This window comes from Pseudomonas sp. H1_F01 (assembly GCF_054681425.1).
Genome location: NZ_CP162823.1, coordinates 2,924,081 through 2,980,953, shown reverse-complemented (window position 1 = coordinate 2,980,953; position 56,873 = coordinate 2,924,081). Strand labels below are relative to the sequence as shown.

Here is a 56,873-nt window from a genome sequence, read left to right as displayed (position 1 = left end):
TGGTGTCGGTCCTTAATCGGCAAAGGAGTCAATTTATCAGCGTCAAATTTAAACACATGGCCAAGTGATATTACAGTGGCATTTCTCCAGAAACGGCGAAGCCTGCGATCTTTTCTCTTGCACCTGAGGGTCGGTGAAGATGAAAAGATCGCAGGCTTCGGTCGTTGCGCGATATTTCAGTGTTGGGTTTTGTGGTCCAACGCCGCATAGAAGTTAGCGCTTTGCTGCAGGTATTTCTCGGTGTAGCTCTGGGTGCGATTTTTCTTGTCGCTGATTTCGACGCTGGCACTGGCGGGCAGCGCCACGGTGGCAGAGATGGCGGAAGCGGCGATCACGGAGAAGAGATTCAGATTCATGGCGGTAGACCTCGGATTCAGTTGGCTGACTTGCCCGGTTGGGCCGTGAAGCAAACTTACGCGCCGAGGCGTCCTGCGTTGAAATGCTTTACATCACTTGCGAATATCAGTCTCGTTGATACAACGGCGCAGGCCCCGAAAAACGGGGCCTACGCCCTATTGACGGACGATGAACTTCAAATCGCTGGGCGCATCCATCGGCATTTTCTGCACGGTTTTACCCAGCAGGCCGGTCTTCGGATCGCGCTCGATCACCACGATCTGGTTGCTCTTCTGGTTGGCAATCAGCAGGAATTTCCCGCTCGGGTCGAGGCTGAACTCCCGTGGATGATCGCCTTCGACCGAGCGTCGCTGCAGCTCTTTGAGCGTGCCGGCGGCCGGGTCGATGGCGAACACCAGCACTTCGTTGGTGGTGCCACGGTTGCTGACGTAGAGGAACTTGCCATCCGCGGAAGCATGCAGCGCAGCCGCCGCCCTGCCCGGCTGCGGCTTGCCAGCCGCCAGGTCGACCAGTTGACGCTGGGTCAAGCGGCCATCCTGATAATCGAACACCGCCACTTGTGCGCTCATTTCCATGGTCAGCCAGGCGTGCTTGCCATCAGCACTGAACAACAGGTGACGCGGGCCGCTGCCGGGTGGCAACTGCACGAAGGCTGGATCGGCGGCGGCCAATGGCAGCTCTGGATTGGCCTTGGGGTCGTAGCGGTAGATGAACACCTTGTCCGCCCCCAGGTCGTTGGCGAACACGTACTTGCCATCGGGCGAGGACACTGCGGCGTGCACATGGGCCGACATCTGCCGCTCAGGGTTGACCTTGCTCGGCTGATGACTGCTCAACTGCACCACCGAAGCCAGCTTGCCATCGGCGCCTACCGGCAATACCGCCAGGGTGCCGCCCGGGTCTTCCACCACCGAGTAGTTACTGACCAGCAGATGACGGCCATCACCGCTGAGGCTGGAATGGGTCGGCTCGTTGCCCAGGGACTGCACCTGGTTGATCAGGCTCAGTGCATGGGTCTTCGGGTCAATGGCGTAGCTGCTGACCTTGCCCACCGGGTCTTTCTGGCCCGGCCCGTTTTCGTTGACCACGAACAGCCGGGTCATGTCCTTGGAAAGGGTCAGCCACGAAGGGTTTTCGGTCTTGATCACTTGCAACGGGTTGGCATCGAGCTGGCCGGTGCGGCTGTCGAATTGCATCCGGTAGATGCCCTGGCTCTGGCCGGCGGTGTAGGAGCCCACCAGCAGTTGATGGCGTTCATCGGTACCTGCCTGGACACCCATGGCGCCCATGCTACCGGCCATCAACAGCGGCCAGAGACTACGCATTTTCATCTTCTTCGTCCTCATCGTCGTGGCCGCTGGTGGCTTCCACGCACTCCAAGTGGTGGTCGCCCGAATCGCTGGTGATGATCCAGTGGTTCGTGGCTTTATCGAAGGTCGCCGCCTGCATCTGCGCTGGCGTGAAGCGCCAGTACTCGAGGGTGCGACCGTTCATGCACTCGACGTGCAATTGGTCCTGCTCGTCGAGGTAAAAATCGAATGCATGCAGCCCGTCTATGATCAGCATGTCGCATTTGTGAAGGGCATTGAGCAGGGTGTCAGTTACGGCAGTCATGGTGATCAGTCGGTCATTGGGAAAGTAGTCATGATAACCCAATGTGGGCTTGGGCCTTGGGCCATAAGGTTCGAAAACGGTGTCACCTGCAAAACCGCCATCGCGAGCAAGCTCGCTCCCACAGTTGGATTTTCAGCGAACACAAACTCTGTACTCACCAAAGCCCCCCTGTGGGAGCGAGCTTGCTCGCGATGAGGCCGGCACATTCAACTTGAATGTAACGGCCTCACCGCAACCGTCAGAGCGCCTCGCGCCCCGGCACGCCATCCACCAACCGCAGGATCCCCAGCGGGTTGGCGTTCTTCAGCGGCTCGGGCAACAGGCTGTCAGGATAGTTCTGGAAGCACACCGGACGCAGGAAACGATCGATCGCAAGGGTGCCCACCGACGTACCACGGGCATCGGACGTCGCCGGGTAAGGCCCGCCGTGCACCATCGAATCACACACCTCCACCCCGGTCGGATAACCGTTGAGCAGGATGCGGCCAACCTTCTGCTCCAGCAACGGAGTCAGTTCGCTGAACCGTTCGAAGTCCGCTGGCTCGCCGATCATCGTTGCCGTCAGTTGCCCGTGCAGGCCGTGCAGCGCGGCGCTCAGTTGCGCCTGGTCCGCGACTTCGACAAACACCGTGGTCGGGCCGAACACTTCTTCCTGCAGCGCTTCGTCACCGTTGATCAGCAGGCTGGCGTCAGCCTTGAACAACTGCGGCTGGGCCTGGTTGCCCTGCTGCTCGCGCCCGGCCAAATGCTCGATGCCCGGGTGAGCCAGCAACTTCTGCAGGCCCTTGCCGTAGCTTTGCAGCGTGCCGGCGTTGAGCATGGTCTGGGGCGCCTGGTCGCCGATCAACGCCGCCACTTGCTGGGTGAAGGCGGTGAACTGCGGCGAACGAATACCGATCACCAGGCCAGGGTTGGTGCAGAACTGACCGCAGCCCTGCACCACCGAGGCGGTCAGGTCGCGGGCGACGCTCTCGGCACGGGTTTCCAGCGCTTGTGGCAACACGATCACCGGGTTGATGCTCGACATTTCGGCAAACACCGGGATCGGCTGCGGCCGTGCGGCCGCCATGTCGCACAGGGCACGCCCGCCCTTGAGGGAACCGGTGAAACCCACGGCCTGGATCGCCGGATGCTTGACCAGCCATTCGCCAACGCCACCGCCGTAGATCATGTTGAACACACCCGCCGGCATCGCGGTCTTTTCAGCCGCGCGGATGATCGCATCGGCCACGTGCTCGGCGGTCGCCATGTGGCCACTGTGGGCCTTGAACACCACCGGGCAACCAGCCGCCAGGGCTGACGCCGTGTCGCCACCGGCGGTGGAGAATGCCAAGGGGAAGTTACTGGCGCCGAACACCGCCACTGGCCCGAGACCAATGCGATACTGGCGCAGGTCCGGACGGGGCAACGGCGTGCGCTCAGGCAACGCCCGGTCGATGCGTGCACCGTAGAAATCGCCACGACGCAGGACCTTGGCGAACAGACGCATCTGGCCGCTGGTACGACCGCGCTCGCCCTGGATCCGTGCCGCCGGCAGCGCGGTTTCACGGCAGACCACGGCCACGAACGCATCGCCCAAGGCGTCCAGCTCATCGGCAATGGCCTCGAGGAACTCGGCCCGGCGCACCGCACTCAGGCTGCGGTAGGCTGGATAAGCCGCCGCCGCGGCCTTGGCGGCGGCGTCGACTTCTTCTGCCGTGGCCTGGACGAAGTCATGGGGCAAGGCCTCGCCGGTGCTGGCGTCGACGCTCTGCAGGCGAGTCTGGCCGGCTGCGCTGCGCGCCCCGCCGATGTAGTTGTGGCCAAGGATCTGGTTCATCGCAAGTCTCCTTTAAAGTGTGCCGATAGTACCCGGGTTGAACACCGCGTCCACCGGGGCAATGCCGTTGACCAGCGGCGCGCCGAATTCAGCCTGGCTGATTTCGAACACATCCCCCGGCTGCGTGCGGATGCCATCGGCGAACGACAGGGTCGCGGTGCCGAAGAAGTGAACGTGGACATCCCCCGGTCGCAGGAACTGACTGTACTTGAAATGGTGGAATTCCAGGTTTTCGAGGCTGTGGCACATGTTCGCCTCGCCGCTGAGGAATTCGTTCTGCCACAGCACTTCGCCGTTGCGCAGGATACGACTGGTCCCGGACAGATGTTGAGGCAGTTCACCCACGCGAAGTTCCGGGCCAAAACTGCAACTGCGCAATTTCGAATGGGCCAGGTACAGGTAATTCTTGCGCTCCATCACGTGGTCGGAAAACTCGTTGCCCACGGCAAAGCCCAGGCGATAGGGCTTGCCGTCGTGGCCGATGACATACAGGCCGCTGATTTCCGGCTCCTCGCCAGCGTCTTCGGCAAAGGGCGGCAACGGGAACGGATGACCCGGACGGACAACGATGCTGCCGTCGCCCTTGTAGAACCATTCCGGCTGCACGCCAGCCTGCCCGGCCTGGGGCTTGCCGCCCTCCACGCCCCACTTGAAGATGCGCATGGTGTCGGTCATGGCCGCTTCGTCGCCAGCCTGCTGGTGCATCTTGTCCCGGGCCGAGGCGCTGCCCAGGTGGGTCAGGCCGGTGCCGCTGACCAACAGGTGCGCCGGGTCCGGGTGGTCCAGTGGCGGCAGGATGCGCAGGTCACTGAGCAACCGGGCGTAGTCATGGCTCGCCCCCAGGCCCAGGCTATTGACCTGCTGCTCAAGCTTCACGCCCGCTTCGATAGCCGCCAGCGCCAGGTCACGCACGGTGCGAGCGCCCTGCACTTCGCGCACCTGATCGCCCTCGACCACACCGACGCGGCGTTCGCCGTTACTCAATTCGAACTGAACTAAACGCATATCTTTCTCCTTGTAAGCAAAACTTGAATTCGGTGCGTCCCTTGTGGGAGCGAGTTTGCTCGCGATAGCAGTCTTACATTTACCCCAGATGTCGACTGTCAGATCGTCATCGCGAGCAAGCTCGCTCCCACAGTGACCTCAGGTACGTGTCGCCCCACGGGCGCTGGCGGCGAACTGATCCGCCGGCAGCACATGCTTGCGCTCCAGCAGGCGATAGACCACGCCGGTCAACACCAGGCCGAACACCATCACACACGACAGGAAATACAGCCCCGAGGCCAGGTTGCCGGTGTACTCCTTCAGCGCACCGATCACGAACGGGCCGATGTAGCCGCCCAGGTTGCCCACCGAGTTGATCAACGCAATACCCGCCGCCGCACTGGCGCCGGCAAAGAAACGCCCCGGCAAGGTCCAGAACACCGCCGTGCAGGAAAATAGCGCGAACGCCACCAGGCACAGCGCCGCCAATTGCAACACCGGCACCGACAACCAGGCGCTGAGGAACAGGCCGATGGCGCCCAGCACGTACAACACGGCCAGGTGACCGTAGCGGTCGTTCAAGCGGTCGGAGCTGCGGGGAATGATCAGCAAACCGATGATGCCGAAGATGTATGGCACCGACGATACGAAGCCAGTCACCAGGTCACTGCCGCCGAACTGCTTGATCAGCGTCGGCAACCACAGGCCCAGGCCGTAGATGCTCAAGGTCACCGGCAGGTAGAACAGCGCCAGCAGCAGGACACGCTTGTCCTTCAGGGCATGTAGCGGATTGCCGTGGCGGGTCTGGCCGTATTCCTGCAGGTCTTTTTTCAGTTCACCGGTCAGCCAGTCCTTCTCGGCCTGGTCCATCCATTTCACTTGTTGCGGGTCGTCCGGCAAGTAACGCAGCACCGGCCAGGTCAACAGTACCGCTGGCAGGCCGATGACCATGAACAGCCACTGCCAGCCGTGCAGGCCAAGGATGCCATCCATGCCCAGCAGGCCACCGGACACGGGGCCGGTGATCATCATCGCGATGGGTTGGGAAAGAATGAACAGGCCGAGGATCTTGCCGCGATGGCGCACCGGGAACCACTGGGTGATGTAGTACAGCACGCCCGGGAAGAACCCAGCTTCGGCCGCACCGAGCAAAAAGCGCATCACATAGAAGCTATGCGGGCCTTGTACGAACGCCATGCCGATGGTGATGGCGCCCCAGGTGATCATGATCCGCGCGAACCAGCGCCGGGCACCGAAGCGCTCCAGCATCAGGTTGCTGGGGATCTCCAGCAGGAAATAACCGATGAAAAACAGCCCAGCACCCAGGCCGTAGGCGGCGTCGCCGATACCGAGGTCGGCGCCCATGTGCAGCTTGGCAAAGCCCACCGCAGAGCGGTCCACGTAGGCGATCAGGTACAGCAGGATCAGGAAGGGAATCAGTTTCAGCGTGATGCGACGTATAAGCCGCAATTCCTGGCTCATGGGACCGGTCTCCGATTGTTGTTGTTATGGAACCTCGGGGGATTTCTCTCGCGAATGACCGCCAGGACAATCCCTCCATTGAATCGGACTATATAGTAATACTATTTACCCAACAACACTTCCAAACCGCACAAATTGCGCTTATGTTACGCTTCAGCTAGAACAATATAGTCATACAATAAGAGAATCGATCATGTCTGATAAGAAACCCTCCCTGCGCTCGGCCCAATGGTTTGGCACCGCCGACAAGAACGGCTTCATGTACCGCAGCTGGATGAAAAATCAGGGCATCGCCGACCATCAGTTCCACGGCAAGCCGATCATCGGCATCTGCAACACCTGGTCGGAGCTGACGCCGTGCAACGCGCACTTCCGGCAAATCGCCGAACACGTCAAGCGCGGAGTGATCGAGGCCGGGGGCTTCCCGGTGGAATTCCCGGTGTTCTCCAACGGCGAATCGAACCTGCGCCCCACCGCCATGCTGACCCGCAACCTGGCGAGCATGGACGTAGAAGAGGCGATTCGCGGCAACCCGATTGACGGCGTGGTGCTGCTCACCGGTTGCGACAAGACCACCCCCGCCCTGCTGATGGGCGCCGCCAGTTGTGACGTACCGGCCATCGTCGTTACCGGCGGGCCGATGCTCAACGGCAAGCACAAAGGCCAGGACATCGGCTCCGGCACCGTGGTCTGGCAATTGAGCGAACAGGTCAAGGCCGGCACCATCACCATTGACGATTTCCTCGCGGCCGAGGGTGGCATGTCCCGCTCGGCCGGCACCTGCAACACCATGGGCACCGCCTCGACCATGGCCTGCATGGCCGAAGCCCTCGGTACTTCCCTGCCGCACAACGCGGCGATTCCGGCCGTGGACGCACGGCGCTATGTGCTGGCCCATATGTCCGGCATGCGCGCCGTGGAAATGGTCCGTGAAGACCTGAAACTGTCGAAGATCCTGACCAAGGAAGCGTTCGAAAACGCCATCCGAGTCAATGCGGCCATCGGCGGTTCGACCAACGCGGTGATCCACCTCAAGGCCATTGCCGGTCGCATCGGCGTGCAGCTGGACCTGGACGACTGGACCCGCATCGGTCGCGGCATGCCGACCATCGTCGACCTGCAGCCGTCCGGGCGCTTCCTGATGGAAGAGTTCTACTACGCCGGTGGCCTGCCCGCCGTGCTGCGTCGCCTCGGCGAAGCCAACCTGATTCCCCATCCGAACGCCTTGACCGTCAACGGCAAGAGCCTCGGCGAGAACACCAAGGACGCACCGATCTACGGCCAGGACGAAGTCATTCGCACCCTGGACAACCCGATCCGCGCCGACGGCGGTATCTGCGTGCTGCGCGGCAATCTGGCGCCACTGGGTGCGGTGCTCAAGCCGTCCGCCGCCACCGCCGAACTGATGCAGCATCGCGGTCGCGCGGTGGTGTTCGAAAATTTCGACGAGTACAAGGCACGGATCAACGACCCGGAACTGGACGTGGACGCCAACTCGATCCTGGTGATGAAAAACTGCGGGCCGAAGGGTTATCCGGGCATGGCCGAAGTGGGCAACATGGGCTTGCCGGCCAAGCTACTGGCCCAGGGCGTGACGGACATGGTGCGGATTTCCGACGCCCGCATGAGCGGCACCGCCTACGGCACCGTGGTCCTGCACGTGGCACCGGAAGCCGCCGCCGGCGGACCTCTGGCGGCGGTGAAGGAAGGCGACTGGATCGAACTCGATTGCGCCAGCGGCCGCCTGCACCTGGACATCCCGGACGCCGAACTCGCGGCACGCCTGGCCGACCTGCCGCCACCGCAGAACCTGTTGGTGGGCGGTTACCGGCAGTTGTACATCGACCACGTGCTGCAAGCGGACCAGGGCTGTGACTTCGACTTCCTGGTCGGCTGCCGCGGCGCCGAGGTGCCACGCCACTCCCACTGACCCCACCCATCCCCTTGTGGAAGCAAGCCTCTGTGGGAGCAAGCTTTTTGTGGGAGCTGAGCTTGCTCGCGATGAGGCCCTTCCAGTCAACATCTCTGTTGTCTGTGACACCGCTATCGCGAGCAAGCTCAGTTCCCACAAAAAGCTCGCTCCCACAATGGGTCTGTATCCAAATCAAAAATCGCATTAGCGACCCGCCATCGCCGCGCCTGCTATCATGCGCAGCACTCCCCTCGCACAGGATCGCGCCGCATCCCATGGATTACCGTAAACCCTCCGACCGCAAAAGCATGCACGCGCGCATCGTCCAGGAACTGGGCATGCAGATCGTTTCCGGGCGCTTCAAACCGGACGACAAACTGCCCGCTGAAGCCTTGCTGTGCGAAGAGTATGCGGTCAGCCGCCCGGTGCTGCGCGAAGCCACGCGAGTGCTGGTCGCCAAGGGCCTGGTGTATTCGCGCCCGCGCGTGGGCACGGTGGTCAAGGCTCGGCGGGAGTGGCACATGCTCGACCCGGATGTGCTGCATTGGCTGATGCAGAGCAGCCCGCAGAATGAATTCTTCAACCTGCTGACCAGCGTGCGCAGCATCATCGAACCGGCCGCCGCCGCCCTCGCCGCACAGTTCGCCAACGAGGACGACATCGCTTCCATCCGTGAGGCCTACCAGCGCATGGAAGCGGCCCCGACCCCCGAGGCCGTGCTGCAACCGGACCTGGACTTCCACAGCCGCATCGCCGACGCCACCCACAACGACCTGCTCGCCAATCTCTGCAACATGTTGTCAGTTGCCATCGCCGAGGCGCTCAAGCATTCCAACCAGCGGCCCAACCTGCATGAACTGGCGATGCCGCGACACAAGGCGATCCTCACCGCCATCGAGAACCGCGACGCCCTCGGTGCCCGCCATGCCACGCTGGTGCAACTGGACGATGCCCGCAGCGCGCTGAATGTGGTACTGGGCAACGATCCAGCCTGAGCCCCGCAGGAGCTGCCGAGTGCAACGAGGCTGCGATCTTTCCCCTGCCAATTGAATCCCAAGCGAACGGATCGCAGCCTACGGCAGCGACTACCAGGCCTGCCACAACGCGCGCTCAACCGGGCAGTAGCTATATACCGCACACCAGGAAAACAGGAGGTCGATACTTGACTCGTCGTCATCCCGACGGCCATGAGCTCAGGAAAAGGACTTCTTATGACCTCGCCCTCCCCGGCTGACAGCCCCTCTGCCCTTGCGCAAACCGTCAGCCAGTCATTCGCCGACCGCCCGACCTTCGAGCAAGTCGCGCAACAAATGCTCCAACAGGCCATCAAGGCCAGATACCCCTCGCTGACCATCGACCTCGCCAAGACCCAATTGGCCACACCCAATGCGATCACCCGTGGCTGGCACTTTCAACCGTTCATGCCGCGGGTGCTCGAATACCTGGCCCTCGGCACCTCCGTGGATTTCAGCCCCCGGGGAAGTCTTGATTGCTACCTCTCCGACACGCCGCCGCAGCGCCTTTGGCCACGGGATGAAAAGCTCGACATGCAGGTCATCGAAAAACTGCTGCTTGAACTGCCCTCGACCGCTCCAATCGGGCTGGAAGACGCACTGACCCGTTATTGGAACGCTGACATCGGCCCCCGCCCGCAAACCGATGCCCCTGTCCGCACCAGCCGCTGGCAATGGCTCAGCGACACACTCAAGAACATGCTGCATATCCGGGGGCTGCAACAGCCAGGACTGACCGAACCGGCACGCGAGACCCTGGCCCAGATCGTCCGCTGGCCGGACCGTGAACAACGCTTTAGCCACAATGTCCCGCCCGTCTACGCCTACAGCCTGGAAAGCACTGTCACCCAAGGCACCTCCAGCAGCGTGCTGCCCAGCAACGAGATCCTGCTGCTCCATTACACTCGCTACGGCCTCGTCATTGTGCTTTGCAGCCCCGGCAGCGCCGTGCAGTCCTTCGAGTCGATGGAAGCCTTCAACCAGTATTGGGGCGAACGGATCGCCAGTCGCTATGTCGTCGACACCGTGACCTGTCAACGCTACGAAATCGACGGGCATGCCTTCGACACCCAGGCCGCCATGATCTTGGAGCAACAACTGGCCGATGTGCAGGCGGTACAGTTGCCCTCCCGAATCGGCCTGCCAGACCTCAAGACGCTCTACAGCGAGCTGAGCGATCCCGCTCGCTATCTGCACGACGCGCCGCGCCTCACGCCTGAAACATCGGCACGACTCGGGCCGTTGCTGCCCGAATGGCTGAAAAAAGCCTCCGTCGTCGATCGAGCAACGTTCCAGCGATGCAGCCTGGCACTGGCCAGCCTCAAGCAACGCACTCAAGGACGTCCCGCACTCAGCGACATCAAGGCTTTTACCTCGGACGCATTGCTCACGCAGATGGGCAAGACTAACGACAGCAGCCCGGCCAAGGTGCAACCCAGTCACTACCAACCCGACGATGTGGTACTGACGTTCACCGTCTCGGCGGGATACCCCGGGACCGTTGGCATCCGCGCGAAAAGAACGATGAGCCTGACGCAACTGGCCATCGACAACCTCGTCGCACGCCCCAGTGGCAACCTGCAACTCAGTCATCGCCGGGGTCTGGCCTTGCCTGCCTGGTTGACGCCGGACTTCATTACCCGAAGGGGCGGGCTGATCGAACAGGTCGACATCGGCACGGTTTATCCGCGCTACCTGCAACAAGCCCTATTGAGCGACTCGCCTCAAGCGCAGGCATTTCAACGGACGTTCGCCGAACAACTCCCGGCGCAGTTGCCGCTCGAGGCGCTGCAGCAAATGCTCGACAACAAAAACGGCATGACTCGCCAAGGACTGCATCTGATCGAGGCCCTGCTGCAACCCGATGCTGAGGACCGACAGGTTGACGGTCGCCCCGTGGTCATTCGACACCTGGCCTTCCTGCGCAAGCCCCAGGCCCGGCCCGACCTCGTGAGCAACATGTTCATCGTCGAGGCGCAGGACGCCAGAACGGGCCCGCACCTGTTGTATCGCCCCCTGTACGCGCCCGTGCTGTTGGAGTTTGCGACGCGCCAGGCACTGTTGCAGTCCGTCGTGAGCGCCGCAGACTTGCAGAACAGCGTCCTGACCTGGATGTCCGACGACGCACGCCCGGTGTATGCCAATGGCGGCTTCCTCGAACCGCACATCGTGCGTTTCTTCGAGGGCGACGAGTTCAGCGTTCCCGAAAAGCCCGTTCCGGCAACGCTCGCCGTCGACGCCGGCAACGATGAACTGCTGCAATACCTGCGCAACGGCAAATTGATGCAGTACCTCTACGGCTGCAACGCCCGAGCCCTGGTCACCCAGGCCGACCGCAACTCTGTCTCCAACAGCGAAAGCCGCTGGGCGGTGTTACTCAAGGGCGGCAGCCTGCTGTTCAATACACTGCTGTTTCCGTTGCTGCGCGGCCCGGCCATGGCCACCGTCTGGCTATGGAGCCTGATGGCCAGCGCCAGTCAAGATATCCCGGCCCTGAGCAGTGACGATCCGGCAACGCGGGAGCTGGCCACCGTCGATTTGCTGGTCAACCTGGCCATGCTGGTGAGCCATTTTCCCGCCGTCCGTGCACCGGTTCGCGCAGTCACGCCCGCATCGATCAAGGACCAAGCGATGCGTGCCCCCGCGCCACGTGTCGTTGCACAGCAGTGGCCCGAACCGACCTCGCCGAGCGTTCTGGAAGGATCCGTCGCCTTGCCTGGCGAACAACCCAGCAGGTCGCTGGACTTCAGTTTCAGCAGCCCTCGCCGTCACCTGACGCAGGAACAACGCACCCGCATACGACGCATGCAGGTGGCGCGTCCGACTGCCTTGCCTGAGCCGATTGGAAATGGCCCGTTCAAGGGCTTGTACGTGATCGCCAACAAATGGCACGCGTTGCTGCAAGACGGGCTGTACCCGGTCAACCCGGACCCGGACGGCAGCACCACGATTGTCGACCCGCTCGACCCGACACAGACCGGACCTGCGCTGCAATCGGACCTGGACGGCAACTGGTCCCTTGACCTGCGCTTGCGCCTGCGCGGCGGTGCGCCGCCCAAGCGCCTGGCTGACCAGCGTCGCCTCAATGCCCACAAAGCCATCGAGCTGAGCGCTGAAATGAACAATTACCTCGCCCAGGAGAACGAACGACAACGATCCCTGGACATTGCCCAACAAGTGATGACCCGGCTCGAGGAAGGAAACGCCTATACCGAGGAACAGCGCGCGCCAAAACGAAAAGTGTTTTATGACCTGCTCAACGAGCAGACCGACATCTATTTGAAACTGCTGGACAGTGCGCCCGAGCGCGCAAGACTGGGCATTGGCTTGCCCTCTGGAAGCGTCCGCGGGCTGATGGAGAATGTGGTCAACAATGCCCGCAAGGCCTTCCTGGTCGTCGAGATGGATCAACGGGCCCTGAATGCCGCTCACCCGCAGTTTTCCGGAACGTTTGTGGAAGAAGCCGTGGTTCGCGACATGCAGGGCTACGTGATGTTCCTTGAAGCCATGAGCGACATCAATGATCGCGCCATCCATTGGCTGCAACTCAAGGATGAGTACCTGGAGAAGCTATTGAACCTGGATTCCGTGGGAGCCCAGGCATTCGAACGCCTGACCCGCGGCCGTCCGCAGAATGAACGGAATGTCATAGGCACCAAGGCCCTGCAATTGGCCGCCCTGCCGATGCTGGCCATCAAACACCCCGAAACCAGCTTGCCCGATAGCCTGTATCGCATCGTCAGGCCATTGGCCGAGCAGGTGCGCTCCCACGCTGACCTGCAACTGTACGACCTGACCGCCTCTGAGCAGCTTGAGGTACTGACCAGCCTGACCGAGCATTATGGCGAGGCCCTCGACGCGTTGCAGGGCATGAAGGCGCTTTATGTCGACGATATCAACGAGTCCTATTTCGACAGGCTGGCCACGCTGCTTGACAGCCTGTACCAGGACGCTTCCGGAAGACTGGCGGCAGAAGTCAAACCCGAACCGACACCGCGCAAGCGTGCGCCCAAACGCCCGAAGACGCACTCCGGGCGCCTTCAGAAAAAGGTGATCAAGACCCGCAGGAGTGGCGTTCTGATTGGTGACCTGAAACCTGCCGGCACCTCCTTGCCGATTGAAGTCGTCGAGTTGCGCTCCGAAGTCGACAATCAGGTGCTTGCCACCTATTCGCGTCACGACGACGTATGGGACGTTGTCGACGTACACCGACCGGTTCCAGCCCCCAGGACCCGATCGATCAACGCGATCAACGGCGATGCGCGAACACTGCTGGAGGAACTGGAGAAACGTCTCCGCCGCGCTGAAAGCTATAAAAAGCGTTGCCGTCATCCTCAGGAAATCGAGGAGATCATGAACAATGAGGCAAGTCGCTTCCGCACGCTTTCTGAAGAACTCGACAGGGCCTTCGCCGCCTCACAAACGCCACGCACAGCGGCTGATCAAGCGCTGGGTAGACAGTTGGCCGAGGCCATCTCCAGACTGACGTCCAGGGGCAGCGCCCTGCGTGTCCAACTGAGCCTGCACCTGCCGCCCACCGACGGCAACCTCCAGTACCTGTTCGAAAAAGACCTGGTTCAAGTTGCACGACTGGGTGAACGCAAGGCCTTGAAAGGAGCCCGCCAGGATTTCCTCCAGGAATATGCCATCAACAACCGGGACGGCTTCCCCCTTTGGTATGCGCATTTTCACTACGAAAAAATCGATACGCCGAAAGCCGACTACAGCGTCGCGCACCTGAAAACCAAGGCACAACGCAGGGAAGACTATCACTCGCTGCTCGCCAAGGCTGATAGCCCCTACGCGGTGGTGAATGTGCATCGAGGGAAAATCGGCAAGCTCATGGCACAGAGCAAGTTCTTGCCGTTGGCGCCTGATGACAGCGATGCATCAGGCTGACCTCGCCACCGAGGCTGTAAAAACCTGTGGGAGCGAGCTTGCTCGCGATTGCGCACTGACATTCAACACCTTCATTGACTGTCACAGCGCTATCGCGAGCAAGCTCGCTCCCACATTGGGCAGGTTCTACCGTCGATCAATGCGCAAACAACGAATTACCCTTCTGCCCCGCCAGTTTCTCAGGCTTGATCAGGAACCGCGCCAGCGCCGGCAGCAGCCACAGCGCGCCGAACATGTTCCACAGCAACATGAACGTCAGCATCAACCCCATGTCCGCCTGGAACTTGATGGCCGAGAAGATCCAGGTGCAAACACCGATGGCCAGGCACAAACCGGTGAACAGCACCGCCTTGCCGGTGGATTTCAGCGTCTGGTAGTAAGCCTCCTGCAACGGCAACCCGGCGCGCAGGAAACTCTCCAGGCGGCTGTAGATGTAGATGCCGTAGTCCACGCCAATCCCCACGCCCAGTGCCACCACCGGCAGGGTCGCGACCTTCACGCCAATGCCCATGAACGCCATCAGGGCGTTGCCCAGCACCGAGGTCAGCACCAGCGGCAACACGATGCACAGCGTCGCCGCCCAGGAACGGAAGGTGATCATGCACATGGTCGCCACGCAGATGTACACCAGGATCAGGATGGTCAGCTCCGATGCCTTGATCACCTCGTTGGTGGCCGCTTCGATGCCTGCGTTACCGGCGGCAAGGATGAACTCCAGGCCATCGCGGTTGTTTTCCTTGGCGAAGTCCTGCACCGCCTTCACCGCGCGGTCCAATGTCTCGGCCTTGTGGTCGTTAAGGAACACCAGCACCGGTGCCAGGGAGCAACTGTTGTTGTACAGGCCATCGGCCCGGGCGATGGAGTTGTTCAGCACGTCAGGGTTGCGCGACAGGGTTTCCCATTTCAGGTTGCCCTCGTTCATGCCCTTGATCATCTGCTTGGACACGGTCACCAGGGAAATCGCCGACTGCACGCCCTCGGTGTTCTGCATCTTCCACATCAGCTCGTCGATGGGGGCCATGGCTTCATAGCGCGAGCAGCCTTCGGCCTTGGTCTTGACCATCACCACCAGTACATCGGAGCTGGTGGAGTAATTGCTGATGATGAAGTTGTTGTCCTGGTTGTAGCGCGAGTCCGGACGCAGTTCCGGCGCGCCCTGGTCCAGGTCGCCGATCTTCAGGTTCTGGCTGTACCAGAGCCCACCGCCAAAGGCGATCACCGCCAGGGCAATGGACACCGGCGCGACCTTGGCGCTGGCGAAGTTCGACAGCAGGCGCCAGAACGGATGTTCGCGGGTCGCGTCTTTCTTGCTGCGCTCGACCGCACGCTTGCTGATGCCAGCGTAGGAGATCGCCACCGGCAGCAGGATCAGGTTGGTGAACACGATCACCGCCACGCCGATGGAGGCGCCAATGGCCAGTTCGCGGATCACGCCGATGTCGATGATCAGCAAGGTGATGAAACCCACGGCGTCCGCCAGGATCGCGATCATCCCCGGCAGGAACAACTGCCGGAAGGTGCGCCGCGCCGCTGTCAGGGCGTTGTCCGCATCGCTGGACTGCAAGGCGATGCCGTTGATTTTCTGCACCCCATGGGAAATGCCGATGGCGAAGATCAGGAACGGCACCAGCATCGAGTACGGATCCAGGCCGAAACCGGCCGCATGCATCAGCCCCAGTTGCCAGACCACCGCCACCAGGGTGGTGGTCAATACCGCGACGGTACTGCGCATGCAGTTGGTGAACCAGTACAGCAGGATCAGGGTGATGACGAAAGCCACGCCGAAGAACAGCACCACCATGACCAGGCCGTCGATCAGGTCGCCGACCTTCTTGGCGAAACCGACGATATGGATCTGCACGTTGGGGTTCTGGGCTTCGAACTTGTTGCGGATCTTGTCTTCAAGCTCGTGGGAAAACTTCCGGTAGTCGAGGGCGAGCAACTTGCCCTGGTCCTGCGGGTCGGGATAGGACTCCAGCAGCGGGATGTCGATGATGCTCGACTTGAAGTCGTTGGCCACCAGGCGCCCGACCTGGCCGGACTTGAGCACGTTATTACGCAGCAGATCGAGGCTGTCGGCCGAACCGTTGTAGCTCTGGGGGATCACCTCGCCGCCGGCGAAGCCCTCCTCCGTCACTTCGGTCCAGCGCACGCTCGGGCTCCACAACGACTTGAGCCCGGAACGGTCGACGCCGGAGATGTAGAAGACCTCATCGTGGATCTGACGCAGGGTCTCCATGTATTCCTTGGAGAAGATGTCGCCGTTGGTGGCCTCCACGGAAATACGCACCGTGTTGCCCAGGTTCGCCAGGTCGTTGCGGTGCTCGAGCATCTTCTGGATGAAGGGGTGCTCGAGGGGGATCATTTTTTCGAAACTGGTGGACGGCCGGATCAGCGTGGCCTGCCAGAACAGGAAAATGCTGACCAGCAGGCAAATGATGATCACTGCCGGGCGGTTGTTGAAAATCAGGCGCTCGAGGAACGTCGCCTTGTCTTGGTGATGACTGCTCATGGGGTCCGCCTTCTTGTTTTTGTGCCCGTCTTGCAGGCGTGACTCATTTGCTCAGTTCGGCGCCGGTGGACGTGGTGGCACGAACGCCACCTTGCCCCGCCAGAATCAGGTTGCCGTTGCCTGCCGCCGTGACGGCCGCCACGGAAATTCGGTCCGGGCGGTTGAACACGCTGAAGGTCTCGCCGTCGTCGGTACTGCGCACGACGCTGCCGCCGTTGCCGACAATCACGATGGAACCGTCCGCCAGTAGCGTGGCGCCTGACAGGCCGAACTCCAGGGCACCGCGCGCGGCCTTGAGCTCGACCTGATCCCAAGTGCCGCCGAAGTCAGTGGAACGATAAAGGTTGCCGCGCAAGCCATAGGCCAGCAACGTCGAAGGCTGGGCCGTACCGATGACCCCGAACAGCGAGCCTTCGTACGGGCCTTCGACCTTTTCCCAGGTCTGGCCCCAGTCGGCGGAGCGGAACATGCTGCCAGCCTCGCCGACAATGAACAGCCCGGCATCTTTCACGGCGGCTATCGCATTGAGGTGGAACTGGTCTTCGTTTTCGAGGCGGTCGCTGGCGTCTTCCCAGTGCTTGCCGCCGTCGGTGGTTTCCAGCAGTGCGCCGTAGGCGCCCACGGCGAAACCGTTGCCGGCATCCTTGAACCAGACGTCCAGCAGGGGTGCTTCGCGGGTGAGGTCTTCGAATTGCTTGGTCCAGCTGCTGCCGCCGTCATCGCTGGCGAGGATCTGCGCGTCGTGCCCCACGGCCCAGCCGTGTTTGTCATCGACGAAAAATACCGCCGTGAGCAGTTGGCGAGTCGGCACCTTGGCCTGGGTCCAGGACTTGCCCTGGTCGTCCGAATAGACAATGTGCCCGCGGTCACCGACCGCCACCAGGCGCTGGCCGGCGTGGACCACATCGAGCATCAGGGTTTTGCTGGCCTTGGCCGATTCGACGGAATAGATGACATCGGACGTCGACGCCGCAACAGCCATCACCGGTGCCGACAACACCGCAGAGCCCAGCAGCGAGAGCGCCGAAGCCAGCAACGCGACTCTGCGCAGCATCGGCGGCCGGCTGCGGCCCACAGCCATGACAGGCTCATTCATAGACCTTTCCCCCATTATTATTGTTATGGCTTGGTACGTTGCCAGTCCTGGAGCATAGTCCTGAAACCTGCAATCTAGAGCCACTTCGGAAGCAGACCTATCCTATCGGGCTTTCGAAAGGTCTGACAATCGACGCCACGTTATCTTTTGTTAACCGGGGGGATATCGGCCAAGGGTGAATCAGAAGACATTCGTGAGGGTGATGAATGTGGCGAGGGGATTTATCCCCTCGCCACAAAGGTAAGGCAGTGCCTGTTTATGCCAGGCTCTTGCTCACCACCTCGAACACATCGGCGGAAAGCGCGCCGGATGCCAGGATGCGCTCCAGTTCGGCCTTCATCAGCGCCTGGCGGGCGCTGTCGTATTTGCGCCAGCGAGTCAGCGGGGCCAGTTGCCGGGAGGCGATCTGCGGGTTGAAGCCATTGAGCTGGATGACCAGGTCCGCCAGGAAGCGATAACCCGAACCGTCGGCCGCGTGGAAGTTGATCAGGTTCTGCCCGGCAAACGCCCCCACCAGCGCCCGCACCTTGTTCGGGTTCTTGATATTGAACGCCGGGTGCTCCATCAGCGCCTTGACCCGCGCCAGGCCACCCGGCGCCGGGCTGCCGGCCTGGACGCTGAACCATTGGTCCATGACCAGCGGGTTGCCCTTGAAGTTTTCCGAAAACACTTCCAGCGCCTTGGCCTTCTCGGCTTCGAATGGCGAGTTGACCAGCACCGCCAGCGCGGTCAGGCGCTCGGTCATGTTATCGGCGGTGTCGAACTGCTCCAGGGTCGCACTCAGCACCTCAGGCTTGCCGGTGAGCATCAGGTACGACAGCGCGATGTTCTGCAACGCGCGACGGGCGAAATGCTCGGCCTCGGCCACGTAAGGGGTTTTCTTCGACAGGTCGCGGTTGGCTGCATAACGCAGCCAGAGGGCTTCGAACAGGTTCTCGGCCAACTGCTGGCGGGCAAACTCACGGGCGGCATGGATCGCCTCGACGTCAGCCACTTCGCTGATTTCCGTCAGGTAGGCTTCGCTTGGCAGCGAGAGCATTTCGGCGACCATGGCCTGGTCCAGGGACTCGTCCGACAGCACGCTGCGCAGCGCACTGACCAGGCGCGGGTCCAGCACCAGGCTGGCGCCCTGCTGATGCTGGGCGATCAGTTCCTGCAGCACCTGGACCGACAATTGCTGGCCGGCATCCCAACGGTTGAACCCGTCGCTGTCGTGCTGCATGAGGAACATCAACTGGTCGCGGTTGTACGGAAAGCTCAGCTTCACCGGCGCCGAGAAACCACGCAGCAACGAAGGCAGCGGCTGTTCGGCGATGTCGACAAAGGTGAAGGTCTGCTCGGCTTCGGTCACCGAGATCACTCGGGACGTGCCGTCTGCCGCCGCTTCACCAGCCAGGCGCAGAGGGATTTCAGCACCCTGGCTGTCCAGCAGGCCCAGCTCCACGGGAATCACGAACGGCAGTTTTTCCTGCTTGTCCGGGGTCGGCGGGCAACTCTGGCTGAAGGTCAGGCTGTAGGTCTTGACGGCGGCATCATAAGATTCGCTCACCGCCAGCCGTGGTGTACCGGCCTGGCTGTACCAGCGCTTGAACTGGGCCAGGTCGACGCCGTTGGCATCTTCCATGGCCTTGATGAAGTCGTCGCAGGTCACGGCCTGGCCGTCGTGGCGTTCGAAGTACAGGTCACTGCCCTTGCGGAAACCCTCAGGCCCCAGCAGGGTGTGGATCATGCCAACCACTTCCGAGCCCTTTTCGTACACGGTCAGGGTGTAGAAGTTGGAGATCTCGATGAAGCTGTCCGGACGCACCGGGTGCGCCATGGGGCCGGCATCTTCGGCGAACTGGTGGGTACGCAGGTACGCCACGTCCTGGATGCGCTTGACGGTGGCGGAGTTCATGTCGGCCGAGAACCCGGCGTCGCGGAACACCGTGAAACCTTCCTTGAGCGACAGTTGGAACCAGTCGCGACAGGTCACGCGGTTGCCCGACCAGTTATGGAAGTATTCGTGGGCAACGATCGCCTCGACCCGCTGGTGCGCGGCATCGGTGGCGGTTTCGGCGCGGGCCAGCACGGCGCTGGAGTTGAAGATATTGAGGCCCTTGTTCTCCATGGCGCCCATGTTGAAATCGTTGACCGCGACGATCATGAAGATGTCCAGGTCGTACTCGCGCCCGTACACCTCTTCGTCCCAGCGCATCGACTTCTTCAGGCTGGTCATGGCGTGCTGGCACTTGTCGATGTTTTCCGGCTCGACGTAGATGCGCAGCGCTACGGTGCGCTCGCTCAGGGTAGTGAAGGTGTCTTCGACGCACCACAGGTCACCGGCCACCAGGGCAAACAGGTAGGCCGGCTTCTTGAACGGGTCTTCCCAGGTCGCCCAGTGCCGGCCGTCTTCGCCGGGACCGCTGGCAATCGGATTGCCGTTGGACAGCAGCACCGGATAGCTGTGCTGCTCGGCCACCACGGTGGTGGTGAACTTGCTCATCACATCCGGGCGGTCCAGGTAATAGGTGATCTTGCGGAAACCTTCGGCCTCGCACTGGGTGCAGAACATGCTGCCGGACTTGTACAAACCTTCCAGGGCGGTGTTGGTTTCCGGGTGGATCCGGACGGTGGTGTCGACCGTGAAGGCCTGGGCCTTGGGGTGAACGGTCAGGTGACTGTCGTCCAGTTGATAGTCGCCCTGCCCCAGGTCGGCGTCGTCGAGCTTGAGCGAGAGCAGTTCCAGGTGCTGGCCATCGAGCACCAGCGGCGGCAGCCCGGCACCGCGCTCGGGGTTGCGGCGCATCACCAGTTGCGCATGGACCAGGCTGTGGTCCTCGAACAACTCGAAGGTCAGGTGCGTCTCATCGATCAGGTACTCGGGCGCCTGATAGTCCTTCAGGTAAATCATCTTCGGTTGTTCGGTGCGCATAGGTCGAATCCTTCTACTGATGCACGGCGAGCTGGTAGGCCGTGTATTTACGAATATTGATCACGCCGGTGTCAAAAATCAGGTACTGGCCCTTGATCCCCAGCAGCGTGCCTTCGGCGATCGGGTTCTTGTCCAGGTTGAAGCTGACGATCTTGGCCGGGTATTGCTCCACCGGATAACGGATCTCGATGGGTTCGACGTCCGCTATGGTCTGGATCGCTTGCAGGCCGAATCGTTCCTGCAACCCCTGCAATCCCTGGGCGCAGCTTTCGAACAGCGAGTCACGGATCGCCGGCAGGTCCACCGCCACGGCGTCGCCCTTGAGCAAGGCGCGCCAGTTGGTCTTGTCCGCCACCTGGCTGCGGAACAGGTCTTCGACAAACCCCGATTGCTGGCGGGTGGCGACCCGCAGGATCGGCAGCGCCTGGCTGGCGCCCTGGTCCAGCCAGCGGGTCGGCAATTGCGTGGCGCGAGTGATGCCAACTTTCACACCCGAGGAATTGGCCAGGTAGACCACATGATCGGTCATGCAGAACTGCTCGCCCCAGGCCGGGTCGCGGCAGGTGCCCGCCTCGTAATGGCAACGCTCGGGGCTCATGATGCACAGGTCGCACTGGGCCAGCTTGGTCATGCAGGGGTAGCAATACCCCTGGCTGAAGCTGGTCTTGGTCCGGCGTCCACAGTGGGTGCAGTGGATCGCACCGAGGTACTCCAGGCGCACCGTGCTGCCGATCAACGGGTTGACCGGCACCTCGACATCGCCCAGGCGAAAGGCGTATTGAACGGTCGGCCCGTCAAGGCGCGCCGACATCTTGCTGATTGCACCGCGGCCAATCTCGATCAATGGATGGCGTCCGACTTGAACAGGATATTCGGCACTTCAGTGGACTTCGAATGGCATTCCTGCGCGCCCATGTAACCAGTGCGCTCCTCTTCGGGCAGGTTCTGGATTTCCCAGGCGATCATCGCCTGCAACGAGAGTTCGCGTTGCTCGGCGGTGAGCTTGTTGCCATCGGCCCATTTACCGATTTCCACCGCCAGTTTCAGGCTCCGGTAGATGTCGGGTGTGATGTTCTGGATCATTTCGTTGAAGGAAGACATGGGTTCTCCGCGCAAATCGCGCATTCTCAAAAGGCACAGGCGCCGGTCAAAGGGCCATTTTACGGCGAGCGAACAGCCCGCCCAACAAACCCGTGAAGCATCCGACGAGCAGCCCGCCGACGTGGGCCGCATTGGCGATTTCACCGAAACCGATCAGCGAAACCAGCCCGGACAGGCACAGCAGCAACCACACCAGCATCATCACCAACACCCCACGGGGCAAGTGATAGGCCGGGTTCGGTGCGAGCAATTGGTAGATCCAGCAATGGCCCAGCAGGCCGTACAACACCCCCGACAACCCACCGAACAACGTCGGGCCGCTGAAAAAGTACTGGGCGAAATTGGAGACGAGGCTGAACAGCAGCGTCAGCCCCAGCAAGTTGATGCCACCCTGGCGCGCCTCGATCCGCCGTCCCAGTTCCCAGTACCACATGCCATTCATGGCGATGTGCAGGAAGCCGAAGTGAATCAGCATCGGTGTCACCAGGCGCCACCACTGCCCCGCCGCCAGGCTATCGGCCAACGGCGTGAACTGGATGTAGTCGCCAACGACGCGGAACTCGAGGAAGGTCAGCCAGCGCAGGGCCTCAAGATTTTCCCCTAGCAGGGTGACCGCACTGACGATCAGGCTCAGCAACAACACCACGGCCGTCACTGGGCTGCGCGTCAGTTGCTGGACAAACCCCGCCCGCCGGGAAGTGCCACCCGTGTCTGACAGCTCCAACTGCTGGTCGGGATCGCCAGCGGGAAAACGCGCGTACAACGAACGCACGTCCTCACTGATTTCATCCGGCACCCAGAGCACCTGCTCGCCCGCCTCTTCACTGACGCGATGGGGCACCTGCATGCGTTGCAGCAACTTGACGAAGCCGCTCAGGTCCACTGCCAAGGGCAGGCGCAAAACCGCGACGACGCTCATTGCACCACCTCCGGCCGCTCGACATCCACCCAGACGAACTTGTGCGGATCCAGGCGGGTTTCCTGGTCGAGGCGATAGGCGACCAGCTTGCCGTAGAGCACCGCGCTGTAATCCAGGCAGGCCAGGTTCGGGCGAATGGGCGCGGGCTTGCCGCTGCGCCAATAGTGGCCGACGAACAGCAACGGTTCATGGACGCCATAGCGCAGCAGGTTGTTTTTTTCATCCGGTGACAGCGGTGTGCGGGCCACCGGTTCTGGCAAGGCGTCGGGCTGGAAGACGATGTCGCCGTAGGTCTGCGGGTTGTCTTCCCAGAACTTGGTGCGAAAAAACGAACGGGTCAGGCCATCGCCACCGGTCAGCGTCAGGCCATGGGGCAGGCGCATGTCGGTGCCACGTAGCAAACGATCGAACACCGTGCTGGCAAAACTGCCCGGTTGCGCCGAGGCCTGGAGGAAATGCTCGTCGACACAACCGTCCGGGAACAGGCCACGCAGCGGTTCGATCAGGCCCGAATCCCAACAGGCATGCACCACCCGGAACCGGCCGGCGTCGACAAACAGCGGCAGCTCGTAGAACCACTTGAGAAAGTCATGCCAGTCGCCGGGATGCTGCTCGAACTGGGTCAGGGTCTCGTTGAGCAGGCGAGCATGACGCGGCGTGTGTTCGCGCACGTAGCGCTGGCCGCTGCCGGGCAAAGCCGGTGTGCTCCAGCCCAGGGCGTTGAACTCGTGGTTGCCCATGATGCACAGCGCCTGGCCGGCCACGACCATGTCGTGGACGATATGCAGCGCCTCGCGAATCCGCGGGCCACGGTCGATGATGTCCCCCAGGAACACAGCCATGCGCGACGGATGCCGCCAGACCCCGCCCTGCTTGTGGTAACCGAGTCGGTCCAGCAGGTGTTCCAGGGTCAGGGCGCATCCATGCACGTCACCGATCAAATCGTAACTGCGCGCAGGATCGAGCATCAGTCGCCTCCACCCCCCAACCGACTGCCCCAGCCGAGCTTGGTCCGGCAGACTTCATAGTAATTGTGATCCAGCGGATGGATCAGGCGCAGCTTCTGCGCTTTCTTGCTGACGGTGATGGTGTCACCCGGCGCGCAGGTGAAATGGTTCTGGCCGTCACAGGACACTTGCGGGTAGATCTGCATATCCTTGGACACGACGATTTTCAGCTCACTGTTGCCATCGACCACAATCGGTCGCCCAGACAAGGTATGGGGGTACATGGGCACAATCACAATAGCGTCGAGCTTGGGGTGCATGATCGGTCCGCCGGCCGAGAGCGCGTAGGCCGTGGAACCGGTCGGGGTCGCGACGATCAGGCCGTCGGCCTTCTGGCTGCAGACGAACTGGCCGTCGATGTACAGCTCGAATTCGATCATGCGCGTGGATTTGCCAGGGTGCAGCACCACGTCATTGAGGGCATCGCCCTGGCCGATGGCCTCGGCGTGACGACGGACCTCGGCTTGCAGCAGGAAGCGGTTTTCCACCAGGTAGTGGCCGTCCAGCACCTCGGCGACCTTGGTTTCCAGCTCGTCAGGGCGGATATCGGTGAGGAACCCCAGGCTGCCCCGGTTGATCCCCAGCACCGGGATATTGTGCCGCGCCAGGGCCCGGGCGGCCCCCAGCAGGCTGCCGTCGCCGCCGACCACGATCACCATGTCGCAGACCTCGCCCAGCATCTTGCGCGACGACGTCTGCAGGCCATGGCCCGGCAAGACTTCGGCGATGGTATCTTCGAGGATCACATGCAGGTGTCGCTCCAGGAGGAAACGTTTGAGACGGCGAACGGTGTCCAACACCTGCGAACTGCCCAGGCGACCGATGATGCCGATATTGCGAAATTGCTCCATGAGGCTCCTGCGAGGGTCTGCGACGGGCGAAAACCACGATTATGGGCGAAAGCGCTCCATAGACAAAATCCTTTAAGCCTTTCGCAGCAGCTATGCTCGCAAAATGATCCTGTTCCCTGAATTGCTGGACTTGCCCCGCCGCCTTCGCCATCCCGAAGTGCGCGACCTCGCGTGGGCGATCATCGCCCCGCCGATGCTCATCGACACGCCCTGGCCCCAGCGCCATCCCCTGGCCGGCAGCGACTGGGTACAGGCGCCTGATCAGCTGGAGCACTGGCTGCGACAACTGGACCGCGACAGCTACCCGCTGCTGCACTGCCTGTCCCTGGGACGGACGCGACGCCTGGGCCTGTATTACGAAAGGCTGTGGCAGTTTGCCGTGCAGCACGCTCCTGGCATCGAGCTGATTGCCGCGAACCTGCCGATCCGCCACGAAGGCCATACGCTGGGCGAACTGGACCTGCTGCTGCGCGATCGTGACGGCATCCATCATCTGGAGTTGGCGATCAAGTTGTACCTCGGCCCGCAGCAAGGGGATGGCCGGGACACCGCGCAGTGGCTCGGGCCGGGCTGTCATGACCGACTCGACCGTAAACTGGCGCATTTGCGCGAGCACCAGCTCCCCATCTCGGCGCGCCCGGAAAGCCGCGAGGCCTTGGCAGCATTGGGCATTGAGCCGACCGGCCTCGAGGTGTTCCGCTCCGAGCTCTGGCTCGGCGGCTACCTGCTCTACCCCTGGCCGGGCCACGCCGACCCGCCGACCGGTGCGCATCCCCGGCATTTGCGGGGCAGTTGGCTGCATCAGCGGGATTGGCCTGCATTCGTCGCCCAGCGCCCACCTGGGCGCTGGCAACCCCTGCCCCGCGCCGCCTGGTTGGCCCCGGCGCATTATCCGGCGGAGCAGACCTGGAGCACCGCGCAACTGGACGCCTGGCGACTGGACCTTGACCCGATGGCGCCAGCGCAACTGATGGTGCGCCTGACTGAAAATGCCGAGGGGGAGTGGGAAGAAGCCGAGCGGGTGTTCCTGGTGGCCGATCTCTGGCCGGATGTGCCGGGCCAAAACAGCTGAGTTTTGGAGTGTCTGCCAGGGCCTCATCGCGAGCAAGCTCGCTCCCACAGGGGAGCACATTCATAGAGGAGAATGCATTCCAATGTGGGAGCGAGCTTGCTCGCGATGAAGCCAACTCGGTCTAGAGTGACAACCGCACCGCCAGCGCTGCCAATGTCACCAGCAACACCGGCACTGTCAGTACGATCCCGACCTTGAAGTAGTACCCCCAGCCGATCTGGATGTTCTTGCGCTCCAGCACATGCAGCCACAGCAAAGTCGCCAGGCTGCCGATCGGGGTGATTTTCGGGCCCAGGTCGCTGCCGATGACGTTGGCGTAGATCATCGCCTCCTTCACCACCCCGGTGGCCTGGCTGGCATCGATGGACAAGGCGCCGACCAGCACCGTCGGCAAATTATTCATGGCCGACGAGAGCAACGCCGTCAGCACGCCGGTGCCCATGGCCGCACCCCACACGCCATATTCGGCGAAGCCGTCGAGCCAATGGGCCAGGTAGCCGGTCAACCCGGCATTGCGCAGGCCATAGACCACCAGGTACATGCCGAGGGAGAAAATCACGATCTGCCAGGGCGCTTCCTTCATCACCTTGCGGGTGGAAATCTTGTGGCCGCGGGCCGCGACAGCCAGCAGCAACGCAGCACAGACCGCGGAAATCGCGCTGATGGGAATCCCCAGCGGCTCCAGCGCAAAGCAGCCCAGCAGCAGGATCACCAGCACCACCCAGCCGGCATAAAACGTTGCCTTGTCGTGGATCGCCGTCGCCGGATCATCCAGTTGAGCGGGGTCGTAGTCGCGCGGGATGTCGCGACGAAAGAACCACAGCAAGATCGCCAGGCTGGCCGCCACACTGACCAGGTTCACCGGCACCATGACCGCCGCGTAGCGGTTGAAGCCAATGCCGAAGAAGTCCGCCGAGACGATGTTCACCAGGTTCGACACCACCAGCGGCAGGCTCGCGCTGTCGGCAATGAAACCGGCACCCATCACGAATGCCAGGGTCGCCGCTGGGGAAAACCGCAACGCCAGCAGCATCGAAATCACGATGGGCGTCAGGATCAACGCCGCCCCGTCATTGGCAAACAGGGCCGACACCAGCGCGCCCAGCAGCACCATGAACGCAAACAGCTTGCGCCCGCTGCCCTTTCCCCAACGGGCCACGTGCAAGGCCGCCCAGGCGAAGAAGCCGGCCTCGTCCAGCAGCAGGCTGATGATGATCAGCGCGACAAACGTACCGGTGGCGTTCCAGATGATCTGCCAGACCAGCGCAATGTCGCCGACCTGCACCACCCCGCTCAACAACGCCAGCAGCGCGCCGAGCGTCGCGCTCCAGCCGACGCCAAGCCCCTTGGGCTGCCAGATCACCAACGTAATGGTCAGCAGGAAAATCAATGACGCGATCAGCATGCGCAACAGCCTTGGAAGAAGGATAGAAAAGTGGGAATCAGACGTGACGAAGAACGGCCTGGTGGTGCGAAGGGGCGAATATATGGAAATTCGAATATCCAGTAAAGCGCGCAGATGAATGGCCGATGTCGCGAGGGAGGCTTTCCCACTGTGGGAGCAAGGCTTGCCCGCGATGAACGATATCGCGGTTCAGCTGGTAAACCGCGCTGCGGCCATCGCGGGCAAGCCTTGCTCCCACAGAAAATCACTCCGCCACAAAGGTGCTTGGCTTGAAGCTGTGCAAAGAGATCAAGCCTTCTTGTGTTGCTCGACCCACTTGCCGTAGGCATTGATGAACGTCTGCAGGAAGGGCCGTACCGACTCCGACAGGTTGCCCGCCTCGTCAAACGCCGTCCCGGCACCGCTCAGGTAGGCTTCCGGCTGCTGCATGCAGGGAACGTCAAGGAATACCAGCGACTGGCGCAAATGATGGTTGGCACCAAAACCACCGATGGCGCCCGGCGAAGCACTGATCACCGCGCCCGGCTTGCCACTCAGGCAACTCTGGCCGTAGGGACGCGAGCCGACGTCGATGGCGTTTTTCAGCGGCGCCGGTACCGAGCGGTTGTACTCAGGCGTGACGAACAACAAAGCGTCGGCCGCGCCCACCTGCTGACGGAAAGTGCTGTAGGCTGCCGGAGGGGAAACATCGATGTCTTCGTTGTAGAGCGGCAACTCGCCGATCTCGACGATGTTCAGTTTGAGGTTGGCTGGCGCCAGGTCAGCCAGTGCCAGCGCGACCTTACGGTTGATCGATGCCTTGCGCAGGCTGCCCACTAAAACGGCCACTGTGTAGACATTACTCATGAGAGGCTTCTCGACTGTCGGCTCAAAGGAGCCTGTAGTTATAGATGATCGGGGTGACAATTGGACCAGTGGAGCGACAAAAACCGGCCGGTTGGACTATTTTTTTCATGTAGGAAAACTTACCGCGCTTGACCAGGGTCTACAGAACCGCAAATCGAGTGATTTATTTCCAGAGGTTCTAAGCAATGGCAGCAGTACTTGTCGGACAATTTCATGCGCGGGACGTCGAAGGTCGCGTCTATCTGGTGCATGAGTTCCATGAATCGACCCCGTCGCCCGACGGAAACGGCAAGGAGCCTGTCACCACCTATAAACTGGCTATCGGCGATCGCGTCAACAAACGCGACGACGGCAAATTTGTTCTGGTGCAATCTCAAGTCGAATTGACACGCGAACCGGAAACGCCACTGCAAGCTCAAGCACCCACCGAAACGCAAATAGCTTCATAACTGGCAGTTATGAGCAGAAGTCACGCCCGAACTTGGGTTAGGATTCGGCCACTCAATGACTCACCCGCCGAACACGGACTTCTTGCATGCGTTTACGCCACATCGAAGTGATCCAGGCGCTGCTGCAGACCGGCCACCTCGGCACGGCGGCCGAATGGCTGCAATTGCCAGTGGCAGAGGTCGAGGCGATCCTGCGCGATGCCGAGGCGCAGCTGGGCTTCATGCTGTTTGCCAGTGTGCGCGGGCGCTTGCAGGCGACTCGGGAAACTCTCGAACTGCGCGACGGCATCACGCGGGTGTACGACACCCTCGAACCGGTGCAGCGCCTGGCCAGCAGCCTGAAACACTATCAGGCGCCACCCTTGCGCATTATCTGCACCCCGCCGCTGGCCCAGCAGTTGCTGCCCCAGAGCATCGCCGCCCTGCGTCGCCGCCATCCGGATGCGCCTTGCACCCTGCTCAGCCAACCGACCCGCGACATCGTCCACAGCCTGCTGTTGCGTGAAAGCGACCTGGGCCTGAGCTTGCACGACCCCGAGCATCCCGACATCCATTGCCAGATGATCGCCCAGGGCAAACTGCAATTGCTGGCACCTCACGGCTGGCTGCAACCACGACAGAAATACATTTCGCTCCAGGACCTGGCGGGCCAGCCGTTGGTAGGCCTGGATGGCCATGACCCACTGAGCCCTGCCTTCGAGCATAAACTGGCGGCGCTGCGTCCGGCGCCAATGATCCAGATCCGCGTCCAGACCCATCAGATGATGCGCGCCATGGTCGAGGCCGGCGAAGGCCTTGCCATCGTCGACCCGTTCACTGCCTCAGGCGCCAAGGGCAGTGGCCTGGACGTCTGCCCGGTATCGCCCGCCATTGCGATTGGTCTCTATGCCCTGAGCCTGAACGGCACGCAGCCCTCACCCGCCGTCCAATCGCTGCTGGAACGGGTTACGGAACAAGCCGAGGCGTTGCTGAGCCACTGATCGACATGCCCAGCGGATCATCGAACAGCCGGTACCAGAACAACGCCACTTCGTCGGTATGCCGGTCAATGCCGCGATAGCGCAGGTGATCGATACCGCCGAGCACGTAGCCGCAACGCTCATAGAGCCGGCAGGCACCCAGATTGTTGTTCTGGGTCTCGAGCATGATGCCCGGCAGTTTTTTCTTGCGACTCCAGAACTGGGCGACATCGAGCAACGCCTTGGCCACCCCGTGGCGACGGGCTGGCGCATGCACCGCCAACTCGTCGATGTGGGCATAGCCGTTCCAGTTGGTACTGACCACCAGATGCCCCACGGGCTGGTCGTCGAGATAAGCCATGAAGATCTCGCTGTCCGGGGCATTGCGGAAGCTGCTGAATTCCTCGGGATCGATGCCATAGCACTTGCGATAGGGAACAATGGGCGTCACCGGCCATTGGTTGACGGGCCGGCCGATCTGCGCCGTCGCGTAGTCGCTGACTTCGAAGCTGAAGTCACTGCCCCAGATATAGGCGGCAAAGCCGTCATCGACGATGCGCACCGACAACCCGGGGTGTTTGGGATTCATGACCGGTTGCATACTGGGGAAGGTCCTCATTCCTTGAGACAACCAACGGCGTGGTGCCATCCATTGCCCTTGCCTTTCAAATCTTCACACATCAAGCGGGATCCGTAGCCTGCCCGTTACCTCAGGTTAGAAGGTCGTGGCGATTGTGGCGAGAAATGAAACGAAAGAGAGTGACAGGGGAGCAACGGGTCAGTTCGCCGTAGCCTGCGACTCGGCCAACTGCGTCCACAATGCCGGAGCACCTGCGGACTTGGCGATGGCTTCCAGACGCGCGGCATGTTCGGCCAGGTCGCTCTCGCTGGCGCGGATAATCCGCGATGGTTGGCGGTCAGCGGGCAAACGCCGGATTTCCGTGGCCTGATTGCCAGAGCCTTCACCGGTACCGTTGCCGTCCGAGGCGTTACCGGCCAGGGACAGGCTGGTCTGGCCGCCGGTCATGGTCAGGTAGACGTCGGCCAGGATCTCGGAGTCGAGCAAGGCGCCGTGCAGTTCACGACCGGAGTTGTCGACGCCGTAGCGCTTGCACAAGGCGTCGAGGCTGTTGCGCTGCCCAGGGTGACGTTCCCGGGCCATCATCAGGGTATCGAGGATGGTGCAATGCTGGGTAATGTCAGCCCGGTCGTGCTGACCCATCAGGGCGAATTCGTTGTTGATGAACCCGACGTCGAACGCCGCGTTGTGGATGATCAACTGCGCGCCCTGGATGAATTCGAAGAACTCATCGGCCACTTCGGCGAAACGCGGCTTGCCCACCAGAAATTCGTTGGTGATGCCGTGCACGCCGATGGCGCCCTCGTCACTTTCGCGATCCGGTTGCAGGTAAACGTGGAAATGGCGACCGGTCAGGCGCCGGCCGATCAGCTCGACACAACCGATTTCAATAATCCGGTGACCATCGGTCACCGGCATGCCGGTGGTTTCGGTATCCAGTACTACAGATCTGTTGGCCATCAGTGTTCAGCTCTCAGCGGGCAGTCTTGCAAAAGCGCGGATCTTAACACGCTCTTGTGGCAAGGGGATTTACCTGGGAGCCAGGCTGGTGGAAGCAAGTGATGAGCGAAAGCAAACACTGTGGGAGCAAAGCTTGCTCGCGATGAAGATCATGCGGTCTTTCAGGAAAACCGGGGCGCCTGTGTCGCGAGCAAGCTTTGCTCCCACACAAGCGCCTCGTCACAGGAGGGTACATCCGGCTGAATCAGGCCTGCTTGAAGCCCCGAACCTCATCGACCCCACGATTGGCCAACTGGTCGGCCCGTTCGTTGCCGTGGTGGCCGATGTGGCCGCGCACCCATTTCCAGGTGACGTTGTGGCGGCTGACCTGTTCATCCAGCAGCTTCCAGAGGTCGGCGTTTTTTACCGGTTCCTTCGCCGCCGTCTTCCAGCCACGTTTCTTCCAGTTCGCCATCCACTCGTTGATGCCCTTCATGACGTACTGCGAGTCGGTCACCAGCAACACATCGCAAGGCCGCTTGAGCTCTTCCAGGCCACGAATGGCGCCCATCAGCTCCATGCGATTGTTGGTGGTATTGGTTTCGCCGCCCCAGAGTTCCTTCTCCACGCCCTTGCACACCAGCAACGCGCCCCAGCCGCCTGGACCGGGGTTGCCCTTGCAGGCGCCATCAGTGAAGAGTTCTACGCTATCGCTCATGCCAATCTATCCAAAAAAATGCAAAGGCCCGCCGATCGGGCCCGACAACACCCGCAGCCCAATGCCGGCAAGAACCATCGAAAAAGGTTACGGCTCGATGTGGCGACGATTGACCTTGGCCATTGGCAAGGGAATCAGCTTGCCCATCGGCTCGCGTCGCGCCTGGCGCACCGGGCGCAGCCCGACCGCGATCTTGCGTGCCACCAACAGGTAGAAACCGCCGCCGGACAGCTGCCAGTCACCGGCCTTGCGCTCCCAGCCGGCCAGGCGCGCCTGCCACTTGGGCGACGCAAGCGGCGGACGATAGCACCCGAAGCGGCGTTTCTCCAGCGCAAAACCCAGCAGGTTCAGCCAGTCGCCGACCCTCGACGCCGAGATGCAGCGGGCCTGGCGCAAGGCGTCGTGGGCAAACACATGACGCAAGCCCCAAGCGCTCCAGGGATTGATGCCGATGATCAACAGGTGCCCGCCAGGGCGCACGCTGCTGGCGGCTTCACGCAACAGACCGTGGGGCGACAGGCAGAAATCCAGGCCGTGCTGCATGACCACCACGTCGGCGGCATGCTCGCTCAACGGCCAGGCCTGCTCTTCACAGACGATTTCCACCCCGGGCAACGGCGCTCCCAGGCGCACGTTGCGCTGGACTTGCGGTGCCGACGGCGGCGTTTGCGCCGAAGGCCCGTAGTGCACCAGGTAGCCGCCGAAGAACCGGCCCAACTCGTCTTCGAGCATGTGCCGTTCTTCTTCCAGCAAAAATTGCCCGACAGGGCCGGACAGCCATTCACGGGCGGCGCTGATCAACGCCAGCCAGTCAGGATCAGCCTGAGCGAACGCTTCATCGGTCATTGCATTCTCCAACGCGTCAGGAAGTTCTAAGATGCGCCTTTGTTTTCCGCTTGGCGAATTCCACGATGATACAGATCAGTGCCCTGCCCGCATTCACCGATAACTACATCTGGTTGTTACAGGACCACGCCACCCAGCGCTGCGCCGTGGTCGACCCGGGTGACGCCGCGCCGGTGCAGGCCTGGCTCGAGACCCATCCGGGCTGGGTCCTGAGCGACATCCTGATCACCCATCATCACCATGATCATGTCGGCGGCGTCCAGGCGCTGAAGAATGCGACGAACGCCACCGTTTACGGTCCGGCCAGCGAAAACATCCCGGCGCGGGACAAGGCCCTGCATGACAACGACACGGTCAGCGTGCTCGGCTGGGACTTCGATGTCTATGCCGTGCCTGGCCATACCCTGGGGCACATCGCCTACTACCATCACGGCCTGCTGTTCTGTGGCGACACCCTGTTCGCCGCCGGTTGCGGCCGGCTCTTCGAAGGCACGCCTGCGCAAATGCACCATTCGCTCAGTCGCCTCGCCGCCCTGCCTGAAGATACGCTGGTCTACTGCACCCATGAATATACCCTCAGCAACCTGAAGTTCGCCGCCGCCGTGGAGCCCGGCAACCCGGACGTCGCCGCCCGCCTGGAAAAAGTCAGCCGGCAACGCAGCGAAGGCATCATGACGCTACCCTCGACCCTGGCCCTGGAAAAACTCACCAACCCGTTCCTGCGCACGACTGAAACATCTGTTAAACAAAAAGCAGACGAACGGAACGGCCAGCGAAACCAGACGCCGAGTGAGGTTTTTGCGGCCTTGAGGGCTTGGAAAGATACGTTCTAAGGCAGCTATCGATTGATACAAAAATTCTGAAAGGTTGACCTGTTGGGGTGCGCTTCCTAGAATCGGCCGACATTTTTGCCCGGAACTTACTTCCAGCCAATGTCGTCATCTATACGCAGGTCCGTCCAGTCAGACACATTGACCCGCTTGGCTCAAGCCATTGCGGTGGCCGTGTCCGCCACATTGGCGGGCTGCCAGAGCACGAGCCAACTGCCGCAGACCGACGCGGCGCACACGCCGAATATCGCCGCTCGCGCCAAACAGAAGCCGGTATGGCTCAGTGAGAAACCCAGCCCTCAAGTACCCCAGGACGTCTGGGAGCGCATGCGCCAGGGTTTCCAGCTGCAGGAAACGGCCGGCGTCAATCCACGTATCGAGCAACAGCGCCTGTGGTTCGCCAGCAACCCTTCCTTCATGGAAAACGCCGGTGAGCGTGGCAGCCTGTACATCCATTACATCGTCGAACGCCTCGAAGAGCGCAACATGCCGCTGGAGCTGGCGTTGCTGCCGGTGATCGAGAGTGCCTACAACCCCATGGCCTATTCCCGGGCCAACGCAGTGGGCCTGTGGCAATTCATCCCGTCCACGGGGCGTTACTTCAACCTGCGCCAGACCCGCTTCTATGACGGGCGTCGCGATATCACCGCCTCCACCACGGCCGCCCTGGACTACCTGACGCGCCTGCACGACATGTTCAACGGCGACTGGTTGCTGGCGCTGGCCGCCTACAACGCCGGCGAGGGTACGGTCAGCCGCGCCATCGAGCGCAACGAGAAGCTTGGCCTGCCCACCGACTACTGGAACCTGCCGCTGCCCAGCGAAACCCAGGCTTATGTGCCGAAGTTGCTGGCGCTGTCCCAGGTGGTGCTCTCGCCCGATGCCTATGGCGTGAACCTCAACCCGATCGCCAACGAACCCTATTTCCAGGTCGTCGAGATCAACCAGCGCATGGACCTGTCCAAGGTCGCGGCGGTGGCCAACATCGACGAAGACGAGCTGTTCCAGCTCAACCCGGCCTTCAAGCAGCGCACCACCATCGACGGCCCCCAGCACCTGCTGGTGCCCACGTCCAAGGCCCAGTTGCTGACCGCCAGCCTGTCGACCATGCGCCCCGAAGAGCTGATCAGCCAGCGCTCGCTCAAGCCGGTGTTTGAGACAGCCGACGACAGCGACGTGGAAGGCGCCCGGCGTACCTACCGAGTCAAGCGCGGCGAAAACCTCGCCCAGATCGCCAAGGCCAACAACGTCCAGACCAAAGACCTGCAACGCTGGAACAAACTCAGCGGCAACAAGCTCAAGGTCGGCCAGACCCTGGTGATGCAGGACGCCAAGGCCAGCAAGGCCACCAGCAAGCGCATCAGCACCGTGGTGGCCGCCAATAGCAAGGACCAGAAGAAGCAGACCCAATACAAGGTCAAGCAAGGTGATTCGCTGTACGTCGTCGCCAAGCGTTTCAACGTGGAAATGCAGCACCTCAAGCGCTGGAACCCACGGATGGGCAAGGCACTCAAGCCTGGGCAGATGCTGACGGTCTACTCCCCGCACTGAGGTGACCGGGGAGCGTTGTGTGGTGAGGGGACTCATCTGTGGGGGCAAGGCCTGTGGGAGCAAGGCTTGCCCGCGATGGCCACACCGCGGTTTAACAGTTGAACCGCGATATCGTTCATCGCGGGCAAGCCTTGCTCCCACAGGTATCCGCTTAGCTGACTGGCATCCCCTCTAAACCCCGCCTTTTTCCTGCCGATACAAGCTGTTACTGTACAGGCCATAAAAGCCCAAGCCGCCTGGATCGGATCTCAGACTTGATACGTCCCCTCCTCTTGCTCCTGATCAGCCTGGCCTTGAGCTCTCCCGCCAGCGCAACCATCAGCGAAAGCCATGGCTATGCGCAGTTCGGCACGCTCAAGTACCCGGCCAGATTCACCCACTTCGACTGGGTCAACCCGCAAGCGCCCAAGGGCGGTGTCTTGCGAGTCATGGCATTCGGCACCTTCGATACGCTCAACCCCTACACGTTCAAGGGCAGCAGCCCGGTTTCTACACCCAATTTCCTGCAATACGGCATCAATGAGCTGAACGAACCACTGATGGTCGGCACCGGCCAGTACGCGCCGTCCGGTGATGAACCGACGTCGAGCTACGGCCTGATCGCCCAGTCGGTGGAATACAGCGAAGACCGCAGTTGGGTGGTGTTCAACCTGCGCCCCGAAGCGCGGTTTCACGATGGCGTGCCCATCACCGCCTATGACGTGGCGTTCTCCTACAGGACGCTGCTCAAGGACGGTCACCCGCAATACCGCACCAACCTGCAGGAAGTGCTGCGTGTCGACATTCTCAATCCACTGAGAATCCGCTTTGTCTTCAAGCGCGCGGGCAATCCGCTGCTGATCCTGCGCCTGGGTGAACTGCCGGTGTTGCCCCAGCATTACTGGAAAGGCCGCGATTTCAAGGCAACGACCTTCGAACCGCCCCTGGGCAGCGGGCCGTATCGCATCACCAAAGTGCAACCAGGCCGCCAACTGGTGTTCGAACGGGTCAAGGATTACTGGGGCAAGGACCTGCCGGTCAATCGTGGCAAGTACAACTACGACCGCATGGACGTGGAGTTCTATCGTGACAGCGAAGTTGCCTTCGAAGCCTTCAAGGCCGGCGAGTTCGACATCTACATCGAACACCAGGCCAAGAACTGGGCCAACGGCTATGACTTTCCGGCGATCAAGCGCGGCGACGTGATCAAGGCGCAGATTCCCCACCAGATCCCGACCCAGACCCAGGGCCTGTTCATGAACACCCGACGCGGCACGTTTGCCGAGGTCAAGGTACGTGAAGCCCTGGGGCTGATGTTCGATTTCGAGTGGACCAACCGCACCCTGTTCAGCGGCGCCTACAAGCGCACCCTCAGTTATTACCCCAACAGCGAGTTTTCCGCCACCGGCCTGCCGGTGGGCCATGAATGGCTGCTGCTCAAGCCATACCGGGAACAATTGCCGCCCAAACTGCTCACCGAACCCTTCAGCTTGCCCAAGACCGACGGTCGCGGCATCCCCCGGGAAACCCTGCGCAAAGCCCTGGGGTTATTGAAGGAAGCCGGTTGGAGCCTCAACGGCCAACGCCTGCTGAACGCCGACAGCCAGCCCCTGAGCTTCGAAATCCTGCTGGTGAACCCGAACCTGGAGCGCATCCTGCAACCCTACGTCGAGAACCTCGCCAGCATCGGCATCCAGGCCCGGCTGCGCACGGTGGACCGCGCCCAGTACAAGCAGCGCCTGGACCAGTTCGACTTCGACATGATCCTGCTGACCTTGAACCAGACCCTCAGCCCGGGCCTCGAGCAATGGCAGTACTTCCACTCCAGCCAGGTCGGGGTCAAGGGCAGCAAGAACTACGCCGGGATCGCCAACCCTGTGGTCGATCATCTGCTGGAAAAGCTGCTCGCCGCCCAGACCCGCGACGAACAGGTCGCCGCCGGCAAGGCCCTGGATCGCGTGCTGCTGTGGCAGCATTACTGCATTCCCAACTGGTATCTCAATTATCATCGCCTGGCGTACCGCAACCGGTTCGCCTTCGTCACCACGCCGCCCTACACCCTGGGCCTGAGCGCATGGTGGCTGAAATCTTCGGAGAAAGATCAATGAAGCCTCTACGTGCCCTGCTCCTGCAGGCCAGCAGCCTGTTATTCGCCGGGCTGGCTTGTGCCGCGCCGCAGCATGCCGTGACCTTGTACAACGAGCCGCCGAAGTATCCGGCGAACTTTCAGCATTTCGACTACGTCAACCCGGACGCGCCCAAAGGCGGGATCTTCCGCCAGGGCGGTTTTGGCGGCTTCGACAGCCTCAACCCGTTCATCAGCAAAGGTGTACCGGCCGACGACATCGGCCTGATCTACGACACCCTGGCCAAGCAGGGCCTGGACGAACCGTTCACCGAATATGGCCTGATCGCCGAAAAAATCGAGAAAGCCCCGGACAATGGCTGGGTACGTTTCTACCTGCGTCCCGAAGCCCGTTTCAACGATGGTCATCCGGTGCGCGCCGAGGACGTGGTCTTCAGCTTCCAGACCCTGACCAAGGACGGCGCGCCGATGTTTCGCGGCTATTACAGCGACGTCGCCGACGTCATCGCCGAAGACCCGCTCAAGGTTTTGTTCAAGTTCAAGCACACTAACAATCGTGAGCTGCCGTTGATCCTCGGCCAACTGCCGGTATTGCCGAAACACTGGTGGGCCGAGCGCGACTTCAGCAAGGGCAACCTGGAGATCCCCCTGGGCAGCGGTCCCTACAAGGTCGCCGAAGTGAAGGCCGGACGCTCGATCCGCTATGAGCGGGTGAAGGACTACTGGGGCAAGGACCTGCCGGTCAATCGCGGTTTCTATAATTTCGACGTACTGGCTACCGATTACTACCGCGACAACACCGTCGCGGTCGAGGCCTTGAAAGCCGGGCAGTTCGATTTCTGGCTGGAGATGACCGCCAAGAACTGGGCCAATGCCTACAACATCCCGGCCGTGACCGAAGGCCGGTTGATCAAGGAACAGATCCCCAACGGCAACCCCACCGGCATGCAAGGCTTTGTCTACAACCTGCGCCGGCCGATCTTCCAGGACATACGGGTGCGCAAGGCCTTGAGCCTGCTGCTGGACTTCGAGTGGACCAACAAGCAACTGTTCAACGGCGCCTACGCCCGCACCCGCAGCTATTTCGAGAATTCGGAAATGGCTGCCACCGGCCTGCCCGGCGAAGACGAGTTGAAGATCCTCGAGCCCCTGCGCGGCAAGATTCCCGAACAGGTCTTCACTGACGCCTTCCAGCCATCGATGTGCGACGGCAGCGGCATGATCCGCGACCAGCAGCGCAAGGCCTACCAATTGCTGCAAGAGGCCGGCTGGCGCATCGTCGACGACAAGATGGTCGATGCCCAGGGCAAACCGGTGGTGCTGGAGTTCCTGCTGGCCCAGACCGAGTTCGAACGGGTGCTGCTGCCGTTCAAGCGCAACCTGAGCGACCTGGGCATCGACCTGGTGATCCGCCGCGTGGACGTGTCCCAGTACATCAACCGCGTGCGCTCCCGGGACTTCGACCTGGTGGTAGGCAGCTTCCCGCAATCCAGTTCGCCGGGTAACGAACAACGCGAGTTCTGGATGTCCGCCGCCGCCGACAAGCCCGGCAGCCGCAACACCATGGGCCTGAAAGATCCGGCCGTGGACCAGTTGGTGGAACAACTGATCAACGCCGATTCGCGCAAGAGCCTGGTGGCCCACGCCCGTGCGCTGGACCGGGTCTTGCAATGGGGCTACTACGTGATCCCGAACTGGCACATCAAGACCTGGCGCGTGGCCTACTGGAACCACATCGGCCATCCGAAAATCACGCCCACCTATGACATCGGCACCACCACCTGGTGGGTCAAGCCGGAGGTCAAGCCGGCCGATGAAGTAGAGAAGCAGGTCATCGAGCAGCAAATCGCCGCCCCTGCGAGCGTGGAGTAACGAAATGCTGGCTTATATTTTTCGGCGACTGCTGCTGATCATCCCGACCCTGTTCGGCATTCTGCTGATCAACTTCGTCATCATCCAGGCCGCGCCCGGCGGGCCGGTGGAACAGATGATCGCCAAGCTCGAGGGCTTCGAGGGCGCCACCAGCCGCATTGCCGGCGGCGGTGCCGAAGTGTCGGTGGCAGGCTCCTCCTACCGCGGCGCCCAGGGCCTGGACCCGGGGCTGGTCAAGGAAATCGAGCGCATGTACGGCTTCGACAAGTCGGCACCCGAACGCCTGTGGATCATGATCAAGAACTACGCCCACCTGGACTTCGGCGACAGTTTCTTCCGCGACGCCAAGGTCATCGACCTGATCAAGGAAAAGATGCCCGTGTCCATCTCCCTGGGGTTGTGGAGCACGCTGATCATGTACCTGGTGTCGATCCCGCTGGGGATCGCCAAGGCCACGCGGCACGGCAGCCATTTCGATGTCTGGACCAGCTCGGCCATCATCGTCGGCTACGCGATCCCGTCATTCCTGTTCGCCATCCTGCTGATCGTGGTGTTTGCCGGCGGCAGCTATTTCGACTGGTTCCCGTTGCGCGGGCTGACCTCCAACAATTTCGACGAATTGAGCATGAGTGGCAAGATCCTCGATTACTTCTGGCACCTGGCCTTGCCCGTCACCGCCCTGGTGATCGGTAACTTCGCCACCATGACCCTGCTGACCAAGAACAGCTTCCTCGACGAAATCAACAAGCAATACGTGGTCACCGCCAAGGCCAAGGGCCTGACCCGCCATCGAGTGCTCTACGGCCACGTATTCCGCAATGCCATGCTGCTGGTGATCGCCGGCTTCCCTTCGGCATTCATCGGGATTTTCTTTACCGGCTCCCTGCTGGTGGAAGTGATCTTCTCCCTCGATGGCCTGGGCCTGATGAGTTTCGAAGCGGCCATCAACCGCGACTACCCGGTGGTGTTTGGCACCCTGTTCATCTTCACCTTGCTGGGGCTGGTGGTGAAACTGATCGGCGATCTGACCTACACCTTTGTCGATCCACGCATCGACTTCGAAAGCCGGGAGCATTGAGATGAACCTGTCCCCTCTCAATCGCCGCCGCTTCGAACTGTTCAAGGCCAACAAGCGTGGCTGGTGGTCGCTGTGGCTGTTCCTGATCCTGTTCGGGCTGAGCCTGGGCGCCGAGTTGATCGCCAACGACAAGCCGCTGGTGGTGCATTACGACAATGGCTGGTACTTCCCGGCCCTCAAGCGCTACCCGGAAACCACGTTCGGCGGCGAATTCCCGCTGGAAGCCAACTACAAGAGCCCCTATATCCGCGAACTGCTGGCGGCCAAGGACGCCTGGGTGCTGTGGGCACCGATTCCGTTCAGCTACCAGAGCATCAACTACGACCTGAAGGTCCCGGCCCCGGCGCCGCCCTCTTCCGTGAACTGGCTGGGCACTGACGACCAGGGTCGCGATGTCCTGGCCCGGGTCATCTATGGCTTCCGCATCTCGGTCCTGTTTGCCCTGACGCTGACCGTGCTCAGCTCGATCATCGGCGTGATCGCCGGCGCCCTGCAGGGCTTCTATGGCGGTTGGGTGGACCTGGCCGGCCAACGATTCCTGGAAATCTGGTCCGGGTTGCCGGTGCTGTACCTGCTGATCATCCTGGCCAGTTTCGTCCAGCCCAACTTCTGGTGGCTGCTGGGCATCATGCTGCTGTTTTCCTGGATGAGCCTGGTGGATGTGGTCCGTGCCGAGTTCCTGCGCGGGCGCAACCTGGAATACGTGCGAGCTGCCCGGGCGCTGGGCATGCAGAACGGCGCGATCATGTTCCGCCACATCCTGCCCAACGCCATGGTCTCGACCATGACGTTCATGCCGTTCATCCTCACCGGCGCCATCGGCACCCTCACCGCCCTGGATTTCCTCGGCTTCGGCCTGCCGCCAGGCGCGCCGTCCCTCGGCGAGCTGGTGGCCCAGGGCAAATCCAACCTCCAGGCGCCATGGCTGGGCATCAGCGCGTTCGCCGTGCTGGCCCTGATGTTGAGCCTGTTGGTGTTCATCGGCGAGTCCGCTCGCGATGCCTTCGATCCGAGGAAGTGAAATGAACCAGGACAATCTGATCGAAGTACGCGACCTGGCGGTGGAGTTCATTGTCGGCGAACGCCGCCAGCGCGTGGTCGAGGGGGTCAGCTTCGATATCAAGCGCGGCGAAACCCTGGCCCTGGTGGGTGAAAGCGGCTCGGGCAAATCGGTTACCGCCCATTCGATCCTGCGGTTGCTGCCTTACCCGCTGGCCCATCACCCCACCGGGACCATCCAGTACGCCGGCCAGAATTTGCTGGGTTTGAAGGAAAAAACCATCCGTCATATCCGTGGCAACCGGATTGCGATGATTTTCCAGGAGCCGATGACATCCCTCAACCCGCTGCACTCCATTGAAAAACAGATCAATGAAGTGCTCGGCATCCACAAGGGCCTGAGCGGCAAGGTCGCGACCCGCCGGACCCTTGAGTTGCTGGAGCTGGTCGGCATTCCCGAGCCCCACAAGCGCCTCAAGGCCCTGCCCCACGAGCTGTCCGGCGGCCAGCGCCAGCGGGTGATGATCGCCATGGCCCTGGCCAACGAGCCGGAACTGCTGATTGCCGACGAGCCGACCACCGCACTGGACGTCACCGTCCAGCTGAAAATCCTCCAATTACTCAAGGAATTGCAGGCGCGATTGGGCATGTCGCTGCTGCTGATCAGCCACGATTTGAACCTGGTGCGAAGAATTGCGCATCGCGTATGTGTCATGCAGCGCGGTTGCATCGTCGAACAGGCATCGTGCGAAGAGTTGTTCCGGGCACCGCAGCATCCGTACACTCGGGAACTGCTGGGCGCTGAACCCAGCGGCACCCCGGCGAGCAACGTCGTCGGCCCGCCGCTGTTGCAGGTCGAGGACCTGAAAGTCTGGTTCCCGATCAAGAAAGGCCTGTTCAAGCGCACGGTAGACTACATCAAGGCCGTGGACGGTATCCGCTTCAGCCTGCCCCAGGGCCAGACCCTGGGCATCGTCGGCGAAAGCGGTTCCGGCAAATCCACCCTGGGGCTGGCAATCCTGCGGTTGATCGGCAGCCAGGGCGGGATCCGTTTCGAAGGCAAGCAGCTGGATAGCCTGACGCAGCAACAAGTCCGGCCGCTACGCCGGGAGATGCAAGTGGTGTTTCAGGACCCGTTCGGTAGCCTGAGCCCACGGATGTGTGTGAGCCAGATCGTTGGCGAAGGCCTGCGGATCCACAAGATCGGCACCGAAGCCGAACAGGAACAAGCGATAATCGCGGCATTGAAGGAGGTAGGCCTGGACCCGGAAACCCGGAACCGCTACCCCCATGAATTTTCCGGAGGGCAACGGCAGCGTATCGCCATTGCCCGGGCCCTGGTGCTCAAGCCGGCGTTGATTCTGCTGGATGAACCGACGTCGGCCCTGGACCGTACCGTGCAACGCCAAGTGGTGGAGCTGTTGCGGTCGTTGCAAACCAAGTACAACCTGACGTACCTGTTTATCAGCCATGACCTGGCTGTCGTCAAAGCGCTGAGCCACCAGTTGATGGTGGTCAAGCATGGCCAAGTGGTCGAACAAGGTGATGCCCGCAGCATATTCGCCGCGCCGCAGCACCCCTATACACAGCAGTTGCTGGAGGCCGCCTTCCTGGCCCCAACAACTGCCGAATAACCTGAAAGAGGAGCAACACATGGGTTTTCTCGCCGGTAAGCGCGTACTGATCGTCGGTGTCGCCAGCAAGCTGTCCATCGCATCCGGCATCGCCGCCGCCATGCATCGCGAGGGCGCTGAGCTTGCCTTCACTTATCAGAACGACAAACTCAAGGGTCGTGTCGAAGAGTTCGCACAAGGCTGGGGTTCGAGCCCTGAGCTGTGCTTCCCGTGCGACGTGGCCAGCGATGAAGAAATCGCCAAGGTCTTCGAAGAACTGAGCAAGAAGTGGGATGGCCTGGACTGCATCGTGCACTCCGTGGGCTTCGCCCCGGGCGACCAACTGGACGGCGACTTCACCGAAGCCACCACCCGCGAAGGTTTCCGCATTGCCCACGACATCAGCGCCTACAGCTTCGTGGCCCTGGCCAAGGCCGGTCGCGAAATGATGAAAGGCCGCAACGGCAGCCTGCTGACCCTGTCGTACCTGGGCGCCGAGCGCACCATGCCGAACTACAACGTCATGGGTATGGCCAAGGCTTCGCTGGAAGCCGGCGTCCGTTACCTGGCCGGCTCCCTGGGCCCGGACGGCACCCGCGTCAACTGCGTATCGGCAGGCCCGATCCGCACCCTCGCCGCTTCCGGCATCAAGAACTTCCGCAAGATGCTGGCCGCCAACGAAGCGCAAACCCCGCTGCGTCGCAACGTCACCATCGAAGAAGTCGGCAACGCCGGCGCCTTCCTGTGCTCGGACCTGGCGTCGGGCATCAGCGGTGAAATCATGTACGTGGACGGCGGCTTCAACACCACCGCCATGGGCAACATCGAAGAGTAATCTTCACGTTGCAGCAAAAACGCCGCTTGTCCTGGAAAGGCCATGCGGCGTTTTTTTATGCCCACTGCAACCCCCCCTGTGGGAGCGAGCTTGCTCGCGATGGCGGTGGGTCTGCTGGCATTGATATTGACTGTGCCGACGCCTTCGCGAGCAAGCTCGCTCCCACAGGGATCAGCCTGTGCTAGCTGCGTAGCGCCTGTTTCTGTGTGTACATCGCCGCATCCGCGTCCGCCAGTAGCAGGTCGATCGACTGATGACGCTGGGGGTCGTACTCGATCTGGCCGACACTGAAACGAATGTCATAGCCACGCTGCAACATCGCATTGCGCTCATCGAGGATTTCCTGGAGCCGCGCCATGATTGCCGCTATCTCGACATGGGAAGAACCGGTGAGCAACGCCACGAATTCGTCACCGCCCAGGCGGCCGATCACATCACTTTCGCGAAAGGCGATACGCAGCACATCGGCGAACGTTTTCAGCGCGTTGTCGCCCTCGGCGTGCCCATAACGGTCGTTGATCGGCTTGAAGTCGTTGAGATCGAAGAACAGCAGCGTCGCCGGTCGCGACAAGCGATCACACACATTCAACGCATGCTGGGCCAACATCCTGAAGCCACGCCGATTGGACAGCAGCGTCAGCTCGTCCATGCTCGCCATCTGCACCGCGACCATTTCCTGCTCGGCCATGCGGGCCAAGTCGCGCAACAGTTCGCGCTCTTCGTCATTGAGCTTGCGCGGCTTGGTGTCGAGCAGGCACAACGTGCCGAGCTTGCTGCCGTCCTCCATCCCCAGCGGATGCCCCGCATAGAAGCGAATGCCAGGCTTGTCCGTGACCAGTGGGTTGTCGTGGAAGCGCTCATCCTGTTCCGCGTCGCAGATCTCCAGGATCTGATCCTGCAAAATCGCATGCCCACAGAAGGAAATCTCCCGCGAGGTTTCGCTGGCGTCCAGGCCGGCGCTGGACTTGAACCACTGCCGATTGGCGTCCACCAGCGACACCAGCGCGATGGGCACGTCAAACAGGCGTCGGGCAAGGCGGGTCAGGCGGTCAAACCGCTCTTCGGGTGCGGTATCAAGCAGCTTGAGCGAGTGCAGATTCTTGAGGCGAGCGGCTTCGTCGTCCGGTTGGCGTGGCGCAAGCATCGGAAACTCCATTGGCAGGACTTCATGAAGTCTAGTCCAGGACCCCAGCCCTTCAAACCGAACGGGCTAAATCCGACGGGCATTTACCGGTCAGGACTAATACACTGCCACTCAGGTTCAAGACGAGGACGCTGACCGATGAAGCACGCCCCCCATGACGACGCCCCACGCTTCTGGCGCGACGCGGCCCTGCCCTTCATCGAAGCCCGGGCCATCGGCGATGGACGCAAGGTCTGCTATTCGCGCCATTCCCATGACCACTTTTCCATCGGCGCGATCACCGCCGGGCGCAGCACCTACGTTCACGAACGCTCGAATTTCCAGGTGGAAAGCGGCACGGTGGTGCTGATGAACCCGGGCGACGTCCACGCGTGCAACCCGATCGACGATCAGCCGTGGTCCTACGTGATGTTGTACGTCGACACCCAGTGGCTCAGAGACTTGCAGCGCCGTATCGGCTTTGACGAAAGCCTGGATTTCCAGGGCTTCGCCACCACGCACAGCCGCGATGTGGAGCTGTTTGCCGCATTGGGAAGGTTGTATGAGCAATTGGTGGATGAGCAGCTCGACACGCACCACAAGCACGCCGCCGCCGAGGCATTTTTTATCGACCTGCAGCAACGGCTCAACCCTGCCGGTCGCCCGGACCGGGGCAGTCATCCAGGCCTCATGCGTGCGGCGCAGTTTATCCACGACCATTGCAGCGAAGCCTTGAAGCTGGAAGACATCTGCACCGCCGCGCAACTGTCGCCGTCCTACCTGAGCCGAGCCTTCAAGCGCCATTACGGGATGACGCCCCACGCCTTCCTGGTCAACCGCCGGATCCAGTTTGCCCGGCGCCAATTGCGCGAAGGCAAGCTGATCGCCGACGTGGCGCTGGACAGCGGGTTTGCCGACCAGGCGCATTTCCAGCGTGCCTTCAAGCAACACCTGGCGGCTACGCCCGGGCAATATCGCGGCTGATACCGCACCACCTGACCGCAAGGACGGGTTGGCTCAAGGCAACAACAGATACACCGCACTGGCCACCAACAACCCCGCCATCGTCCGATTGAACAGGCGCATGGTCGCCGGATTACCCAACCAGGTGCGCAGGAAACTCCCGGCGTAGGCCCAGCAGCCCACCGAGACGTAGCAGATCACCAGGTAGATCGCCGCAAACTGCCACACCAGCCGCGCCTCGCCATCGGCCACGAACGCCCCCATTCCCGCCACGCAGGCCAGCCACGCCTTGGGGTTTAGCCATTGCATCAGCGCGCCATAGAACATCGAAGGCGCTCGCCCCTCGTCCTCGGCGCCCAGGTGCCCGTTATCCATCGCCAGTTTCCAGGCCATGAACAACAAAAACGCCACGCCGCCCAGTTGCACCACCCGTGTGAGGCCAGGCCAGCGTTGCAACACTTCATGCAACCCCAGCCCCATCAGCACCAGCAGCAAGACAAACCCCAGGGTTGCACCGCCCACATGGCGCAACGTCGCACGAAACCCGTACCGCGCCCCGGAGCTGAGGGCGACGATATTGACCGGGCCGGGTGTAATGGAGGCGACCAGGGCAAACGCCGCCATGGAAAGAATCAAACTCATCGCATACCTTCTTCATATCTGTGAGGTGGCGATCAAGGTAAATTGCCAATCGCGGGCGGTATTGAACAAAACTGCCCAAGGGGCTACCCATCAGCCCGCCACAAAAACAATACTGTGCGGCTCATTCATTCAGGCGTGTTCTATGTCCATTGCGGTTGTGCGGTTTATTGGCTTCATCCTCGGTATTTTCCTGATCACCCTGGCTGCCAGCATGGCAATCCCGCTTTTGACGCTGGTGATGTACGAGCGCAACGATGACCTCTCGGCGTTTTTGTGGTCGAGCCTGATCACCTTCGTCTGCGGCGTCGCGCTGGTGGCGCGCGGTCGGCCTGCACACACCCAGATGCGCCCGCGGGACATGTATCTGCTGACCACCGCCAGTTGGGTCATCGTCTGCAGCTTCGCCGCCCTGCCCATGGTGTTCATCCAGCACATCAGCTACACCGATGCCTTTTTCGAAACCATGTCCGGCATCACCACCACCGGCTCGACCATCCTTACCGGCCTGGACACGGCCTCCCCCGGCCTGTTGATCTGGCGCTCGATGCTGCACTGGCTCGGCGGGATCGGCTTTATCGGCATGGCCGTGGCGATCCTGCCACTGCTACGGGTCGGCGGTATGCGGCTGTTCCAGACCGAGTCGTCGGACTGGTCGGAGAAAGTCACGCCGCGCTCCCATGTCGCGACGAACTACATCCTGTGGATCTATGTCGGCTTGACCGCCCTCGCCACCCTGGCCTTGTGGCTGGCCGGCATGACGCCCTTCGAAGCGATCAACCACGCGATGTCGTTGATTTCCACGGGCGGCTTCTCCACGTCGGATGCTTCCCTGGGGCATTGGCCCCAACCGGCCATTCACTGGGTGTCGGTGGTCGTCATGATGGCAGGCGCGCTGCCGTTCACCTTGTACGTCGCCACCTTGCGCGGCCACAAACGCGCGCTGCTCAAGGACCAGCAAGTCAGGGGATTCGTCGGATTCCTGGTCATCACCTGGCTCATCGTGGGGACCTGGCTGAGCCTGAACAGCGACTACAGCTGGTGGGACGCGGTCCGCATCGTGGCCGTCAACGTGACGTCGGTGGTCACCACCACGGGCGTGGCGCTGGGCGACTACACCCTATGGGGCAGCTTTGCCTTGCTGCTGTTCTTCTATTTGACGTTCGTTGGCGGTTGCTCGGGATCGACGGCCGGCGGACTGAAGATCTTCCGCTTCCAGGTAGCCGGCGAGTTACTGATGGGCAGCCTGAAACAACTGATCCATCCCCGGGCGGTGATCCAGAAAAAATACAACAATCACCCCATCGACGAAGAGATCGTCCGTTCGCTGCTGACCTTTTCGTTTTTCTTCACCATCACCATTGGCGCTATCGCCCTGGGGTTGGCGCTGATCGGCCTGGACTGGACCACCGCCCTGACCGGCGCGGCCACCGCCGTGTGCAACGTGGGCCCGGGGCTGGGCACGATCATCGGGCCAGCCGGCAACTTCTCGACCTTGCCAGATGCGGCGAAGTGGCTGCTGACCATTGGTATGCTGCTGGGTCGGCTGGAGATCCTGACAGTGCTGGTGTTGTTCACGCCGGTGTTTTGGAAGTATTGAACACGTCGGGTCAGGCAAAACAGACAAACAAAAAAGCCGCGACGCCATGCACAGGCGTCGCGGCTTTTTTTCAAGCGATCAGCGGTCGTTCTTGATCGAAGAGGTGGTCGCGTTGGTCAGGCCCTTGGTGTTGTGGGTACCTGGTGTAGCGGTGGAAATCGCCGATGCCTTGGTCAGGCCACGGGTATCACGGTCGTTGGCGATGCTCGAGGTCAGCGAAGCCTTGCTGGTGCGGTCGGTGCGAGTGGTACCAGTGTGCTTGCCGCTCAGGCCATGATCGCGGGTGCGGGTACCGGTGTGGTCGCTGACCAATCCTTTGCCAAGGCCGCTGGAATCACCAGACTTGTCATGGTCCTGGCCACCACCGATGCCACCACCGTGGCCACCGCCATTGCCACCACCGTTGCCACCGCCGTTTCCTCCACCGTGGCCGCCACCACCCCCATTGCCGCCTGCGGCATAGCTCGAACCGATAGGCGACAACTCAGCAGGCAGCAAGGCCGAGGCACCGAACGCCAAGGCACAGACAGCAACGGCGATGAGGGATTTCTTATGTTTGGACATGATGTCTCCGAAAGACAAAAACAACGGTTGAACCTTTAAGACTCGCAGGTTCAATTTTTGTTCGTGACCGTCCGACCAAGTGAACGGAATTCACTGTCGATTTTTCGGTGGAGTCGTTCCGGGCACGGTTCTATGCTCAGGCCCATGAACCTACACGACTCGCTGCTCCCGCCCCATGCCGAGATGGTCCGCGCCATGCTCGAACGAGACACCGCCTACGAGGGGGTGTTCTTCACTGCGGTCAAGACCACCGGTATTTTCTGTCGCCCCAGTTGCACCGCGCGCAAGCCGAAACCGGAGAACGTCGAGTTCTTCGCCCATGCCGACGAAGCCATGTCGGCCGGCTACCGGGCCTGCCTGCGCTGCAAGCCCCTGGACGCCGCCGCCATCGCGCCAGACTGGATCCAGGCCCTGCTCAAGGCCGTGGACGCCGAACCCGACCTGCGCTGGACCGATGCCCTGCTGCTGGAACAAGGTATCGAGCCGCTGAAACTGCGCCGCTGGTTCAAGCAACATTTCGGCATGACCTTTCACGCCTACCTGCGCACCCGCCGCCTGGGCATTGCCCTGGGCGGCATCAAGGACGGCAGCTCCATCGACAATGCCGCGTTCGACTCCGGCTATGAGTCATTGAGCGGTTTTCGTGATGCCTTCGTGAAATCCTTCCACATCACGCCGGGCCGCGCAGCCCTCAGCGAACCTTTGTTGTTCACCCGCCTGACCACACCGCTGGGCCCCATGCTGGCCATGGCCGAACGACGAGGCCTGGTGCTGCTGGAGTTCCTCGACCGCCCGGCCCTGACCAAGGAACTGGAAGAGCTGCAGCAACGCTACGGCTACACGGTTGCGCCGGGGCACAACGCTCATTTGCAACAGATCGAAACCGAACTGGCCGATTATTTCGCCGGCAAGCTCACGGCATTCAACGTCCCGCTGCACATGCCCGGCAGCGCCTTCGCCGTACGGGTCTGGGCTGAACTGCAAAAGATCCCCTACGGCGAAACCCGCAGCTACGGCGGCATCGCCACGGCGCTGGGCAGCCCTGGCGCCAGCCGCGCCGTGGGCCTGGCCAACGGGCAGAATCGCTTGGCCATCGTCATTCCCTGCCACCGGGTGATCGGTGCGGATGGCTCGTTGACCGGCTATGGTGGCGGACAGCCGCGCAAGGCGTTTCTGCTACGGCTGGAGAAAGCCGCGGTGCAGGTTTCACTGCCCCTGGCGTTTTGAGCGCCCCGGAGAACGAATACCTGATGCCTGTGCCCTACCACGAGGCCAGTGCCGTGCTGGCAAGCCTCGACGAAGACTGGCGACGTCACGTCGAGGCGATCGGCCCTTGCCTGCTGCAACCCAAGCCGGCCCGTGACCCCTATGAAGCCCTGGTGCGGGCGATTGCCTACCAGCAACTGCACGCCAAGGCCGGCGATGCCATCCTCGGCCGGCTGCTGGCGTTGTTCCCGGCGCAGGCATTCCCCAATCCCGGGCAGATCCTGGCGACAGACGTTGCGCAGTTGCGCGGCTGTGGGTTTTCCGCGAGCAAGATCGCGACGATCCAGGGCATCGCCCAGGCAACGCTGGACGCCATCGTGCCGGATTACGCCACTGCGCGGGCGATGGAGGATGAAGCGTTGATCGAGCGCCTGGTCAGCTTGCGCGGCGTCGGGCGCTGGACCGTGGGGATGCTGCTGATCTACAGCCTGGAACGGCCGGACATCCTGCCAGCCGATGACTTTGGCGTACGTGAAGGTTATCGACGGCTCAAGGGGTTGGAGCAACAGCCCAGCCGCAAGCAGATGGTTGAGATCGGCCTGGCCTGGAGCCCTTATCGGACGGTGGCGGCGTGGTATTTGTGGCGGGTGCCCGGTCGCTAGACCGTGTCATCGTTCATCGCGAGCAAGCTCGCTCCCACAGTTGATCTTCAGTGTCCACAAATTGTATCTACACAGGAAATCCCCTGTGGGAGCGGGCTTGCTCGCGAAGGCGGTCGCATGGTCACCCTCAATTCAACTGTCAAGACACAGACTGTCTAGGCTGTACTGAGTCATTTCCAATCCCACTGGAGGTTCCCCATGCAGCTAGAAGGATCCTGCCACTGCGGCGCGGTGTCGTTCACCCTCGACAGTGCTCACCCCTACCCCTATCAGCGCTGCTACTGCTCGATCTGCCGCAAGACCCAGGGCGGCGGCGGTTTTGCGATCAACCTGGGGGGCGATGCCCAGAGCCTGAAGGTGCGTGGTCGCAAGCACATCTCGATCTACCACGCACGACTCAAGGACGAAGGCGATCTACGCGCCCACCGCAGCAGCGCCGAACGGCATTTCTGTTCCTTGTGCGGTTCGGGGTTATGGCTGTTCAGTCCTGAATGGCCGGAGCTGATTCACCCCTTTGCCTCGGCCATCGACACACCGCTACCGGTGCCGCCGGAGCACACCCACCTGATGCTGGGTTCCAAGGCGCCGTGGGTGGAAGTCGAGGCGCATCCGGGCGACCAGCAGTTCGAGGTCTATCCCCAAGAGTCGATTGCCCAGTGGCATGAACGCCTGGATTTGAGTCGTTAGGTTGCTTCACACTCTTTGACAATTTCCCGACAAAACTGTCAAAGATTGCCCGCCGGCAACTGCCTAGCATGGGCGCATCCAACTTCCATCCGGGTGCTCCCATGTTCCGTTCGCTGTGTCTGTCGTTGACTTCATGCGGCCTGCTTCTGCTCTGCGACTCATCGCAGGCCGACGATTGGCGTTACAGCTTACGGGCCGGCGCAGCCAGCGTGCCACGTTACAGCGGCAGTGACGAAAGGACCGTAGCACCCGCGTTGGGTGCGAAGATCGTCAGCCCCTATGGCGTTTTTCTCGATACCGACAAGGGCGTGGGCTGGGCGTTTGACGAAGAGGACTTCGGTTTGCGCGTGTACATCGGTGCCAGCGATGTGCGCAAGGATCGCAAGCACGGGTTCAAAGGCTCGGATGAACTCAACGGCATGGGCTCGATCAAGTCCCGGCCGGTGCTGGGGTTGGATGGGACCTATCAAATGGGGCCGATCGTCCTTGAGGCCAGCTTCGAACATGCGCTGGAAGAAGATGACGACAACCGTGATACCGGCTCCGCCTGGAACCGGCTAAAACTGAGCCTCAGCATGCCGTTTTACGAGGGTAGCCATGGCAAGCTCATGGGCAGCCTCAACAGTCAATTCGGCGACGGCGACTATGTCCGTACCTGGTATGGCGTCAGCGCCGCCCAGGCTTCGCGCAGTCAGTTCCGGGCCCACGACACCCATGGCGGGCTGGTGAGTCGCGGGGCGGATTTGACTTGGTCATTGCCGCTCGACGAACAGTGGAGCGTATCGACGGTGCTGGCCGTGCAGTACCTGGCCGGCGACGCAGCCCGCAGTCCGATTGTGGAGCGGCGGATGCAAGCGTCGTTGGTTGGGCAGGTGGTTTATGCCTTCTGAAGAGAAGGCTCCCTCGCGAATGCGCCCGATCTAATCAAGGTGCGCCCAGGTCATGCGAAACGATGCCCCGCCCCAGGGCGAGTCCGTTACTTCCACGTGCCCACGATGAGATTGCGACACCCGTCGCACCAGCGCCAGACCCAGGCCAAAACCTCCGGTACGACGGTCGCGGCTGGCGTCCAGGCGCGAGAACGGCTCAAAAATCTTCTCCCGCCCGTCCAGTGGCACGCCCGGCCCGTCGTCATTGACTCGCACCTCATAATGATCACCCGCGCGCGTCAATGACACCTGCACCCGCTCATCGGCGTAGCGAATGGCATTGCGCAGCAAATTGATCACCGCACGGGCCATGAAGCGTGGCTCGATACGGACCACCCCGACCGGACATTCGGCAATCAACAGCTGCACCCCGGCGGCTTCCGCCTCCAGCGCCACACTGCCCACCACGCTGTAGAGCCAATCGCGCGCCTGGATGTCCTCCCGGACAATCACCGTGGCGCCCTGCTCCAGGCTGGCATATGTCAGCAACTCGGAAACCATTTCTTCCAGTTCGCCGAGATCGGCGTACATGTCGTCAATCAACTCGCGGTTCTGGCTCGGATCGGGCTGCTGCTTGAGTTGATCCAGTTCAAACGACAAGCGTGCGATGGGCGTTCGCAACTCGTGGGAAACCGCATTGGTGAGCTCGCGCTGATTGGCGATCAGGCCCTCGATGCGCGCAGCCATCAAATTGAAATGTTCGGCCAGGTCGCGAATGTTCGAACGCTTGGACAACTGAATACGCACCGACAGATCGTTGCCACCAAAGCGCTCGGCCGCCAGGCGCAGCTTCTCCAGGTCGCGCCAGTGAGGTCGCACCCAGAAAAACAGCACGAAACCGATCATGATCGCGATCATCATGTAGGCCACGGTGATATAGAACGGCATCAGGCTCGGCTCTGCCGGCAGCTTGATGCTCAGTAGCTGCGAACCGTCGTCAATGCGCGAGATGAACTGTGTGTACTGGTCACGCATCACCAACAGCCCCTGGCTCAACTCGGCTTTCTCCTGGGTGCTCAAGGACAGTTGATCGCGCTCGACCAAGGCCAGGCCCAAGCCGTAGTGAGGCCGCACGGTTTCCAATTGTCGCTCCCGGGCCGAATCGTCCAGGCCACGCAGCTGCTCGACCAACGACCAGGCCTGACCACGCACCGCCTCTTGGTTGTAATGCTGCATCTCACCGTCAAGAAGCGCATCGAAGGTGCGATCGACCGTTTGCAACGCCAGCACCAAGCCAATCGTCATGACCAGGAAAAGTCCCAGGAATAACCGCAGCATCTACAGCTCCCACCCAAACGGATTGAACAGGTAACCCTTGCCCCAGACAGTCTTGATCCGCATCGGCTCCCGGGGATTGTCGTTGAGCTTGGCCCGCAGCTTGCTGACATAGACATCGACGCCACGATTGAGACCGTCGAAGGCAATGCCACGCATGCGGTTGAGAATGTCATCGCGCGACAGGATCTTGCCTGCCGCGCTTGCCAGCAGCCACAGCAGCTCGAACTCCATGGTGGTCAGCTCGACCAGGTCACCGGCCAGTCGCACCTCCCGACTGCTGCGGTCGATGGACAATCGTCCGAACTCATGGGCACCGCGCACGTTGATGTCTGGCACTTGCCGACGTTGCAGCGCCCGCAGGCGAGCCAGGAGTACCGCAGGCTTGATGGGTTTGATCACGTAGTCGTCGGCACCGGATTCCAGGCCGAGGATATGGTCCACGTCATCTTCCTTGGCCGTCAGGATCACGATCGGGGTATCAGCGACGTTGCGGATCCCGCGGCACACCTGCAACCCACTCTGCCCCGGCAGCATCAAATCGAGCACCACCACTTTCGGCTCGAATGCCAGAAACGCCGCCAGCGCCAGGTCGCCTCGGTGCTCTATACGCACCTCGAAGCCATGCTGAGAAAGAAAGTGCGCGATCAACCCGGCGAGCCTTTCGTCATCCTCCACCAGCAACACTTTGCCCGAACCCAGGTTATCCATAACAACCGCCTGCCAACCCATGATTGAAGTGGCCGCATTATGGCGCCAACCGACCACGGGGCGGGTAATGCAGACAGCAAAAACCGGCCTCATGGGCCGGTTTTCAACGAAGTTTCATGTTTTTAAGAGTTTTTAACAATTCAGGCCGGCATCGGCACACCGCTGTGGAAACGAAACTCCACATCCGGCGATTCGATCAACTCCCGCTCGGCTTCACGGACCTTGTCGATCACTTGGGCAATGTCCTTGGCGTCGCCGTACTGGTAAGCCAGTTTCAGGTAACCCTGGAAATGTCGGGCTTCGCTTTTCAGCAAGCCGAAATAGAACTTGCCCAGTTCCTCGTCCAGGTGCGGCACCAAGGCCTCGAAACGCTCGCAGCTGCGGGCTTCGATGAAGGCGCCGACCACCAGGGTGTCTACCAGCTTGACCGGTTCGTGGCTGCGTACCACCTTGCGCAACCCCGAGGCATAACGCCCGGCGGAGAGCTGGCGCAAGCCGATCTTGCGCTTTTTCATCAAGCGCATGACCTGCTCGTGATGCACCAGCTCTTCCCGGGCCAGGCGCGACATCAGATTGATCAGATCGACGTGGGAATGGTATTTGGCGATCAGGCTCAGGGCGGTGCTGGCCGCCTTGAATTCGCAGTTCTTGTGGTCGATCAGCATCGTTTCCTGGTCAGCCAGCGCGGCCTGGACCCAGGCATCGGGGGTGCGGCAACCAAGGAATTCGTGAATTTCGGGAAGATTCATGGGGCTCACGGGAAAAGGTAGTCGAGCAAAGGGCGCCGATTATACCGGCCTGCCCCCAGACCACCAGCCACCGCCGTTGATATGCATCAAGTCGAAGACTCATCCACAACAACTAGACTGCCCCACAACAACTATAGTTGAGCAAAACCAGCCTTTTCATTGCAGGAGAACGCCGATCATGCAAGCCATTCGCAGCATCCTGGTGGTTATTGAGCCCGAACATTCGGAAAGCCTGGCGCTCAAGCGCGCCAAACTGATCGCCGGAGTGACCCAGGCCCACCTGCATCTGCTGGTGTGCGACAAAAAGCATGACCATGCCGGCCTGCTCAGCGTGCTGAAGGCCGCACTGCTGGCCGACGGCTACAGCGTCACCACCGAGCAGGCCTGGAACGAAAGCCTCCACGAAACCATCATCGACGTGCAGCAGGCGGAAGGATGCGGGCTGGTGATCAAGCAGCACTTCCCCGACAGCCCGCTGAAAAAAGCCCTGCTGACCCCGGCAGACTGGAAGCTGCTACGCCATTGCCCGACGCCGGTGCTGCTGGTGAAAACCGCAGGTTCCTGGAAAGACAAGGTGATCCTGGCCGCCGTCGACGTTGGCAATGCCGATGGCGAGCATCGCCACTTGCACTCCACCATCATCGATCATGGCTATGACATCGCCCTCCTCGCCAAGGCGCACCTGCATGTGATCAGCGCCCACCCCTCGCCGATGCTCTCGTCCGCCGACCCGACGTTCCAGCTCAAGGAAACCATCGAGGCCAAGTACCGTGAACAATGCGGGGCGTTCCAGGCCGAATTCGACATCGATGACCAGCACCTGCACATCGAAGAAGGTCCGGCGGACGTACTGATCCCGTTCATGGCGCGCAAGCTGCAGGCGGCAGTGACGGTGATCGGCACCGTGGCCCGCTCGGGGTTGTCCGGGGTCTTGATCGGCAACACCGCCGAGGCTGTGCTCGATACGCTGGAAAGCGATGTGCTGGTGCTCAAGCCGCAGGAGGTCGAGGACCATCTGGTGGAGTTGGCGGTCAAGGACTGACACGTCAACCTGTGGCGAGGGGATTTATCTGTGGGAGCAAGGCTTGCCCGCGATAAAAACGACGCGGTCTCTCTGGAACCGAGGCGCCTGCATCGCGAGCAAGCTTTGCTCCCACAGCGGGGCGGTGCGACGTTTCGCTAAATCCCCTCGCCACAAAAAGCTGTCAGCCGCCAATCGCATCCTTCAGGAACCCCGGCGCGATATAACGCTGGTAATGGGCTTCGGACAGAAGGAAAAACTCCCGATCAATGGCATCGCGCAGGTCCGGCAGATCCCAGTCGCGAAACTCCGGCATCAGCACCATGCCGTAGGCCTCCAGATTGTTGATCACCCGTGCGCCCCGGGCGATCAACTGGTAGGCCCAGCAATATTCCGACTGGTGCGGCACAAAGCGGATCTTGCGCGACTCCAGTTGCTGGCGCAGCAATACCGGGTCGAAAACCTCCAGCTTGGCCACCATCACCTGCACCAACAGCTGCTCGAGCCGCATCCACACCGCGCGCTTTTCGTCCTCGTTGTAGCCGTTCCAGTGAATCACTTCATGGTGGAACCGCTTGCAGCCACGGCACACCAGGTCACCGTAGACAGTGGAGCAAAGGCCGACGCAGGGGGTCTTGATGAGCTGGTTGGGCATAAGGAAACGCACACGCAAAAACAGGACAGGCCGGCATGTTAGCCCTTTGTCTAAGATTGATCACCCCTCAAACTTCCAGGCCCAACTTACCTTTAATTTTTTTTTCCCGTAGAATCAGCCAGCCTTTTAAGGCGCCAATGTCCGTTAGAAGCTGTTTTCAAAGCGTCACGAGCACAGTCGTTCCTTCAGAGCGGTGTTGGCGAAGGGTCTTTCCAGCGGGGAAAGCCCAACGCCAACCCTCATCAGCTCCCCGTTCTGCAGGCGTAAAACTTTGAAAGCAGCTTCTGTGAGGAACGTGCGGAAACTCTGGCGTGGTGGCTCAAAAAGCCGCCAACGCGCATGAGTACCGTGGGTTCCTGGATGAGCGTCCCGGACACCCATTTGGGACCACTGATGAGGGTAATAACTGTGCTTGAAGCCTACCGCAAACATATCGAAGAGCGCGCAGCCCTGGGTATCGTTCCCCAGCCGCTTAACGCCGAACAAACCGCAGGCCTGATCGAGCTGCTGAAAAATCCTCCGGCTGGCGAAGAAGCTTTCCTCGTTGACCTGATCACCAATCGCGTTCCGCCTGGAGTCGACGAGGCTGCCTACGTCAAGGCTGGCTTCCTGTCCGCCCTCGCCAAGGGCCAGGCCCAATCCCCTCTGCTGGACAAGAAGCGTGCCGTTGAACTGCTCGGCACCATGCAGGGCGGCTACAACATCGTGACCCTGGTGGAGCTGCTGGACGACGCCGAGCTGGCGCCGGTAGCCGCCGAAGAACTCAAGCACACCCTGCTGATGTTCGATGCCTTCCACGACGTGGCTGAAAAAGCCAAGAATGGCAACGTTCACGCCAAAGCCGTGCTTCAATCCTGGGCTGACGGCGAGTGGTTCAAGAAGCGCCCGGTGCTGGCCGACAAGATCAGCCTGCGCGTGTTCAAGGTAACCGGCGAAACCAACACCGACGACC

General features: G+C 61.5%; 50 protein-coding genes (2 of these 50 running past the window's edge). 22 read left to right on the top strand and 28 right to left on the bottom strand.

Features of this window, described 5'->3' with window-relative positions; all coding sequences use genetic code 11:
* The 7 genes from AB4O09_RS13810 to AB4O09_RS13780 all read right to left on the bottom strand — a co-directional run.
* Position 1: a 1-nt sliver of a hypothetical protein gene (locus tag AB4O09_RS13810; protein WP_003202672.1), read on the bottom strand. The gene continues 125 nt to the left of window position 1, outside the view; only 1 of the gene's 126 nt is visible here; its start codon straddles the left edge of the window (only 1 of its three bases is visible, at position 1); its stop codon lies beyond the left edge, outside the window.
* A gap of 175 nt (positions 2–176) precedes the next feature.
* Complete coding sequence (locus AB4O09_RS13805) at positions 177–356, bottom strand: hypothetical protein (protein WP_003202673.1); 180 nt, start codon at positions 354–356, stop codon at positions 177–179.
* A gap of 156 nt (positions 357–512) precedes the next feature.
* Positions 513–1,688: a lactonase family protein gene (locus AB4O09_RS13800; protein ID WP_003202675.1), complete on the bottom strand. Its 1,176-nt coding sequence runs from the start codon at positions 1,686–1,688 to the stop codon at positions 513–515.
* A complete protein-coding gene (locus AB4O09_RS13795; protein WP_043042412.1) occupies positions 1,675–1,971 on the bottom strand; it encodes a DUF5629 family protein in 297 nt (98 codons plus the stop codon). Before AB4O09_RS13795 ends, AB4O09_RS13800 begins: the two co-directional genes overlap by 14 nt.
* A gap of 238 nt (positions 1,972–2,209) precedes the next feature.
* The gene (locus AB4O09_RS13790; RefSeq protein ID WP_003202679.1) at positions 2,210–3,790 is read right to left on the bottom strand and encodes an aldehyde dehydrogenase (NADP(+)); all 1,581 of its coding nucleotides are present in this window, start codon (positions 3,788–3,790) and stop codon (positions 2,210–2,212) included.
* 12 nt (positions 3,791–3,802) lie between these two features.
* Complete coding sequence (araD1, locus tag AB4O09_RS13785; protein WP_013693558.1) at positions 3,803–4,795, bottom strand: AraD1 family protein; 993 nt, start codon at positions 4,793–4,795, stop codon at positions 3,803–3,805.
* Positions 4,796–4,933: 138 nt separating this feature from the next.
* The gene (locus AB4O09_RS13780; protein WP_460108340.1) at positions 4,934–6,256 is read right to left on the bottom strand and encodes an MFS transporter; all 1,323 of its coding nucleotides are present in this window, start codon (positions 6,254–6,256) and stop codon (positions 4,934–4,936) included.
* Positions 6,257–6,449: 193 nt separating this feature from the next.
* On the opposite strand from AB4O09_RS13780, the gene AB4O09_RS13775 reads away from it, so the two are divergent.
* From AB4O09_RS13775 to AB4O09_RS13765, 3 genes are all read left to right on the top strand, one after another.
* Positions 6,450–8,186 carry an IlvD/Edd family dehydratase gene (locus AB4O09_RS13775; protein WP_003202685.1) on the top strand — a complete coding sequence of 579 codons (1,737 nt, stop codon included), beginning with the start codon at positions 6,450–6,452 and terminating at the stop codon, positions 8,184–8,186.
* Positions 8,187–8,443: 257 nt separating this feature from the next.
* Positions 8,444–9,163 (top strand): FadR/GntR family transcriptional regulator, encoded by a 720-nt coding sequence (locus AB4O09_RS13770; RefSeq protein WP_003202686.1) that lies wholly within the window; start codon positions 8,444–8,446, stop codon positions 9,161–9,163.
* A gap of 216 nt (positions 9,164–9,379) precedes the next feature.
* Positions 9,380–14,080, top strand: a complete 4,701-nt coding sequence (locus tag AB4O09_RS13765; RefSeq protein WP_460108338.1) for a dermonecrotic toxin domain-containing protein — start codon at positions 9,380–9,382, stop codon at positions 14,078–14,080.
* A gap of 136 nt (positions 14,081–14,216) precedes the next feature.
* Here AB4O09_RS13765 and AB4O09_RS13760 read toward each other — a convergent pair whose 3' ends face one another.
* From AB4O09_RS13760 to AB4O09_RS13725, 8 genes are all read right to left on the bottom strand, one after another.
* Positions 14,217–16,592, bottom strand: coding sequence for an efflux RND transporter permease subunit (locus AB4O09_RS13760; protein WP_003202691.1), 2,376 nt, complete (start codon positions 16,590–16,592; stop codon positions 14,217–14,219).
* Positions 16,593–16,635: 43 nt separating this feature from the next.
* Positions 16,636–17,688 carry a WD40/YVTN/BNR-like repeat-containing protein gene (locus tag AB4O09_RS13755; RefSeq protein ID WP_039012259.1) on the bottom strand — a complete coding sequence of 351 codons (1,053 nt, stop codon included), beginning with the start codon at positions 17,686–17,688 and terminating at the stop codon, positions 16,636–16,638.
* Positions 17,689–17,944: 256 nt separating this feature from the next.
* Entirely contained in the window at positions 17,945–20,602 is a 2,658-nt protein-coding gene (gene pepN, locus AB4O09_RS13750; protein ID WP_460108335.1) for an aminopeptidase N, read from the bottom strand.
* A 13-nt stretch (positions 20,603–20,615) separates the two neighbouring features.
* Positions 20,616–21,446 carry a DUF2797 domain-containing protein gene (locus tag AB4O09_RS13745; protein ID WP_003202699.1) on the bottom strand — a complete coding sequence of 277 codons (831 nt, stop codon included), beginning with the start codon at positions 21,444–21,446 and terminating at the stop codon, positions 20,616–20,618.
* Positions 21,443–21,703: a YeaC family protein gene (locus AB4O09_RS13740; protein WP_003202701.1), complete on the bottom strand. Its 261-nt coding sequence runs from the start codon at positions 21,701–21,703 to the stop codon at positions 21,443–21,445. The genes AB4O09_RS13745 and AB4O09_RS13740 overlap by 4 nt, the downstream gene beginning before the upstream one ends.
* Positions 21,704–21,749: 46 nt before the next feature.
* Entirely contained in the window at positions 21,750–22,622 is an 873-nt protein-coding gene (locus AB4O09_RS13735) for a rhomboid family intramembrane serine protease (RefSeq protein ID WP_003202703.1), read from the bottom strand.
* The gene (locus AB4O09_RS13730) at positions 22,619–23,593 is read right to left on the bottom strand and encodes a metallophosphoesterase (protein ID WP_172681412.1); all 975 of its coding nucleotides are present in this window, start codon (positions 23,591–23,593) and stop codon (positions 22,619–22,621) included. Before AB4O09_RS13730 ends, AB4O09_RS13735 begins: the two co-directional genes overlap by 4 nt.
* Positions 23,590–24,480, bottom strand: coding sequence for an NAD(+) kinase (locus tag AB4O09_RS13725; protein ID WP_003202709.1), 891 nt, complete (start codon positions 24,478–24,480; stop codon positions 23,590–23,592). Before AB4O09_RS13725 ends, AB4O09_RS13730 begins: the two co-directional genes overlap by 4 nt.
* A gap of 103 nt (positions 24,481–24,583) precedes the next feature.
* Between AB4O09_RS13725 and AB4O09_RS13720 the strand changes: the two genes are divergently transcribed.
* Positions 24,584–25,552 (top strand): DUF1853 family protein, encoded by a 969-nt coding sequence (locus AB4O09_RS13720; RefSeq protein WP_027911847.1) that lies wholly within the window; start codon positions 24,584–24,586, stop codon positions 25,550–25,552.
* Between the two features lie 121 nt (positions 25,553–25,673).
* Here the strand turns inward: AB4O09_RS13720 and AB4O09_RS13715 are convergent, their stop codons facing one another.
* Complete coding sequence (locus tag AB4O09_RS13715; RefSeq protein ID WP_003202715.1) at positions 25,674–26,957, bottom strand: arsenic transporter; 1,284 nt, start codon at positions 26,955–26,957, stop codon at positions 25,674–25,676.
* A gap of 288 nt (positions 26,958–27,245) precedes the next feature.
* Positions 27,246–27,803 (bottom strand): NADPH-dependent FMN reductase, encoded by a 558-nt coding sequence (locus AB4O09_RS13710; RefSeq protein WP_003202716.1) that lies wholly within the window; start codon positions 27,801–27,803, stop codon positions 27,246–27,248.
* 185 nt (positions 27,804–27,988) lie between these two features.
* Between AB4O09_RS13710 and AB4O09_RS13705 the strand changes: the two genes are divergently transcribed.
* Positions 27,989–28,252: a hypothetical protein gene (locus AB4O09_RS13705; protein ID WP_003202719.1), complete on the top strand. Its 264-nt coding sequence runs from the start codon at positions 27,989–27,991 to the stop codon at positions 28,250–28,252.
* Positions 28,253–28,338: 86 nt separating this feature from the next.
* Positions 28,339–29,232, top strand: coding sequence for a LysR family transcriptional regulator (locus AB4O09_RS13700; protein ID WP_003202721.1), 894 nt, complete (start codon positions 28,339–28,341; stop codon positions 29,230–29,232).
* Here AB4O09_RS13700 and AB4O09_RS13695 read toward each other — a convergent pair.
* From AB4O09_RS13695 to AB4O09_RS13680, 4 genes are all read right to left on the bottom strand, one after another.
* On the bottom strand, positions 29,198–29,812 hold the full coding sequence (locus AB4O09_RS13695) for a GNAT family N-acetyltransferase (protein WP_003202723.1): 615 nt from the start codon (positions 29,810–29,812) through the stop codon (positions 29,198–29,200). The genes AB4O09_RS13700 and AB4O09_RS13695 overlap by 35 nt on opposite strands.
* Before the next feature lie 177 nt (positions 29,813–29,989).
* Positions 29,990–30,751: a DNA polymerase III subunit epsilon gene (dnaQ, locus tag AB4O09_RS13690; protein WP_013693564.1), complete on the bottom strand. Its 762-nt coding sequence runs from the start codon at positions 30,749–30,751 to the stop codon at positions 29,990–29,992.
* Positions 30,752–30,995: 244 nt separating this feature from the next.
* The gene (gene rnhA, locus AB4O09_RS13685) at positions 30,996–31,448 is read right to left on the bottom strand and encodes a ribonuclease HI (protein WP_003202727.1); all 453 of its coding nucleotides are present in this window, start codon (positions 31,446–31,448) and stop codon (positions 30,996–30,998) included.
* Between the two features lie 87 nt (positions 31,449–31,535).
* The gene (locus AB4O09_RS13680; protein ID WP_003202728.1) at positions 31,536–32,294 is read right to left on the bottom strand and encodes a class I SAM-dependent methyltransferase; all 759 of its coding nucleotides are present in this window, start codon (positions 32,292–32,294) and stop codon (positions 31,536–31,538) included.
* 65 nt (positions 32,295–32,359) lie between these two features.
* Here AB4O09_RS13680 and gloB point away from each other — a divergent pair, with 65 nt between their 5' ends.
* The 8 genes from gloB to fabI all read left to right on the top strand — a co-directional run bounded on the left by gloB (position 32,360) and on the right by fabI (position 43,137).
* A complete protein-coding gene (gene gloB / locus AB4O09_RS13675; RefSeq protein ID WP_003202730.1) occupies positions 32,360–33,127 on the top strand; it encodes a hydroxyacylglutathione hydrolase in 768 nt (255 codons plus the stop codon).
* 99 nt (positions 33,128–33,226) lie between these two features.
* A complete protein-coding gene (locus tag AB4O09_RS13670; RefSeq protein WP_027911846.1) occupies positions 33,227–34,675 on the top strand; it encodes a transglycosylase SLT domain-containing protein in 1,449 nt (482 codons plus the stop codon).
* Positions 34,676–34,929: 254 nt separating this feature from the next.
* Positions 34,930–36,762: an extracellular solute-binding protein gene (locus tag AB4O09_RS13665; RefSeq protein WP_003202734.1), complete on the top strand. Its 1,833-nt coding sequence runs from the start codon at positions 34,930–34,932 to the stop codon at positions 36,760–36,762.
* The gene (locus AB4O09_RS13660) at positions 36,759–38,612 is read left to right on the top strand and encodes an extracellular solute-binding protein (RefSeq protein WP_027911845.1); all 1,854 of its coding nucleotides are present in this window, start codon (positions 36,759–36,761) and stop codon (positions 38,610–38,612) included. The genes AB4O09_RS13665 and AB4O09_RS13660 overlap by 4 nt, the downstream gene beginning before the upstream one ends.
* Before the next feature lie 4 nt (positions 38,613–38,616).
* Entirely contained in the window at positions 38,617–39,690 is a 1,074-nt protein-coding gene (locus AB4O09_RS13655) for a microcin C ABC transporter permease YejB (RefSeq protein ID WP_003202736.1), read from the top strand.
* A 1-nt stretch (position 39,691) separates the two neighbouring features.
* Positions 39,692–40,711: an ABC transporter permease gene (locus AB4O09_RS13650; protein WP_003202737.1), complete on the top strand. Its 1,020-nt coding sequence runs from the start codon at positions 39,692–39,694 to the stop codon at positions 40,709–40,711.
* A gap of 1 nt (position 40,712) precedes the next feature.
* Positions 40,713–42,323, top strand: a complete 1,611-nt coding sequence (locus AB4O09_RS13645) for an ABC transporter ATP-binding protein (RefSeq protein WP_003202738.1) — start codon at positions 40,713–40,715, stop codon at positions 42,321–42,323.
* Positions 42,324–42,342: 19 nt separating this feature from the next.
* Positions 42,343–43,137 (top strand): enoyl-ACP reductase FabI, encoded by a 795-nt coding sequence (fabI, locus tag AB4O09_RS13640; RefSeq protein ID WP_003202751.1) that lies wholly within the window; start codon positions 42,343–42,345, stop codon positions 43,135–43,137.
* A gap of 181 nt (positions 43,138–43,318) precedes the next feature.
* Here the strand turns inward: fabI and AB4O09_RS13635 are convergent, their stop codons facing one another.
* On the bottom strand, positions 43,319–44,281 hold the full coding sequence (locus AB4O09_RS13635; protein ID WP_223470571.1) for a GGDEF domain-containing protein: 963 nt from the start codon (positions 44,279–44,281) through the stop codon (positions 43,319–43,321).
* Positions 44,282–44,419: 138 nt separating this feature from the next.
* On the opposite strand from AB4O09_RS13635, the gene AB4O09_RS13630 reads away from it, so the two are divergent.
* The gene (locus AB4O09_RS13630) at positions 44,420–45,244 is read left to right on the top strand and encodes a helix-turn-helix transcriptional regulator (protein ID WP_223470570.1); all 825 of its coding nucleotides are present in this window, start codon (positions 44,420–44,422) and stop codon (positions 45,242–45,244) included.
* Between the two features lie 33 nt (positions 45,245–45,277).
* On the opposite strand, the gene AB4O09_RS13625 is transcribed toward AB4O09_RS13630, so the two are convergent.
* Entirely contained in the window at positions 45,278–45,865 is a 588-nt protein-coding gene (locus tag AB4O09_RS13625; RefSeq protein ID WP_223470569.1) for a LysE family translocator, read from the bottom strand.
* A 142-nt stretch (positions 45,866–46,007) separates the two neighbouring features.
* On the opposite strand from AB4O09_RS13625, the gene AB4O09_RS13620 reads away from it, so the two are divergent.
* Entirely contained in the window at positions 46,008–47,462 is a 1,455-nt protein-coding gene (locus AB4O09_RS13620) for a TrkH family potassium uptake protein (RefSeq protein WP_460108330.1), read from the top strand.
* A gap of 78 nt (positions 47,463–47,540) precedes the next feature.
* On the opposite strand, the gene AB4O09_RS13615 is transcribed toward AB4O09_RS13620, so the two are convergent.
* On the bottom strand, positions 47,541–48,026 hold the full coding sequence (locus AB4O09_RS13615) for a hypothetical protein (protein ID WP_013693570.1): 486 nt from the start codon (positions 48,024–48,026) through the stop codon (positions 47,541–47,543).
* Between the two features lie 144 nt (positions 48,027–48,170).
* On the opposite strand from AB4O09_RS13615, the gene AB4O09_RS13610 reads away from it, so the two are divergent.
* The 4 genes from AB4O09_RS13610 (at position 48,171) to AB4O09_RS13595 (ending at position 51,471) form a co-directional block, all read left to right on the top strand.
* Positions 48,171–49,253 (top strand): bifunctional transcriptional activator/DNA repair enzyme AdaA, encoded by a 1,083-nt coding sequence (locus AB4O09_RS13610; protein ID WP_003202763.1) that lies wholly within the window; start codon positions 48,171–48,173, stop codon positions 49,251–49,253.
* A 23-nt stretch (positions 49,254–49,276) separates the two neighbouring features.
* Entirely contained in the window at positions 49,277–49,894 is a 618-nt protein-coding gene (locus tag AB4O09_RS13605; protein ID WP_028237616.1) for a DNA-3-methyladenine glycosylase family protein, read from the top strand.
* Positions 49,895–50,092: 198 nt separating this feature from the next.
* A complete protein-coding gene (locus tag AB4O09_RS13600) occupies positions 50,093–50,581 on the top strand; it encodes a GFA family protein (RefSeq protein WP_003202768.1) in 489 nt (162 codons plus the stop codon).
* Between the two features lie 101 nt (positions 50,582–50,682).
* Positions 50,683–51,471 carry a MipA/OmpV family protein gene (locus tag AB4O09_RS13595; RefSeq protein WP_027911841.1) on the top strand — a complete coding sequence of 263 codons (789 nt, stop codon included), beginning with the start codon at positions 50,683–50,685 and terminating at the stop codon, positions 51,469–51,471.
* Positions 51,472–51,501: 30 nt separating this feature from the next.
* Here the strand turns inward: AB4O09_RS13595 and AB4O09_RS13590 are convergent, their stop codons facing one another.
* From AB4O09_RS13590 to AB4O09_RS13580, 3 genes are all read right to left on the bottom strand, one after another.
* Positions 51,502–52,788 (bottom strand): ATP-binding protein, encoded by a 1,287-nt coding sequence (locus tag AB4O09_RS13590; protein WP_013693574.1) that lies wholly within the window; start codon positions 52,786–52,788, stop codon positions 51,502–51,504.
* On the bottom strand, positions 52,789–53,496 hold the full coding sequence (locus AB4O09_RS13585; protein WP_003202775.1) for a winged helix-turn-helix domain-containing protein: 708 nt from the start codon (positions 53,494–53,496) through the stop codon (positions 52,789–52,791). It lies immediately after the preceding gene.
* A 140-nt stretch (positions 53,497–53,636) separates the two neighbouring features.
* Complete coding sequence (locus tag AB4O09_RS13580; protein ID WP_003202777.1) at positions 53,637–54,245, bottom strand: MiaE family protein; 609 nt, start codon at positions 54,243–54,245, stop codon at positions 53,637–53,639.
* A 178-nt stretch (positions 54,246–54,423) separates the two neighbouring features.
* Here AB4O09_RS13580 and AB4O09_RS13575 point away from each other — a divergent pair, with 178 nt between their 5' ends.
* Positions 54,424–55,287, top strand: coding sequence for a universal stress protein (locus tag AB4O09_RS13575; protein ID WP_028237615.1), 864 nt, complete (start codon positions 54,424–54,426; stop codon positions 55,285–55,287).
* A gap of 163 nt (positions 55,288–55,450) precedes the next feature.
* Here the strand turns inward: AB4O09_RS13575 and AB4O09_RS13570 are convergent, their stop codons facing one another.
* On the bottom strand, positions 55,451–55,921 hold the full coding sequence (locus AB4O09_RS13570) for a DUF1289 domain-containing protein (RefSeq protein ID WP_003202781.1): 471 nt from the start codon (positions 55,919–55,921) through the stop codon (positions 55,451–55,453).
* Between the two features lie 408 nt (positions 55,922–56,329).
* Here AB4O09_RS13570 and acnB point away from each other — a divergent pair, with 408 nt between their 5' ends.
* Positions 56,330–56,873 carry the start of a bifunctional aconitate hydratase 2/2-methylisocitrate dehydratase gene (gene acnB / locus AB4O09_RS13565; RefSeq protein WP_003202783.1) on the top strand. The gene runs 2,066 nt beyond the window's last position, so only the first 544 of its 2,610 coding nucleotides appear in the window; the start codon lies at positions 56,330–56,332; its stop codon lies beyond the right edge, outside the window.

What these genes read in the sequence shown, in the direction of transcription:
- AB4O09_RS13805 (WP_003202673.1), bottom strand. Translation starts at nt 356, where the DNA reads ATGAATCTGAATCTCTTCTCCGTGATCGCCGCTTCCGCCATCTCTGCC.
- AB4O09_RS13605 (WP_028237616.1), top strand. Translation starts at nt 49,277, where the DNA reads ATGCCTGTGCCCTACCACGAGGCCAGTGCCGTGCTGGCAAGCCTCGAC.
- AB4O09_RS13700 (WP_003202721.1), top strand. Translation starts at nt 28,339, where the DNA reads ATGCGTTTACGCCACATCGAAGTGATCCAGGCGCTGCTGCAGACCGGC.
- AB4O09_RS13790 (WP_003202679.1), bottom strand. Translation starts at nt 3,790, where the DNA reads ATGAACCAGATCCTTGGCCACAACTACATCGGCGGGGCGCGCAGCGCA.
- AB4O09_RS13755 (WP_039012259.1), bottom strand. Translation starts at nt 17,688, where the DNA reads ATGAATGAGCCTGTCATGGCTGTGGGCCGCAGCCGGCCGCCGATGCTG.
- AB4O09_RS13680 (WP_003202728.1), bottom strand. Translation starts at nt 32,294, where the DNA reads ATGACCGATGAAGCGTTCGCTCAGGCTGATCCTGACTGGCTGGCGTTG.
- AB4O09_RS13770 (WP_003202686.1), top strand. Translation starts at nt 8,444, where the DNA reads ATGGATTACCGTAAACCCTCCGACCGCAAAAGCATGCACGCGCGCATC.
- AB4O09_RS13710 (WP_003202716.1), bottom strand. Translation starts at nt 27,803, where the DNA reads ATGAGTAATGTCTACACAGTGGCCGTTTTAGTGGGCAGCCTGCGCAAG.
- AB4O09_RS13735 (WP_003202703.1), bottom strand. Translation starts at nt 22,622, where the DNA reads ATGAGCGTCGTCGCGGTTTTGCGCCTGCCCTTGGCAGTGGACCTGAGC.
- AB4O09_RS13595 (WP_027911841.1), top strand. Translation starts at nt 50,683, where the DNA reads ATGTTCCGTTCGCTGTGTCTGTCGTTGACTTCATGCGGCCTGCTTCTG.
- AB4O09_RS13645 (WP_003202738.1), top strand. Translation starts at nt 40,713, where the DNA reads ATGAACCAGGACAATCTGATCGAAGTACGCGACCTGGCGGTGGAGTTC.
- AB4O09_RS13635 (WP_223470571.1), bottom strand. Translation starts at nt 44,281, where the DNA reads ATGCTTGCGCCACGCCAACCGGACGACGAAGCCGCTCGCCTCAAGAAT.
- AB4O09_RS13715 (WP_003202715.1), bottom strand. Translation starts at nt 26,957, where the DNA reads ATGCTGATCGCGTCATTGATTTTCCTGCTGACCATTACGTTGGTGATC.
- AB4O09_RS13610 (WP_003202763.1), top strand. Translation starts at nt 48,171, where the DNA reads ATGAACCTACACGACTCGCTGCTCCCGCCCCATGCCGAGATGGTCCGC.
- AB4O09_RS13570 (WP_003202781.1), bottom strand. Translation starts at nt 55,921, where the DNA reads ATGCCCAACCAGCTCATCAAGACCCCCTGCGTCGGCCTTTGCTCCACT.
- AB4O09_RS13630 (WP_223470570.1), top strand. Translation starts at nt 44,420, where the DNA reads ATGAAGCACGCCCCCCATGACGACGCCCCACGCTTCTGGCGCGACGCG.
- AB4O09_RS13695 (WP_003202723.1), bottom strand. Translation starts at nt 29,812, where the DNA reads ATGCAACCGGTCATGAATCCCAAACACCCCGGGTTGTCGGTGCGCATC.
- AB4O09_RS13740 (WP_003202701.1), bottom strand. Translation starts at nt 21,703, where the DNA reads ATGTCTTCCTTCAACGAAATGATCCAGAACATCACACCCGACATCTAC.
- AB4O09_RS13615 (WP_013693570.1), bottom strand. Translation starts at nt 48,026, where the DNA reads ATGTCCAAACATAAGAAATCCCTCATCGCCGTTGCTGTCTGTGCCTTG.
- AB4O09_RS13655 (WP_003202736.1), top strand. Translation starts at nt 38,617, where the DNA reads ATGCTGGCTTATATTTTTCGGCGACTGCTGCTGATCATCCCGACCCTG.
- AB4O09_RS13590 (WP_013693574.1), bottom strand. Translation starts at nt 52,788, where the DNA reads ATGCTGCGGTTATTCCTGGGACTTTTCCTGGTCATGACGATTGGCTTG.
- AB4O09_RS13775 (WP_003202685.1), top strand. Translation starts at nt 6,450, where the DNA reads ATGTCTGATAAGAAACCCTCCCTGCGCTCGGCCCAATGGTTTGGCACC.
- dnaQ (WP_013693564.1), bottom strand. Translation starts at nt 30,751, where the DNA reads ATGGCCAACAGATCTGTAGTACTGGATACCGAAACCACCGGCATGCCG.
- AB4O09_RS13580 (WP_003202777.1), bottom strand. Translation starts at nt 54,245, where the DNA reads ATGAATCTTCCCGAAATTCACGAATTCCTTGGTTGCCGCACCCCCGAT.
- AB4O09_RS13795 (WP_043042412.1), bottom strand. Translation starts at nt 1,971, where the DNA reads ATGACTGCCGTAACTGACACCCTGCTCAATGCCCTTCACAAATGCGAC.
- AB4O09_RS13705 (WP_003202719.1), top strand. Translation starts at nt 27,989, where the DNA reads ATGGCAGCAGTACTTGTCGGACAATTTCATGCGCGGGACGTCGAAGGT.
- AB4O09_RS13650 (WP_003202737.1), top strand. Translation starts at nt 39,692, where the DNA reads ATGAACCTGTCCCCTCTCAATCGCCGCCGCTTCGAACTGTTCAAGGCC.
- gloB (WP_003202730.1), top strand. Translation starts at nt 32,360, where the DNA reads ATGATACAGATCAGTGCCCTGCCCGCATTCACCGATAACTACATCTGG.
- AB4O09_RS13800 (WP_003202675.1), bottom strand. Translation starts at nt 1,688, where the DNA reads ATGAAAATGCGTAGTCTCTGGCCGCTGTTGATGGCCGGTAGCATGGGC.
- pepN (WP_460108335.1), bottom strand. Translation starts at nt 20,602, where the DNA reads ATGCGCACCGAACAACCGAAGATGATTTACCTGAAGGACTATCAGGCG.
- AB4O09_RS13585 (WP_003202775.1), bottom strand. Translation starts at nt 53,496, where the DNA reads ATGGATAACCTGGGTTCGGGCAAAGTGTTGCTGGTGGAGGATGACGAA.
- AB4O09_RS13600 (WP_003202768.1), top strand. Translation starts at nt 50,093, where the DNA reads ATGCAGCTAGAAGGATCCTGCCACTGCGGCGCGGTGTCGTTCACCCTC.
- AB4O09_RS13575 (WP_028237615.1), top strand. Translation starts at nt 54,424, where the DNA reads ATGCAAGCCATTCGCAGCATCCTGGTGGTTATTGAGCCCGAACATTCG.
- AB4O09_RS13765 (WP_460108338.1), top strand. Translation starts at nt 9,380, where the DNA reads ATGACCTCGCCCTCCCCGGCTGACAGCCCCTCTGCCCTTGCGCAAACC.
- rnhA (WP_003202727.1), bottom strand. Translation starts at nt 31,448, where the DNA reads ATGAGCGATAGCGTAGAACTCTTCACTGATGGCGCCTGCAAGGGCAAC.
- AB4O09_RS13760 (WP_003202691.1), bottom strand. Translation starts at nt 16,592, where the DNA reads ATGAGCAGTCATCACCAAGACAAGGCGACGTTCCTCGAGCGCCTGATT.
- AB4O09_RS13780 (WP_460108340.1), bottom strand. Translation starts at nt 6,256, where the DNA reads ATGAGCCAGGAATTGCGGCTTATACGTCGCATCACGCTGAAACTGATT.
- AB4O09_RS13720 (WP_027911847.1), top strand. Translation starts at nt 24,584, where the DNA reads ATGATCCTGTTCCCTGAATTGCTGGACTTGCCCCGCCGCCTTCGCCAT.
- araD1 (WP_013693558.1), bottom strand. Translation starts at nt 4,795, where the DNA reads ATGCGTTTAGTTCAGTTCGAATTGAGTAACGGCGAACGCCGCGTCGGT.
- AB4O09_RS13670 (WP_027911846.1), top strand. Translation starts at nt 33,227, where the DNA reads ATGTCGTCATCTATACGCAGGTCCGTCCAGTCAGACACATTGACCCGC.
- AB4O09_RS13660 (WP_027911845.1), top strand. Translation starts at nt 36,759, where the DNA reads ATGAAGCCTCTACGTGCCCTGCTCCTGCAGGCCAGCAGCCTGTTATTC.
- AB4O09_RS13625 (WP_223470569.1), bottom strand. Translation starts at nt 45,865, where the DNA reads ATGAGTTTGATTCTTTCCATGGCGGCGTTTGCCCTGGTCGCCTCCATT.
- AB4O09_RS13620 (WP_460108330.1), top strand. Translation starts at nt 46,008, where the DNA reads ATGTCCATTGCGGTTGTGCGGTTTATTGGCTTCATCCTCGGTATTTTC.
- fabI (WP_003202751.1), top strand. Translation starts at nt 42,343, where the DNA reads ATGGGTTTTCTCGCCGGTAAGCGCGTACTGATCGTCGGTGTCGCCAGC.
- AB4O09_RS13725 (WP_003202709.1), bottom strand. Translation starts at nt 24,480, where the DNA reads ATGGAGCAATTTCGCAATATCGGCATCATCGGTCGCCTGGGCAGTTCG.